The sequence below is a fragment of the Nocardia sp. NPDC056000 genome, assembly GCF_042269265.1.
Lineage (GTDB): Bacteria > Actinomycetota > Actinomycetes > Mycobacteriales > Mycobacteriaceae > Nocardia.
In genome coordinates this window covers 224672-281069 of sequence record NZ_JBHJXS010000008.1, presented here as the reverse complement: position 1 = coordinate 281069, position 56398 = coordinate 224672, and the positions used below count along the sequence as shown (strand labels likewise).

55 protein-coding genes (2 of these 55 cut by a window edge) are annotated in these 56398 nt (G+C 66.8%); 18 read left to right on the top strand and 37 right to left on the bottom strand.

The genetic code is table 11. The features are described 5' to 3' along the window. The 4 genes from ACFC4D_RS24710 to ACFC4D_RS24695 form a co-directional block, all read right to left on the bottom strand. Positions 1 to 870 carry the 5' portion of a hypothetical protein gene (locus ACFC4D_RS24710; protein WP_376066848.1) on the bottom strand. It extends 354 nt beyond the left edge of the window, so 870 of the gene's 1224 nt are visible here — the first part of the coding sequence; its start codon is at positions 868 to 870; the stop codon falls past the left edge of the window. Between the two features lie 93 nt (positions 871 to 963). Next, positions 964 to 2190 carry a lipase family protein gene (locus ACFC4D_RS24705; RefSeq protein ID WP_376066846.1) on the bottom strand — a complete coding sequence of 409 codons (1227 nt, stop codon included), beginning with the start codon at positions 2188 to 2190 and terminating at the stop codon, positions 964 to 966. A gap of 89 nt (positions 2191 to 2279) precedes the next feature. After that, entirely contained in the window at positions 2280 to 2900 is a 621-nt protein-coding gene (locus tag ACFC4D_RS24700; RefSeq protein ID WP_375964515.1) for a TetR/AcrR family transcriptional regulator, read from the bottom strand. A 5-nt stretch (positions 2901 to 2905) separates the two neighbouring features. Then, on the bottom strand, positions 2906 to 3256 hold the full coding sequence (locus ACFC4D_RS24695; protein WP_375964512.1) for an SPW repeat protein: 351 nt from the start codon (positions 3254 to 3256) through the stop codon (positions 2906 to 2908). Between the two features lie 155 nt (positions 3257 to 3411). Here ACFC4D_RS24695 and ACFC4D_RS24690 point away from each other — a divergent pair, with 155 nt between their 5' ends. Continuing rightward, positions 3412 to 4635, top strand: coding sequence for an NAD(P)/FAD-dependent oxidoreductase (locus tag ACFC4D_RS24690; RefSeq protein ID WP_376066843.1), 1224 nt, complete (start codon positions 3412 to 3414; stop codon positions 4633 to 4635). A gap of 25 nt (positions 4636 to 4660) precedes the next feature. Here ACFC4D_RS24690 and ACFC4D_RS24685 read toward each other — a convergent pair whose 3' ends face one another. Next, a complete protein-coding gene (locus tag ACFC4D_RS24685) occupies positions 4661 to 4999 on the bottom strand; it encodes a DUF1330 domain-containing protein (protein ID WP_375964508.1) in 339 nt (112 codons plus the stop codon). Between the two features lie 153 nt (positions 5000 to 5152). Here ACFC4D_RS24685 and ACFC4D_RS24680 point away from each other — a divergent pair, with 153 nt between their 5' ends. Both ACFC4D_RS24680 and ACFC4D_RS24675 read left to right on the top strand, forming a co-directional pair. Next, positions 5153 to 5935, top strand: a complete 783-nt coding sequence (locus ACFC4D_RS24680) for an aspartate/glutamate racemase family protein (protein ID WP_364642668.1) — start codon at positions 5153 to 5155, stop codon at positions 5933 to 5935. 40 nt (positions 5936 to 5975) lie between these two features. Beyond that, the gene (locus tag ACFC4D_RS24675) at positions 5976 to 6200 is read left to right on the top strand and encodes a hypothetical protein (protein ID WP_375964506.1); all 225 of its coding nucleotides are present in this window, start codon (positions 5976 to 5978) and stop codon (positions 6198 to 6200) included. On the opposite strand, the gene ACFC4D_RS24670 is transcribed toward ACFC4D_RS24675, so the two are convergent. The 8 genes from ACFC4D_RS24670 to hppD all read right to left on the bottom strand — a co-directional run bounded on the left by ACFC4D_RS24670 (position 6170) and on the right by hppD (position 14089). After that, on the bottom strand, positions 6170 to 6925 hold the full coding sequence (locus tag ACFC4D_RS24670) for a carbon-nitrogen hydrolase family protein (protein WP_376066841.1): 756 nt from the start codon (positions 6923 to 6925) through the stop codon (positions 6170 to 6172). The genes ACFC4D_RS24675 and ACFC4D_RS24670 overlap by 31 nt on opposite strands. A 76-nt stretch (positions 6926 to 7001) precedes the next feature. Continuing rightward, positions 7002 to 8192 carry an elongation factor Tu gene (gene tuf, locus ACFC4D_RS24665; protein WP_375964502.1) on the bottom strand — a complete coding sequence of 397 codons (1191 nt, stop codon included), beginning with the start codon at positions 8190 to 8192 and terminating at the stop codon, positions 7002 to 7004. An 85-nt stretch (positions 8193 to 8277) separates the two neighbouring features. Continuing rightward, positions 8278 to 10383, bottom strand: coding sequence for an elongation factor G (fusA, locus tag ACFC4D_RS24660; RefSeq protein ID WP_364642680.1), 2106 nt, complete (start codon positions 10381 to 10383; stop codon positions 8278 to 8280). A 185-nt stretch (positions 10384 to 10568) separates the two neighbouring features. After that, positions 10569 to 11039, bottom strand: coding sequence for a 30S ribosomal protein S7 (gene rpsG / locus ACFC4D_RS24655; RefSeq protein WP_364642683.1), 471 nt, complete (start codon positions 11037 to 11039; stop codon positions 10569 to 10571). Between the two features lies 1 nt (position 11040). Continuing rightward, positions 11041 to 11415, bottom strand: coding sequence for a 30S ribosomal protein S12 (rpsL, locus tag ACFC4D_RS24650; RefSeq protein WP_019049359.1), 375 nt, complete (start codon positions 11413 to 11415; stop codon positions 11041 to 11043). Positions 11416 to 11694: 279 nt separating this feature from the next. Further along, positions 11695 to 12252: a DUF3558 domain-containing protein gene (locus ACFC4D_RS24645; RefSeq protein WP_376066838.1), complete on the bottom strand. Its 558-nt coding sequence runs from the start codon at positions 12250 to 12252 to the stop codon at positions 11695 to 11697. A gap of 14 nt (positions 12253 to 12266) precedes the next feature. Beyond that, complete coding sequence (locus ACFC4D_RS24640; RefSeq protein ID WP_364642690.1) at positions 12267 to 12800, bottom strand: DUF3558 domain-containing protein; 534 nt, start codon at positions 12798 to 12800, stop codon at positions 12267 to 12269. A 92-nt stretch (positions 12801 to 12892) separates the two neighbouring features. Continuing rightward, complete coding sequence (gene hppD, locus ACFC4D_RS24635) at positions 12893 to 14089, bottom strand: 4-hydroxyphenylpyruvate dioxygenase (RefSeq protein WP_376066835.1); 1197 nt, start codon at positions 14087 to 14089, stop codon at positions 12893 to 12895. 139 nt (positions 14090 to 14228) lie between these two features. Here hppD and ACFC4D_RS24630 point away from each other — a divergent pair, with 139 nt between their 5' ends. Further along, on the top strand, positions 14229 to 14747 hold the full coding sequence (locus tag ACFC4D_RS24630; protein WP_364642696.1) for an Lrp/AsnC ligand binding domain-containing protein: 519 nt from the start codon (positions 14229 to 14231) through the stop codon (positions 14745 to 14747). A 48-nt stretch (positions 14748 to 14795) separates the two neighbouring features. On the opposite strand, the gene ACFC4D_RS24625 is transcribed toward ACFC4D_RS24630, so the two are convergent. From ACFC4D_RS24625 to ACFC4D_RS24580, 10 genes are all read right to left on the bottom strand, one after another. After that, positions 14796 to 15440, bottom strand: coding sequence for a GntR family transcriptional regulator (locus ACFC4D_RS24625; protein WP_375964494.1), 645 nt, complete (start codon positions 15438 to 15440; stop codon positions 14796 to 14798). Positions 15441 to 15468: 28 nt separating this feature from the next. After that, complete coding sequence (locus ACFC4D_RS24620; protein ID WP_376066832.1) at positions 15469 to 16452, bottom strand: isopenicillin N synthase family dioxygenase; 984 nt, start codon at positions 16450 to 16452, stop codon at positions 15469 to 15471. 29 nt (positions 16453 to 16481) lie between these two features. Continuing rightward, the gene (locus ACFC4D_RS24615; protein ID WP_364642705.1) at positions 16482 to 17645 is read right to left on the bottom strand and encodes a nitrate ABC transporter substrate-binding protein; all 1164 of its coding nucleotides are present in this window, start codon (positions 17643 to 17645) and stop codon (positions 16482 to 16484) included. Positions 17646 to 17694: 49 nt separating this feature from the next. Next, a complete protein-coding gene (locus ACFC4D_RS24610; RefSeq protein ID WP_375966360.1) occupies positions 17695 to 18504 on the bottom strand; it encodes an ABC transporter permease in 810 nt (269 codons plus the stop codon). A gap of 26 nt (positions 18505 to 18530) precedes the next feature. Beyond that, positions 18531 to 19262 (bottom strand): ABC transporter ATP-binding protein, encoded by a 732-nt coding sequence (locus ACFC4D_RS24605; protein WP_376066964.1) that lies wholly within the window; start codon positions 19260 to 19262, stop codon positions 18531 to 18533. Positions 19263 to 19470: 208 nt separating this feature from the next. Then, on the bottom strand, positions 19471 to 20844 hold the full coding sequence (locus ACFC4D_RS24600; RefSeq protein ID WP_376066829.1) for an amidohydrolase family protein: 1374 nt from the start codon (positions 20842 to 20844) through the stop codon (positions 19471 to 19473). A gap of 194 nt (positions 20845 to 21038) precedes the next feature. Beyond that, positions 21039 to 22151 (bottom strand): winged helix DNA-binding domain-containing protein, encoded by a 1113-nt coding sequence (locus ACFC4D_RS24595; protein WP_376066827.1) that lies wholly within the window; start codon positions 22149 to 22151, stop codon positions 21039 to 21041. A gap of 40 nt (positions 22152 to 22191) precedes the next feature. Continuing rightward, the gene (locus ACFC4D_RS24590) at positions 22192 to 23166 is read right to left on the bottom strand and encodes an NADPH:quinone oxidoreductase family protein (protein WP_376066824.1); all 975 of its coding nucleotides are present in this window, start codon (positions 23164 to 23166) and stop codon (positions 22192 to 22194) included. Between the two features lie 95 nt (positions 23167 to 23261). Next, positions 23262 to 24959, bottom strand: a complete 1698-nt coding sequence (locus ACFC4D_RS24585; protein ID WP_376066821.1) for a serine/threonine-protein kinase — start codon at positions 24957 to 24959, stop codon at positions 23262 to 23264. Positions 24960 to 25117: 158 nt separating this feature from the next. Next, positions 25118 to 26770: a protein kinase gene (locus ACFC4D_RS24580; RefSeq protein ID WP_376066818.1), complete on the bottom strand. Its 1653-nt coding sequence runs from the start codon at positions 26768 to 26770 to the stop codon at positions 25118 to 25120. Between the two features lie 171 nt (positions 26771 to 26941). On the opposite strand from ACFC4D_RS24580, the gene ACFC4D_RS24575 reads away from it, so the two are divergent. Further along, positions 26942 to 27718 (top strand): acyl-[acyl-carrier-protein] thioesterase, encoded by a 777-nt coding sequence (locus ACFC4D_RS24575; protein WP_375964474.1) that lies wholly within the window; start codon positions 26942 to 26944, stop codon positions 27716 to 27718. A gap of 142 nt (positions 27719 to 27860) precedes the next feature. Further along, positions 27861 to 28634: a hypothetical protein gene (locus ACFC4D_RS24570; RefSeq protein WP_376066815.1), complete on the top strand. Its 774-nt coding sequence runs from the start codon at positions 27861 to 27863 to the stop codon at positions 28632 to 28634. 67 nt (positions 28635 to 28701) lie between these two features. Here the strand turns inward: ACFC4D_RS24570 and ACFC4D_RS24565 are convergent, their stop codons facing one another. Further along, on the bottom strand, positions 28702 to 30372 hold the full coding sequence (locus ACFC4D_RS24565; protein ID WP_375964469.1) for an FAD-dependent oxidoreductase: 1671 nt from the start codon (positions 30370 to 30372) through the stop codon (positions 28702 to 28704). A 227-nt stretch (positions 30373 to 30599) separates the two neighbouring features. On the opposite strand from ACFC4D_RS24565, the gene ACFC4D_RS24560 reads away from it, so the two are divergent. Further along, positions 30600 to 31091 (top strand): histidine phosphatase family protein, encoded by a 492-nt coding sequence (locus tag ACFC4D_RS24560; protein ID WP_375964467.1) that lies wholly within the window; start codon positions 30600 to 30602, stop codon positions 31089 to 31091. Positions 31092 to 31143: 52 nt separating this feature from the next. Here the strand turns inward: ACFC4D_RS24560 and ACFC4D_RS24555 are convergent, their stop codons facing one another. Beyond that, the gene (locus tag ACFC4D_RS24555) at positions 31144 to 31344 is read right to left on the bottom strand and encodes a hypothetical protein (RefSeq protein ID WP_364642735.1); all 201 of its coding nucleotides are present in this window, start codon (positions 31342 to 31344) and stop codon (positions 31144 to 31146) included. Between the two features lie 197 nt (positions 31345 to 31541). Here ACFC4D_RS24555 and ACFC4D_RS24550 point away from each other — a divergent pair, with 197 nt between their 5' ends. Further along, positions 31542 to 32021: a MerR family transcriptional regulator gene (locus tag ACFC4D_RS24550; protein ID WP_376066812.1), complete on the top strand. Its 480-nt coding sequence runs from the start codon at positions 31542 to 31544 to the stop codon at positions 32019 to 32021. A 75-nt stretch (positions 32022 to 32096) separates the two neighbouring features. On the opposite strand, the gene ribA is transcribed toward ACFC4D_RS24550, so the two are convergent. Beyond that, positions 32097 to 32717, bottom strand: coding sequence for a GTP cyclohydrolase II (ribA, locus tag ACFC4D_RS24545; protein WP_375964461.1), 621 nt, complete (start codon positions 32715 to 32717; stop codon positions 32097 to 32099). 150 nt (positions 32718 to 32867) lie between these two features. On the opposite strand from ribA, the gene ACFC4D_RS24540 reads away from it, so the two are divergent. Genes ACFC4D_RS24540 through ACFC4D_RS24530 form a run of 3 tightly spaced genes read left to right on the top strand, consistent with a single transcriptional unit; the run spans position 32868 to position 34633 of the window. Continuing rightward, complete coding sequence (locus tag ACFC4D_RS24540; RefSeq protein WP_375964459.1) at positions 32868 to 33350, top strand: carboxymuconolactone decarboxylase family protein; 483 nt, start codon at positions 32868 to 32870, stop codon at positions 33348 to 33350. A 3-nt stretch (positions 33351 to 33353) separates the two neighbouring features. Beyond that, positions 33354 to 33665, top strand: a complete 312-nt coding sequence (locus ACFC4D_RS24535) for a GNAT family N-acetyltransferase (RefSeq protein WP_376066810.1) — start codon at positions 33354 to 33356, stop codon at positions 33663 to 33665. Beyond that, positions 33662 to 34633, top strand: coding sequence for a pirin family protein (locus ACFC4D_RS24530; RefSeq protein WP_376066807.1), 972 nt, complete (start codon positions 33662 to 33664; stop codon positions 34631 to 34633). Before ACFC4D_RS24535 ends, ACFC4D_RS24530 begins: the two co-directional genes overlap by 4 nt. Before the next feature lie 66 nt (positions 34634 to 34699). Here the strand turns inward: ACFC4D_RS24530 and ACFC4D_RS24525 are convergent, their stop codons facing one another. Beyond that, positions 34700 to 35536, bottom strand: coding sequence for a helix-turn-helix transcriptional regulator (locus tag ACFC4D_RS24525; RefSeq protein WP_375964454.1), 837 nt, complete (start codon positions 35534 to 35536; stop codon positions 34700 to 34702). A gap of 219 nt (positions 35537 to 35755) precedes the next feature. Between ACFC4D_RS24525 and ACFC4D_RS24520 the strand changes: the two genes are divergently transcribed. Next, positions 35756 to 36763 (top strand): aldo/keto reductase, encoded by a 1008-nt coding sequence (locus ACFC4D_RS24520; protein WP_376066805.1) that lies wholly within the window; start codon positions 35756 to 35758, stop codon positions 36761 to 36763. 26 nt (positions 36764 to 36789) lie between these two features. On the opposite strand, the gene ACFC4D_RS24515 is transcribed toward ACFC4D_RS24520, so the two are convergent. Continuing rightward, positions 36790 to 37260, bottom strand: a complete 471-nt coding sequence (locus ACFC4D_RS24515; RefSeq protein WP_364642756.1) for a DUF4442 domain-containing protein — start codon at positions 37258 to 37260, stop codon at positions 36790 to 36792. A gap of 68 nt (positions 37261 to 37328) precedes the next feature. After that, entirely contained in the window at positions 37329 to 38837 is a 1509-nt protein-coding gene (gene mqo, locus ACFC4D_RS24510; protein WP_376066804.1) for a malate dehydrogenase (quinone), read from the bottom strand. Positions 38838 to 38997: 160 nt separating this feature from the next. Between mqo and ACFC4D_RS24505 the strand changes: the two genes are divergently transcribed. From ACFC4D_RS24505 to ACFC4D_RS24495, 3 genes are read left to right on the top strand one after another with little or no spacing between them, the layout of a single operon-like run. After that, entirely contained in the window at positions 38998 to 39300 is a 303-nt protein-coding gene (locus ACFC4D_RS24505) for a hypothetical protein (protein ID WP_376066801.1), read from the top strand. After that, entirely contained in the window at positions 39297 to 39713 is a 417-nt protein-coding gene (locus ACFC4D_RS24500; protein WP_376066799.1) for a hypothetical protein, read from the top strand. Before ACFC4D_RS24505 ends, ACFC4D_RS24500 begins: the two co-directional genes overlap by 4 nt. Beyond that, positions 39700 to 40278, top strand: a complete 579-nt coding sequence (locus ACFC4D_RS24495) for a TetR/AcrR family transcriptional regulator (RefSeq protein ID WP_376066798.1) — start codon at positions 39700 to 39702, stop codon at positions 40276 to 40278. The genes ACFC4D_RS24500 and ACFC4D_RS24495 overlap by 14 nt, the downstream gene beginning before the upstream one ends. 6 nt (positions 40279 to 40284) lie before the next feature. On the opposite strand, the gene ACFC4D_RS24490 is transcribed toward ACFC4D_RS24495, so the two are convergent. Next, a complete protein-coding gene (locus ACFC4D_RS24490; protein ID WP_375964439.1) occupies positions 40285 to 40815 on the bottom strand; it encodes a CGNR zinc finger domain-containing protein in 531 nt (176 codons plus the stop codon). 39 nt (positions 40816 to 40854) lie between these two features. Here ACFC4D_RS24490 and ACFC4D_RS24485 point away from each other — a divergent pair, with 39 nt between their 5' ends. Beyond that, positions 40855 to 41823 (top strand): DMT family transporter, encoded by a 969-nt coding sequence (locus tag ACFC4D_RS24485; protein WP_376066797.1) that lies wholly within the window; start codon positions 40855 to 40857, stop codon positions 41821 to 41823. Here the strand turns inward: ACFC4D_RS24485 and ACFC4D_RS24480 are convergent. Beyond that, positions 41807 to 42940: an epoxide hydrolase family protein gene (locus ACFC4D_RS24480; RefSeq protein ID WP_376066794.1), complete on the bottom strand. Its 1134-nt coding sequence runs from the start codon at positions 42938 to 42940 to the stop codon at positions 41807 to 41809. The genes ACFC4D_RS24485 and ACFC4D_RS24480 overlap by 17 nt on opposite strands. Before the next feature lie 95 nt (positions 42941 to 43035). Here ACFC4D_RS24480 and ACFC4D_RS24475 point away from each other — a divergent pair, with 95 nt between their 5' ends. Together ACFC4D_RS24475 and ACFC4D_RS24470 are read left to right on the top strand one after the other, a co-directional pair. Continuing rightward, on the top strand, positions 43036 to 44016 hold the full coding sequence (locus ACFC4D_RS24475; RefSeq protein ID WP_376066791.1) for a helix-turn-helix transcriptional regulator: 981 nt from the start codon (positions 43036 to 43038) through the stop codon (positions 44014 to 44016). A 158-nt stretch (positions 44017 to 44174) separates the two neighbouring features. Further along, positions 44175 to 44870 carry a hypothetical protein gene (locus ACFC4D_RS24470; protein ID WP_376066789.1) on the top strand — a complete coding sequence of 232 codons (696 nt, stop codon included), beginning with the start codon at positions 44175 to 44177 and terminating at the stop codon, positions 44868 to 44870. Between the two features lie 5 nt (positions 44871 to 44875). Here the strand turns inward: ACFC4D_RS24470 and ACFC4D_RS24465 are convergent, their stop codons facing one another. The 6 genes from ACFC4D_RS24465 to ACFC4D_RS24440 form a co-directional block, all read right to left on the bottom strand. Beyond that, positions 44876 to 45340: a hypothetical protein gene (locus ACFC4D_RS24465; RefSeq protein ID WP_376066787.1), complete on the bottom strand. Its 465-nt coding sequence runs from the start codon at positions 45338 to 45340 to the stop codon at positions 44876 to 44878. A gap of 162 nt (positions 45341 to 45502) precedes the next feature. Beyond that, a complete protein-coding gene (locus ACFC4D_RS24460; protein ID WP_375964426.1) occupies positions 45503 to 49456 on the bottom strand; it encodes a DNA-directed RNA polymerase subunit beta' in 3954 nt (1317 codons plus the stop codon). A gap of 107 nt (positions 49457 to 49563) precedes the next feature. Continuing rightward, positions 49564 to 53049 (bottom strand): DNA-directed RNA polymerase subunit beta, encoded by a 3486-nt coding sequence (locus tag ACFC4D_RS24455; RefSeq protein ID WP_375964423.1) that lies wholly within the window; start codon positions 53047 to 53049, stop codon positions 49564 to 49566. A gap of 605 nt (positions 53050 to 53654) precedes the next feature. Beyond that, a complete protein-coding gene (locus ACFC4D_RS24450) occupies positions 53655 to 54416 on the bottom strand; it encodes a hypothetical protein (protein ID WP_376066785.1) in 762 nt (253 codons plus the stop codon). Positions 54417 to 54428: 12 nt separating this feature from the next. Further along, positions 54429 to 55439, bottom strand: coding sequence for a hypothetical protein (locus ACFC4D_RS24445; RefSeq protein ID WP_376066784.1), 1011 nt, complete (start codon positions 55437 to 55439; stop codon positions 54429 to 54431). 138 nt (positions 55440 to 55577) lie between these two features. After that, on the bottom strand, positions 55578 to 56398 hold the 3' portion of the coding sequence (locus ACFC4D_RS24440) for an MlaD family protein (RefSeq protein ID WP_376066781.1). It continues 442 nt past the right edge of the window; only the last 821 of its 1263 coding nucleotides appear in the window; the start codon falls outside the window, past its right edge; the stop codon is at positions 55578 to 55580.

Below are 56398 nucleotides of genomic sequence, written 5' to 3'. Positions count from 1 at the left end.
CCCGTTCGACTCCGGCGCGGCATGACCGGCGGGGGTGTTCACCTCCGGGGCGGCACGGCGTGCGGGCGCGTCGACCTCGGCGACCGCGCGGTGCGAGGAGCCCACGTCCGCGGCCGAATGCTGGGATGCGAGTTCGGGTTCCGGGGCCGCACGCCGAGACGGCAGGTCGGGTTCCGGAGCCGCACGCCGGGACGGGAGATCGGGCTCCGGAGCGGTGCGCCGGGAGGCGGGTTCCGGCTCCGGAATCGCACGCCAAGACGCGAGTTCGGGCTCGGGCGTGGCACGCCAGGAGGCGAGCTCCGGCTCCGGAATCGCACGCCGCGACCCGGGTTCGGGCTCCGCGAGAGCCTGCGGGGCGGAATCGGATTCGGCGGCCGCACGCCGCACCGCCGCCTCGAGCTCCGCCGCACGGCGCAGCGACGCCTCCAAATCCTGTGCGGCGCGGCGCGAGGATTCCAGATCCTGGGACGCGCGACGCGAATCCGCTTCGGTGATCGCGTGCCCATTGGTGGCCGGGGGGAAATCCGCCGTGAAGTTGGGCGCGGCATCGAAATCCTGCACCGAGCGACGCGCGGGCGTATCCACCTCCGGCGTCGACAGGCGCGGGGTCGACGCGAAATCCTGGACCGAACGCCGCTGCGGCGGATCCGATTCGGCGGTGCGGCGGGTCATCGGCGATGACCACTGCACCGGCTGTTCCGGCTGGTCCAGGGCGGTGCGCCCGAGGGTGGCGTGGGAGCCGGTATCGACGCCGGTCAGCGCCGGAGAGCCGTAACCGTTCGAATCGGCGCCATTCGGATTGGTGAGGCGGTAGTTCTCCTGACGCGAGTTCCGCGAAGAACTCGAGCCGTTGGTGAAATCGGCATCCATGGGCGACATTCTTACCGCTCCACCGTGGCCCATGCGAGTCGGGCCGCGGCGAAAGCGATTCACGAGCAACAGTATTGGGGGATTGACGGTATATCAGCAGTTCGACGGTGCGGGCTCACCCCGCAACCGCGCATCCACCCAGGCCAGCGCCGACGGCACCCCGAACACCGCGGCGGACAGGTGCTCGGGCGAGGCGTTCACATCCATTTGCAGCCGCACCCCCGCCGCACAATAGCGTCGATCGGTATTGACTATGGCATCCACCGGAATCAGCGGATCACTCGGCGAATGCCATTCGAACACCGGCATATTCGGCACCCCGTCGAACAGCTCCAGACTGTTCTCGCGCAGTACGTCCTGGACGCCCGGATCATCGATCATCGACGTACTGGCGGCGAATTCGCGAGCACTGTGACCGGCCCCGACGGCCATGATCTCATTCGTGCAGCCATTGGCCATGGCATCGCGCGCCGCCAGACCCTGACGATTCATCTGGGTGCTGATGGGCAGCCGATCCGGATACTCGCGCTCCAGGCCGATAGCCGCCGCCATCGCCAGACCGAAGGCCGGATGCGGTTGCCAGCCCAGCGAATTCACCATCTTCAGCATATTCATGGGCACACCGCCGGTGGCCGCGCCCGCGATGCGCAGATCCGGCGCGTACGACGGGGCCAGCGCGGCCGCCCACGCGGTCGCCATCCCGCCGCCGGAATAACCGGCCATCGCCACCGGACTGTTCGCCACCGCCAACTGCGGCAGCCGCTGGGCCGCGCGAATACCGTCCAGGGTGATCTGACCACCCAATTTGGCCGCGCCATAGGCGAAATTCGGGCCCAGATGATCCGGCAGCGCCACCGACCAGCCACGCCGCAGCGCCACATTCAAAGCGACCGATTCCTTGACGAACAGATTCGGGTCCGAGGTGTACAGCACCTTCGATACCGCGCACTGGCTGCCCAGGCCATTGATGATGTGCTGATACGACAGCAGCGGACCATCCGGGCGATGTTCGCGCGGAGTCAGCACGGTGGTGATCGCGGCAATCGGCGCGCCCCGCGAATTCGTGGAACGGAATTTGATCACCGTGACGGTGGTGTCCGGAAAGAACGGCAGCGGCGGCATGATGCGCGAATCCAGCACATCGCCGGGATCGTGCCGCGCCAGATCGGCGGGCTGCGCGTAGAACGGGTCCGGATCCGGTCTGGGGTATACGGGTTCCGCCGTGGCGGCCGGGGCGGCGATGATCACGCTCACCAGGACCGCCCCCACGAGCATGACCTTGCGTAGCAACCATCCGGACCGCATCCGCACCTCCACCATGATTTACCTCGTCGTGGTGCATTTTCTGCCCCACATCGAGTGTCACAGCGAAACGTTTCAGATGCTTCAGCGACACACCAGCAAATGAGTTAACCGAGCTGCGCCATACCGGCCGCGACCACCTGCGCGACAGTGAATATCTCGTCCGAGGTCGGCAGCGGCAGACCGTCCAGCGCATGTAGTCGATCAGTGCTCGCGATCGCGAACATGGCCGAGACGAAGGCCGCCGCACACGCCCGCAGGGTAGTGGGCTGCACCGGATCGGGCGCACTCGCCTGCAATACCCGCGCGGTGATATCGAGCATCTGATCGCGCATGCGGCGCAACTGTTTCCGGACGTCCGGGTGCGTATCCGCCTCCCGCCACATGATCACCCGCAACACCCCGGAGCGGGTATCCCGAAGATTCAGCGCCGCATCCAGATTCACCAGGCTCTTCACCGGATCGCCCGGGGCGACCAATGATTCGATGTCATCGATCGGCTGCGCCGGGACCCGCTCGGCCATCAACGCCGACAGAATGGCGTCCTTGGCCGGAAAGTAATAGAAGACCAAACCCTTGGGAACCCCGGCCGCCGCGGCGATCGCGGCGGTCGGGGTCGCATCAAATCCCTGTGCCGCGAAAAGCTTTTCGGCGGCATCGAGAATGAGCTGACGGGCGTCGCCGTCCAGCTTCCTGGTCCGGCGGCGCCCCGCTCCCGGTCGACGCATCTGCATCAGTGGCTGGCGCCCAGATGCAGACGGCCCGTCACCGCGGGCATGGCCGACAGTGCCATCACGACGCTCAGCGCGCCGACGACCCACGCGGTCCACGAGGCCCCGCTGTAGGAATCGAAGCTCATCACCCAGGGGGAGATGAACAGCAGTGCGCCCAGGACCAGCAGCGCGTAGTCGGCGATACCGCCGAGCAGATCGCCGATCAGGCCCAGACCGGTGAGGGCGATCAGCACGCCCAGCACGACCAGGGACCACAGGGCCTTGTCGTTGTGGCCGACCCACAGGGGCGACAGGGCGGCGACGGCGCCGAGGATAACGGTCACCGCGTGGGAGCGGCTCTCGGTGAACATGGGGTGCCTCCTAAAGGCTGAGGATATGTCCTACTTTCCGGTTTAGTCCTGATTGACCGCCCGATCAATAAACTCCCGGCTACGATTCAGCACCTGATCGGATGTGACCCGTGACACAGCGTCAAGGCCCCTCCGGAACCGATATGGTGAGCACCATGTCGCAATCGGTAGAACACGTTCTAATTGTCGGGGCCGGGCTGGCCGGACTACGAACCGCCGAAGAGTTGCGACGCGCAGGTTACGACGGGGAACTGACCCTGCTCGGCGACGAACCGCACGCACCCTACGACCGGCCCCCGCTGTCCAAACAGTTCGTCCGCGGCGAAATCGACGACACCGCCCTGCGGCCCGCCGAATTCTTCACCGAAAACCGCATCGACCTGCGCCTCGGAGTCACCGCCACGGGTGTGGACACCACCGCCCGGCGGGTACGGCTCGGCGACGGCGACACCATCGGCTACGACCAGCTCGTCATCGCCACCGGACTGCGGCCCCGGCGCATTCCCAGCTTCCCCGACGCGGCCGGCGTGCACGTACTGCGCACCCATGACGACGCCACCGGACTGCGTGAACAGCTGGCGGACGCGCGGCACGCGGTCGTCGTGGGCGCGGGATTCATCGGCTGCGAACTCACCGCCAGCTTCCGGGCGCGCGGAGTGGACGTGACCCTGGTGGAACCGCAGGCCACTCCCCTGGCTGCCGCGCTCGGCACCGAGATCGGTGAACTGGTGGCGCGCATGCACCGCGAAGAGGGCGTCGATGTGCGCTGCGGCGTCGGTGTCGACGCGCTGATAACCACCGAATCCACTGCGGGCCAGGATGATTCGCGACCGGCCGTGACAGGTGTGCGACTCGGCGACGGCAGCGTCGTGGACGCCGATCTCGTCGTCATCGGCGTCGGCTCGGTACCCGTCACCGAATGGCTCGCCGACTCCGGCATCCCGCTCGCCGCACCCGCCGAGGGCGGCGGCGTGCTCACCGATGAGAACGGGCACACCGGCGTCGACGGCGTCTGGGCCGTCGGCGATGTGGCGGCCTGGCGCGGCGCGCACGAAGCCGGGCGCAACCGGCGCGTCGAACACTGGACCAATGCGGGCGAACAGGCGCAGCTGCTGGCCGCCGCGCTGCTCGGTGCCGAACCGCCCGCCGCCGTCCGGGTTCCGTACGTGTGGAGCGATCAGTACGACGTCAAGATCCAGGTGCTCGGCACCCCCGCGCTCGCCGACGAGGTACAGATCGTGGAGGACAAGGGCCGCAAATTCCTGGCCCATCTGTTCCGAGACGGCACCCTGGTCGCGGTGGTCGGCGCGGGCATGACCGGCAAGGTGATGAAGATGCGCGGGCAGCTCGCGGCCGCGCGCCAAACCCCGGTCGGCTGAGGTCGATTCGACAGCTCGGGCGCGATCAGGCGCGGGCGCGCAGCTTGGCGGCGCGCTCGCTCGGGTCGTAGTCCGGGCCGACGCCCTCGATCAACAGAAGGTCACCGTCGATGTGATCCGACCGCAAATGCAAGATCTCTTGATACGCGGGCGAGCGGTACCAGGCCCGCGCCCGTTCCATACTCGGGAACTCCAGCAGCACCATGCTGCCCGGCCACTCCCCCTCCACCACCTCCACCGGCTCGCCGTGAATGACGAACCGGCCGCCGAACGGATCCAGGGTGTCCTGAATACGTTCCAGATACTCCAGAATCTCCGGATGCGGTCGCCGAACCCGCAGATGCGCGAACCCATACGCGGACATGAGGCACTCCTTCGCTCGAACCGGCCGCCAATCGACGGCGACCGCCTCGAACGCTAGAACCACCCCGCGCCGAACCCAATTACCTCGCAGGTAAAGCCGCAATCCGGACCCGCGGTTCGCGAGGGACCGGAGCCCTTCACTACCGTGGCAGGTGTGATCGTCGCGCTCATCGATTCCGGACTCGGGATGCTGCCCACAGGGGCGTGGTTGCGCAAGCTGCGGCCCGATATCGATCTACTGCTGCAAATGGACCCCGACGGCGCGCCCTGGGGACCCAAACCCGAGCCGTGGGTGATCGACCGCGTGCTCGAAACCGCCCGCGCCTCCCTGCGCGAAGGCGCGGAAGTCATTGTGGTGCCCTGCAATACGGCCAGCGTCACCGCACTGGAACCGCTGCGCGCCGAAGTCGGGCCCGGCGTACCGGTCATCGGCACCGTCCCGGCCATCAAACCCGCCGCCGCGGCCTGCCGGAAAGTGGCCGTCTGGGCGACCGCCGCCACCACCGCCAGCGCCTACCAGGCCGACCTCATCGCCCGGTTCGCGGGCGAGGCCGAGGTCACCGGGGTCGCCTGCCACGGACTGGCCGACGCCATCGACCGCGGCGATCTGCCCGCCGTCACCGCGGCCATCACCAGCGCCGCCGCACGCACCCCCGCCGACACCGAGGGCATCGTGCTGGGCTGCACGCACTATCCCCTGGTCATCGACGCCATCCTGGCCGCGCTGCCGCCGGGCATCCGGGTCTTCGACAGTGCCGAAGCCGTTGCCGCCCAAACCCTGCGGCGTATGGACGCGCTCGGCCGCCCCACCGCGGGCACCGCCGTCACCCGGGTGCTCACCAGCAACCGCCCCGGCGTCATGCCTGCCGCCGCGGCGGCCTTCGACTCCGGCCGCCTGCTCGGCGCACAACGACTCGGTTCGGTACCCACCGCCTGAATCGGCGTTTGGCCTGCTCGGATTCGGGCAGGTCTGCACTATGAGCACAGCAGGACGAGAGGAAGAACGCCCGGCCGTCCCCGAGCCGGAGGTCACCGACGAGAATCGGGCGGAGGCGGCTCGCATGTCCGAAACCTATGCCGACAACCGGCCGATGACGATACTGCCGGGCACCGGCGGCATGATCTCGGGGACGGCGATATCGGACTGGGTCGACGATAACGGCGACCCCATCTACGGCCGGGACGAACCCGCCGGGGACTGAACCCCCAGCGTCGCGACCACCAGATCCGCGCCCGGATCCGCACGGGCGAACAGCATGCCGTCCGGCGACCAGATACCGCTGCCACCGGTGGTGCGATTACCCTCGAACTCACCCGTGTACGCGGAAAGAACTGTCCAGCAATTGTTTTCGACGGCTCGCGCACTCATATGGCCATCCCGGCGGATTTCCTTGCCGGACAGGTAGAGCGCGCCCGCCAGATAGATCTCCGCACCCGCGGCCACCACTCCCGCCGCGTGTTCGGGATAATTCACATCCGCGCAGATGGCCAGGCCGAGACGGTGGCCGTCGACCTCCAGCACCGTGAAATCGGTTCCGGGAGTGAATATTTCGGCTTCTATGCCGTGTAGATGCCGCTTGGCGTAGGTGGCGGCCAGCTCGCCGCGATCATCGAATACCAAGGCGGACAGGGTATATCCATTCTCGACCGCGAGTATTCCGCCGACGATGGCGTACACGCCATACCGCGCGCAGGCCGCGCGCAGCGGCTGCAATCGCGAATCATCTTCGCGCACAGCGAGTTCCGGAAGCCGGGTGGCGATCGATTCCAGCTCGTAGCCGGTCAGCGACAGCTCGGTGAACAGCACCACCCGCGCGCCCGCCGCCGCGGCATCGGCCAGCACGGCCGCGTGCGCGGCCACGTTCTGCTCGATATCGATGGGAACGCAGGGGATCTGAGCGGCGGCGAGAGTCAGCGGAGAGCGCACCGGGAAAGTCTTTCAGACAGCGAAAAGGGCCGCTCCCCAAGGGGAACGGCCCTTCTCAGCGATTCAGGAAACTAAATCACTTGATGATCTTGGTGACGCGACCGGCACCGACGGTGCGGCCACCCTCACGGATCGCGAAACGCAGGCCCTCGTCCATGGCGACCGGCTGGATCAGCTTGACGCTCATCTCGGTGTTGTCGCCGGGCATGACCATCTCGGTGCCCTCGGGGAGGGTAACGACGCCGGTCACGTCCGTGGTACGGAAGTAGAACTGCGGGCGGTAGTTGTTGAAGAACGGGGTGTGGCGGCCGCCCTCGTCCTTCGACAGGATGTACGCCTGGCCCTCGAACTCCGTGTGCGGAGTGGTGGTGCCCGGCTTCACGACGACCTGGCCGCGCTCGACATCTTCACGCTTGATGCCACGAACCAGCAGACCGACGTTGTCGCCCGCCTGGCCGTTGTCGAGCAGCTTGCGGAACATCTCGATGCCGGTGATGGTGGTCTTCGTGGTCTTCTCGCGGATGCCGACGATCTCGACTTCCTCGTTCACGTTCACGATGCCACGCTCGATACGACCGGTGACGACGGTGCCACGACCGGTGATCGTGAAGACGTCCTCGATCGGCATCAGGAAGGGCTTGTCGGTCTCACGGACCGGGTCCGGGATCGACTCGTCGACGGCGTTCATCAGCTCGACGATGGACTCGGCCCACTTCGGGTCGCCCTCGAGCGCCTTCAGACCGGAGACGCGCACGACCGGCGCATCCTCGTCGAACTCCTGAGCGGCCAGCAGTTCGCGGACCTCCATCTCGACGAGCTCGAGGATTTCCTCGTCGTCGACCATGTCCGACTTGTTCAGCGCGACCAGGATGTAGGGCACGCCGACCTGACGGGCGAGCAGCACGTGCTCGCGAGTCTGCGGCATCGGGCCGTCGGTGGCGGCCACGACCAGGATCGCGCCGTCCATCTGCGCGGCACCGGTGATCATGTTCTTGATGTAGTCGGCGTGGCCGGGGGCGTCTACGTGGGCGTAGTGGCGCTTCTCGGTCTGGTACTCGACGTGGGAGATGTTGATCGTGATACCACGAGCCTTCTCCTCCGGCGCCTTGTCGATCTGGTCGAACGCGAACGCCGCGTTCAGGTCCGGGTACTTGTCAGCCAGCACCTTGGTGATCGCCGCGGTCAGCGTGGTCTTGCCGTGGTCGACGTGACCAATGGTGCCGATGTTGACGTGGGGCTTCGTCCGCTCGAACTTCGCCTTCGCCACTGTGGTCCTCCTGGACTAGTTAGTGCGTGCTTTTTTTGCAGCAGTGCAGGTTTGAATAACTGGGGGTCGATCAGGAAACCGGAGGCTATTCGCCGGTCGCCTTGGCGATGATCTCCTTCGACACATTGGCCGGAACCTCTGCGTACGAATTGAACACCATGGAGAAGTTGGCCCGGCCCTGGGTCTTGGACCGCAGGTCACCGATGTAGCCGAACATCTCCGAAAGCGGAACCAGCGCCTTGACGACACGGGCACCACTGCGCTCCTCCATGGCCTGGATCTGGCCACGGCGAGAGTTCAGGTCGCCGATCACTTCGCCCATGTAATCCTCGGGCGTGATGACCTCGACCGCCATCAGCGGCTCGAGGATCACCGGACCGGCCTTGCGGGCCGCTTCCTTGAGGGCCGCGGAACCGGCGATCTTGAACGCCATTTCCGAGGAGTCGACCTCGTGGTAGGCGCCATCGAGCAGCGACGCGCTCACGTTCACCAGCGGGAAGCCCGCCAGCACGCCGTACTGCATGGCGTCCTGGATGCCGGCATCCACCGAAGGGATGTACTCGCGCGGAACGCGACCACCCGTGACCTTGTTCTGGAACTCGTAGGTCGCGCCGTCCTCGGCATCGACCAGCGGGGCCAGAGCGATGATCACGCGGGCGAACTGGCCCGAGCCACCGGTCTGCTTCTTGTGGGTGTACTCGTGCTTCTCGACCGTCTTGGTGATGGTCTCGCGGTACGCGACCTGCGGCTTACCGATGTTCGCCTCGACCTTGAACTCGCGCTTCATGCGGTCCACGTAGATGTCGAGCTGGAGCTCGCCCATACCACCGATGATGGTCTGGCCGGTCTCCTGATCCAGCTTCACATTGAAGGTGGGGTCCTCTTCGGCGAACTTCTGGATCGCGCCGCCGAGCTTCTCCTGATCGGCCTTGGTCTTCGGCTCGATCGCGACCTGGATAACCGGGTCCGGGAAGGTCATGGACTCCAGCACGATCTGGTTCTGCGGATCGCACAGGGTGTCACCGGTGGTGGTGTCCTTGAGGCCGATGACCGCGTAGATGTGGCCGGCGACGCCCTCGGGAACCGGGTTCTCCTTGTTGGAGTGCATCTGGAACAGCTTGCCCAGACGCTCCTTCTTGCCCTTGGTCGCGTTGATGACCTGGGCACCGGAGTCGACCCGGCCGGAGTACACGCGCACGTAGGTCAGCTTGCCGAAGAACGGGTGCGTGGCGATCTTGAACGCCAGCGCCGCGAACGGCTCGTCGACGGACGGCTTGCGGGTGAGGACTTCGTCTTCCTTGCCCGGCACGTGGCCCTGCACGGACTCGACGTCCAGCGGGGTCGGCAGGTAGTCGACGACGGCGTCGAGCATGGGCTGAACGCCCTTGTTCTTGAACGCCGAACCACACAGCACCGGGTACAGCTCGGAGGCCACGGTCATCTTGCGGATGGCGCCCTTGACCTCTTCGATCGAGAGCTCTTCGCCACCGAAGAACTTCTCCAGCAGCGCCTCGTCCGACTCGGCGACGGTCTCGAGCAGCTCCTGGCGGTACTGCTCGGCGCGCTCCTTGAGGTCGGCCGGGATCTCGACGACCTCGTAGGCCTCACCGAGCTTGGTGTCGCCGCGCCACACCTTGGCGTTGTTCTCGACCAGGTCGACGATGCCCTCGAAGGTATCCTCGGCGCCGATCGGGAGCTGGATCACCAGCGGGCGCGCGCCCAGGCGGTCCTTGATGGTCTGCACGGTGAAGTAGAAGTCCGCACCGAGCTTGTCCATCTTGTTGACGAAGCAGATACGCGGCACGTCGTACTTGTCGGCCTGACGCCACACCTGCTCGGACTGCGGCTCGACGCCCTCTTTACCGTCGAAGACGGCGACGGCGCCGTCGAGGACGCGGAGCGAACGCTCCACCTCGACGGTGAAGTCGACGTGCCCGGGGGTGTCGATGATGTTGATCTGGTTGTTGTTCCAGTAACAGGTCGTCGCGGCCGACGTAATCGTGATGCCGCGTTCCTGCTCCTGCGCCATCCAGTCCATGGTGGCGGCGCCATCGTGAACTTCACCGATCTTGTACGTGATGCCGGTGTAGAAGAGGATGCGTTCGGTCGTGGTCGTTTTACCCGCATCGATGTGGGCCATGATGCCGATGTTGCGGACCTTGTTCAGGTCTGTGAGCACTTCCTGTGCCACGGAAATCTTCCCCGCTCGTAGCTAGTTGGGAACTTCGGGAACGACCCTGGCTTCTCCAGCGGTCATCACTGTGTCAACGCCCGGCGCAGCAGGTGAGTGCCCTGTGAACAGGTGACTCGACCGCGGCGCCGGACTGTGACTCGACTCCCGGCCCATCCCCGGAAGGGGACGGGCCGGGCGTCCAATCACCAGCGGTAGTGCGCGAACGCCCGGTTGGACTCGGCCATCTTGTGGGTGTCCTCGCGACGCTTCACCGAAGCGCCCAGACCATTGCTGGCATCCAGCAGTTCGTTGGCCAGACGCTCGACCATGGTCTTCTCACGACGTGCGCGCGAGTAGTTGACCAGCCAGCGCAGCGCCAGGGTGTTCGCGCGGCCCGGACGGACCTCGATCGGCACCTGGTAGGTGGCGCCACCGACGCGGCGGGGCTTCACCTCGAGGGCGGGCTTGACGTTGTCCAGCGCGCGCTTGAGGGTGACGACCGGATCGGTGCCGGTCTTCTCGCGCGCCTGCTCGAGGGCGCCGTAGACGATGCGCTCGGCGGTGGACTTCTTGCCGTCCAGCAGGATCTTGTTGACCAGCTGAGTGACCAGCGGGGACCCGTAGACCGGGTCGTTGATCAGCGGACGCTTGGGTGCGGGGCCCTTGCGTGGCATATCAGCTCTTCTCCTTCTTGGCGCCGTAACGGCTGCGAGCCTGCTTGCGGTTCTTCACACCCTGGGTGTCGAGCGAACCGCGGATGATCTTGTAGCGCACACCCGGGAGGTCCTTCACACGACCGCCGCGAACGAGCACCATCGAGTGCTCCTGCAGGTTGTGGCCTTCGCCGGGGATGTACGCCGTGACCTCGACCGCGCTGGTCAGGCGAACACGCGCGACCTTACGCAGCGCGGAGTTCGGCTTCTTCGGGGTCGTGGTGTACACGCGGGTGCACACGCCACGACGCTGCGGGCTCCCCTTCAGGGCCGCGGTCTTGGTCTTGGAGACCTTGTCGCGACGACCCTTGCGGACCAGCTGGTTGATGGTTGGCATAGACCGGCTTTCCTTATTAGTAACCAGGTGTCTGGAACTTCATGTCTTGGTCATTCGAGCTTTCCGCCCAGTTCCCACGGCATTTCCTTGCCACGAGGTCGGGCGTGTCATGCGCAGCGCGTTTCCCGGAATCCGGGCACGCTGGAACGGTCAGCCGCTCTCGCTGGCCTACGTACTGCGCACAAACCTGCCCGAATGCTTCCGGGCACAGCGGTCCACGATACCCGCACGCTTTCAAGGGGGCAAAAAGGGGTCCCCGCACCGGGGCTGGTAAAGGGGCTATCGCGCGAGATTGAGGGTCAACTCCACCAGCTTGCGGGCCGCTTCGCACGGATCGCCGTGACTGGAACCGGCCCGATAGTTCACCCACCAGCCGACGATCCCGGTGTCGGCCGCGGGCGCGCTGACACCGCAGGAATCCGGGTCATTGGGGCGATGGGTCTCCAGTGAGCGACGGCCCTGCACGGTTATGTCATTGGTCACATATCCGAGCCGGTCGTTATTGGACTTCTCGTTCGCGAGCGAACCCTCCTCATACCAGCTGAGGGTCACCATGCCGCTGCCCGCCGTGCCGCCGGACAGATCCCACATGCAGACCGCGCCGTTGAAGGACGGGTTGGCATAGGTGCCCTCGCCGACGGTCTTTGCGATGTCGTCATTGGAGACGACCTCGCATTCGCGCAGCAGCTTGTCGAAATTGGTGTTGATCTTGCCGCCGCCGGTGCTCGTGGTCCCGCCCGCGGGGAGCGCGGTGCCGGGCACGGTGTTGCCGCAACCGGCGACCACGGTGGTCAGGGCCAGCACCGCGAGCAGCGCCGCGCCCCGGGTTCGCCGCATGCCCGTACTCCCCCTCATCCGAGCCGCTGCACGGTCAGTTCGGCCATCTTGTGGGTGCGGTCGCACGGATTGCCCAGATTGCCCGCACCGAAGACGCCGTAGGACATGGACCATTCGAAGAAGTCGTCATCGAGCTGGACCGCCAGATCGCAGACGCTGCCGCGCGGGTCCAGGGCCTGGAAGCCCTTCTTACCGCCGACGTCGATGGTCTGCGGATTGCGGCCGACGCTGGCCACCCACGCCTTCTCGCGATCGATGGGGCTGCCGCGGTAGGAGGCGAAGGTGACGCTCGCCGAGGTCATTCCGGCGGCCTGCCAATTGCAGCCGACCGCGTTCTTGAAGACCGAGGACACGGTGCCCAAACCGCCGATATCGCGTACTTCGTCGTCGGTGAGGTGGCCGCATTCGCCCACGAACGGACCCAGCGTGGCCACCTTCGGGGGTGGTCGCAAAGGTCCGCTGGGAGTGTCCGAATCGCCGCTTCCCCCACACGCCGACAGCAGCAACGCGAGGCTCAGCCCCGTGACGATCGCCGACGTCATCCGCATGGCGTGAACTCTACTGGGTTCGGCGCGAGCCGCTCGGCGGAGCGGCTCGCCACGCGGTCGCCATGCAGCTCAGGGCTTTCCGGTCGCGAACCTCACAGGTTTCCGCGGGCCTCCTGCTCGCGTTCGATGGCTTGGAAGAGGGCCTTGAAATTGCCCTTGCCGAAGCCGAGGGAACCGTGCCGTTCGATGAGTTCGAAGAAGACGGTGGGGCGGTCGGTGATGGGCTTGCAGAAGATCTGCAGGAGATAGCCGTCCTCGTCGCGGTCGACCAGGATGCCGCGGCTCTGCAGTTCCGCGACGGGGGCGCGGACGTGGCCGATGCGCGAACGGAGTTCGGCGTCTTCGTAATAGGTGTCGGGGGTGTCCAGGAATTCGACGCCCTCGCGGCGCAGGGTGTCGACGGCGGTGAGGATGTCACCGGTGGCGAGCGCGATGTGCTGGACGCCGGGGCCGCGATAGAACTCCAGGTATTCGTCGATCTGGGAACGCTTGCGGCTCACGGCCGGTTCGTTGAGCGGGAATTTGACGCGGTGATTGCCATTGGCGACCACCTTGCTCATGAGCGCGGAGTATTCGGTGGCGATATCGTCGCCGACGAATTCGGCCATGTTCTCGAATCCCATGACGCGGCGGTAGAACTCGACCCATTCGTCCATCTGCCCGAGTTCCACATTGCCGACCACGTGGTCGATGGCCTGGAAGACGCGCTTCGGTGCCCCCGGGCGGGGCTCGAAATTCGAACGGCGCGCGATGAAGCCGGGGAGATAGGGGCCGTCGTAGCGGGAGCGGTCGATGAGGGTGTGCCGGGTGTCACCGTAGGTGGCGATGGCGGCGGAGCGGACGGTGCCGAATTCGTCGGTGTCGTCGTGCGGTTCGATCAGGACGGTCGCGCCCTGTTCGCGGGCCCGGGCGATGCAGCGGTCCACGTCGGGGACCTCGAGAGCGATATCGGTGACGCCGTCGCCGTGCCGGTCGTGGTGGGCGATGAGCGGGCTGTCCGGGTCTACCGCGCCGCGCACCACGAAACGTGCTCCGCCGCTTCGTAATACGAAGGCCTTGTGGTCGCGGTTTCCGGTTTCGGGGCCGGAGTAGGCCTCCAGGCGCATGCCGAAGGCGGATTCCAGGAAGTGCGCGGTCTGGGTGGCGTTGCCGACCGTCCAGACCAGCGCGTCCCAGCCGATGACGGGGAAGGGGTCGGCGGCCGCGTCGTGATCGATCAGCCCGACCAGTTGGCGGAGATCATCGGACTCTGTCTCGGCGAGCCGCTGTGCAGCAACCTCGATGCTCATGTGTCCAGCAAATCGTCACGGGGGTCAGCTGAGCAATATCGGCGAGTTCGAGTAGACACCCTGGCGGATTACGCCACCATCTCGGGCCTCGTGCTGGACAATTTGAATACCTCGACACCCCTGAAGCGGAGGTCCCGCCATGGCACGCACTCCGGCCAAGCTGGACGAATTGGACCTGGCCATTCTGACCGCCATGCACGAGTACCAGAAGGCTGGGATTCTCGAGCTGTCCCGGCGCACCCGGGTCGCGCGCGCGACGGTGCAATCACGCATAGCGCGCATGGAGGAGGCGGGTGTGATCGCCTCCTATGATCCCCAGATCGATGTCACCGCAGCGGGTTTCGATGTACAGGCGTTCGTGACGCTGGAGATCGCGCAGGGCGCGCTGGAGGCGGTGGCGGCGGATCTGGAGGCCATCCCCGGTGTGCTGGAGGCGTACGCCACCACCGGGTCCAGCGATGTGCTGTGCCGGATCGGCGCGGATTCGCATGCCGGATTGCAGAGCGTGCTGCTGAGCATCGATCGCAGCACGTCCATTTCGCGGTCGCACAGTGTGATCGTGTTGTCGACGGTGGTCACCCAGCGCACGCTGCCGCTGTTGCGCACGCTGGCCCCGTCCGGATCGAGTAAGGCTCCGGCGTACCGCAATTCGCACTAGCGAGGTGTGGATCCCGGCCAAGAGCATGCCGGGATGACGGGGGGACGCTCAGAGCCGGGTCATGCGGGTTATCAGGCCGCAGACGTGGGCTTCGGCGGCGGTGCGGGCTTCGCGGGGGTCGCCGGATTCGAGGGCTTCGAGGATGCGGCGGTGTTCGCGCAGGGCCGTGCGGCGGTTGCGGGGGTGTGTCCACAGGTCGCCGCGGTAGAGGTGGGCCTGGGCTTCGAGGCGGGCGAGTTCGTCGGCGAGCGTGCGGTTTCCGGAGCGGTCGCGGATGAAGGTGTGGAATTCCAGGTCGAGGGTGGCGTCGCGGGCGGGGTCGGCGTTATCGCGGAGGTTGGCCTCCTGCCCGGTGAGCATGGTGCTGAGTTTGCCGAGATCGAATTCGGTGACGCGGGTGGCCGCGCCCGCCGCCGCGAGGCCGTCCAGCACCGCGCGCACCTCGAGGACATCGCGGATCTGGCCGTCGTCGACGACCGCGACCCGAGCGCCCGCGTGCGGGACGTTCACGGCCAGACCCTCGTAGATGAGTTGCTGAACGGCTTCGCGCACCGGGCTGCGGCTCACCCCGAGGCGGGTGGACAGGGCGAGCACGCTCAGCGGCGCGCCCGGTTCCAGTTCACCGGACAGGACGAGCTGGCGGAGTTGCCGGTGTACCGAGGGGCCGAGTAGCTCGCTGTCCGGTTCGGTCATGGCCGTCCTTTCCTGATTCGGTACGAAATTACCCTTGCGGCCGGTAGTTGGCGCGCACCCGCTCGGCGAGGAAGTCGGCGGCGGTGACGGGCGGGTAGACGCCCTGCGGGCCTTGGATTATGGCGTCGCGGTCGGCCTGGGCGAAGTAGGCGATGCTGTAGCGCTCGCCCTGGTATTCGTCCGCGCCGGGACTGCGCACGCGGTGGAAGTTCGAGGGCAGCAGGTCATCGCTCCAGCGGGTGAGCATGTCACCGATATTGCAGGTGATGAGCGCCGAGGACGGGGTGATGGAGGTCCACTGCTGCGCGTCCATCTCCTTGCCGGGGCAGACCTGCAGACCGCCTTGCCCATCGCGCTGGAAAAGCAGTGTGAGGCAGTCGAAGTCGGTGTGCGCGCCGGCCCGCCAGCGGCCGGGGACATCGCGCAGCTCGGGCGGCACGGCGAAGTAGTGCAGCAGCCGCAGCGTGGATTGGTAGTGCTCGGAGCCGGGATCGTGTGCGGCGGTGAAGTGTTCGCGGGGCAGGCCGAGCCGGTCGGCGAAGCAGGACAGCACCCGCATGGCGACTTGCCAGCACCGGTTCTCGAAATCCAGTATGGCGGCGCTGAATCCGGCCAGTTCGGCTTCGCTGGGCCAGCGTCCGGTCATATGCGGCCGGGTGATCTGGTACGACTCCTTCTGATCGGGGACACCGATGGAGGGCCGCACCTGGCTCAGGCTCTCCCATCCGGCGTTATCGGCTTTGACCAGTGGATACTGGGCTTTCACCGGTTCGGGCAGTTCGAAAAAGCCCGCGGTGAGCGCGAATACGGCGTCGATCTGTTCCTGCGGGATGCCGTGGCCGGAGAGCTGGAAGAAGCCGATCTCGGTGGCGGCGGTCCACAGTTGTTCGGTGATCTCGGCGCGGCGGTCCTCGAAATCGATGAGGTCGATGACGGCGATCGCCCGGGCAGCTTCCGCGCCGAGTCCGCCCATCTGCTTCTCGCGGGCGATTTCTGCGGTGTCGTTGCTCATGGGATTCCTTGTCCGGTAGCGGGTTTCGGTCAGCTCGCGGTGACGGTGGTGTCGAGGAACTCTTTGTCGACCAGATCGCGGGCGGTGAGTCCGGCGGGGACGGTGGAGCCGCCCTTGCGCAGGATGGGGGCGAATTGGTCGATGAGGCGCTGTACCCGGGCCTCGTCGAAGCTGCCGAGCACACCGTCGGTGTCATTGCCGATGAGGCCGTTGTCGATCAGGGCCTTGGAGCCGAAGGCGGCCTGGCCCGCGCTGTACGGGGTGAAGTTGGCGCTCTTGGCGACCACGTCGACGACGAGATCGTTCACGTGCGACGGGTCGGCGCGGAATTGCGCTGTGGCCCTTTGGATCATGGGCACCAGCTTCTGCAGGCAGGGGCGCAGCTCGTTCAGTTTGTCCTTGCGGACGTTGACCGTGCGGGCGTAGCCCTCATAGCCGGTATCGCGCAGCAGTTGGTAGGCGATCGGCTTGTTCCACGCCTGCACCTCGTGCTCGTACACGTACGGTTCGGAGTTGGCGAAGCCCTGCTGGGCGATGCGGGGATCGGCGACGAAGCGGGAGGGGCCGTTGTCGAAGGAGTTGTCGATCTGGTCGGCGCGCAGCAGGCCGCGCGAGACCAGCCAGTCGGGATACAGCTGACCCTGGGAAACCACCACGGGCACACCGGCTTTGCCCATATCGGCGATGCCGTGCCAGTCCGGATGGGTTTTGGGATCCCACATCAGCATCTGCGGGCTGCCGCGCAGCAGGGTGGTGACCGCGACGATGGGTTGTTTGTCCGCGGCGGCGATGGCGTGCTCGGAATGGCTCAGGCCCAGGGTGATCGAGGAGTCCACGTACATCTGCGAGGGCACGGTCTGGAAGCCGATGGCCGGTCCGCCGGCGCGGATCTCCAGTTTGACGCCGGTGTCCTTACCGTCGACGACCAGCGGTCCGACCACCTTGTTGTTATCGGAATCGACGCGGTAGCCCGGTCCGAGCAGGCCGAAGATGGGGCCGGAATCGGTTTCGGGTTCCCACTGCAACTGCACCACCACGGTGGCGGGGCAGGCACCGGCGAGTTGTTGTTCGGCGGGCGCGGCGGGGAGTTGTACCGCCGCCGAGTCCTCGTCGGAGCTGGAACAGGCTGCGGCGGTGATGATTACGGCGGCGGCGAGGGCGGTGGTGCCGAGTCGGCGCAGGGAGTTGTGCATGAGTTCTCCACAGGCTGTTGATAGAGGAGAGGAAGGGGGCGAGGGCGATTCAGCGCCCGGAGGCGTGCCAGCGGCCGACGGTCAGCCGCTGGATGGCGGTGAACAGGGCGAATACCGCGACACCGAAGAGTGCGGCCAGCAGCAGCGCGGCGAGCAGATCCTCCGATTGCAGCCGGGCGCGATAGGTGTCGAGCAGGGTGCCGATACCGGGTTTGCCCTTGGCGAAGAACATGTCGCCGATGACCGCGCCGGTGACGGCGAGTCCGGCGGCGGTGCGCAGGCTGGTCATGATGGATGGCAGGGCGGCGGGGAGTTCCAGGGATATCAAGCGGCGCAGTCGATTCGCGCGCCCGAGGGTGAAGAGTTCGCGCAGATTGCCGTCGACGGATTGAATGCCGAAGAGTGTCATGGCGATGATCGGGTGCACCGCGATCAGTACGCAGACCATGGTGCGGGCGGTCAGGCCGTAACCGAACCAGAGGCCGATCAGCGGGACCACGGCGAGCACCGGGATGGCTTGCAGCACAACCGCGTACGGATACACCACGCGTTCGACCGCTTTCGCCTGACTCATCAGCACGCCGACGGCGATGCCGATCAGGGCCGCGAAGAACAGGCCGGTGACCGCCACCCGCGCGGTCACCGCGAGGGCGCGCAGCATCACCTCCAGTTTCGCCGGATCCGAGAGGGATTCGCGGAACACCTGATGCGGCGGCGGCAGCAGGAATCGGCGTTCGGGGGCCAGCAGCACCAGCGAGACGGTGTACCAGGCGGCCAGCGCCAAACCGGTACAGACCAGCGGCACAACGGTTTTGCGCAGCAGGTGATATGGGATACGCCAGGCGGGAGCCGAGCGCATCGGGGCGGAGACGGCCAGTCCTACCATCACGAAGCCTCTTTCAGGGAATGCGAGACCCGGGCCACCAGTTCGGTGAAGGCGGGCTCGAAGCGCAGCTCGCGGTCGCGCGGATACGGCAGATCGATATCGAGGATCTGGTGGATGCGGCCGGGACGGGCCGACATGACCACCACCCGGCTGGCCAGGAAGACCGCCTCGGAGACCGAATGGGTGATGAACAGGGCGGTGAAGGCGTTGTCGCGGTACAGGCGCAGCAATTCCTCCTGCATGCCCAGGCGGGTGATCTCGTCGAGTGCGCCGAACGGTTCGTCGAGCAGCATGAGTTCGGGTTCCAGGGTGAGCGCGCGGGCCAGTGAGACGCGCATGCGCATACCGCCGGAGAGCTGACCGGGGAGTTTGCCCGCGAAATCGGCGAGTCCGACGGCGGCGAGGGCGCGAGTGGCGCGCTCGCGCCGGGCCGTGCGGTCGATACCGCGCAGTTCGGCGCTGAGTTCGACATTGCGCAGTACTTTGCGCCAGGGCAGCAGGGTGGCTTCCTGGAAGATGAAGCCGACCGAATCGGTTTGCACCGCAACGGTTCCCGAGGTCGGGGGTTCCAGGCCCGCGGCCAGTCGCAGCAGCGTGGACTTACCGCATCCGGAAGGGCCTACGACGGCGACGAATTCGCCGCGCCGGACTTCCAGGTCGATATCGGTCAGTGCGACGACCGCACCGGAACCTTTGTCCGCGAAGCGTTTACCGATGCCCGCGAACGAGATCTCCGGGGAGTCCGGGGTATTCGCCGCCGGGGTACGCGGACGGGTTGCGGCCGGGCTGGGCACCGTGTCGTGCAGGACCACCGCGCTCACCTTCTCTCTCGGATCGAGTACCTCGCACTGCCGGGCATTGCGTGCACCGTGTGCATCTGAACAGTCTTATCGAGTTGAATTACATGCAATCGTGCGACTGTTTCCAGTTGATTAACTGTCATTGCATGTGACTGAGCATCCGTACGAGCTCCCGTTCGTCCACCCGGGTGCTGCGACCGTCGCGGATCACCGGCTCACCGTCCACCCACACCGTGTCGACCACGCGGGGTGAGCCGGTGGTGAGCAGCGTCGCGCCGGGGTCGCGGACCGGCAGGCAGGCGAAATCGCGGTCGAAGCGCAGCAGGGTGAGGTCCGCGCGGTCGCCTACGGCTACGCCGGAATGCGTTGCGGGAGAACCCAGTGCGCGGGCCGCACCCCGGGTGGCCAGGCGCATCATGTCGTGGAAACCGAGCAGATCGGCGCGCTGATGCGCGGCGCGCTGCAGGTACGCGCCCATGCGCAGCGCCAGCAGCATGTCCTGGGTGTCATTGGAGGCCGCGCCGTCCACGCCCAGGCCGACATCTATTCCGGCGGAGAGCATTTCGGATATCGGGGCGACACCGCTGCCGAGCCGCATATTGCTCAGCGGGTTGTAGGACACCGCGACTCCGCGTTCGGCGAATACCGCGCGACCGCGCTCATCGAGCTTGCAGCAGTGCACGGCGAGGGTGCGCGGGCCGAGCAGGCCGCCCGCGTCCAGGTACTCGACCGCCGAACAGGCTGCATGCAGTCGGCACATATCCTCGTCAGTGCTGGTTTCCAGCAGGTGGATGGAGAGGGTTTTGCCGGTGCGGCCGGCGTAATCGCGCACGGCGGCCATGCCTTCCGGGGTGAGGCAGCGCGGATTCGGCACGGCCAGCGCGGTGCTGATGCGCGACCCCGCCAGCTCCTTGTCCAGCTCGTCGATGTGCGCGAACACCTCCGAAAGCGGTTGCACCAGGCGGGGATCCATCCCCCACTTGCGCGTCGGGTCCGCGCGATCCGCGAGGCCGCGGCCGAAGACCACCCGGATACCGAGCTCATCCAGTGCCCGCAGCGCGGCCGTGTGCACCTGCTCCGACGAATTCGGCCACATATGCTCGACCACGGTCGTCACCCCGCTGCGCAGCAGTTCCAGACCACCCGCGAGCGCCGCGATATACGTCTGCTCCGGTGTGGCCGCCACCGTGAATTCGCCCACGCAGTGCAACCATTCGAGCAGCGGTAACCCCTCCCCCGCCCCGCGCAGTACGGACTGCTGAAGATGGGTGTGCGTATTCACGAACCCGGGAATCAGATGACCGCCACGCCCGTCGACGCGACACGGCACCGAACCACCCGGCCCGGGCGCGAAGGCCCCGGGAGAGATGGACGCACCCGCCGGACCGATAGCGGTGATCAGACCGTCCTCGACGACCACGTCCCGCCCCGAAACCCATTGCGGGCCGGACTCGGTCGCGGCATAGACGGTGACATCAGAGATGACGGTGGACAGGGCTGCGCTGGGCACCATGCGGCATTCCTCCGGGAAATGCGGCTGGTTCGCCCGCCCGGTCGGAGCGGTGCACATGCGTCCGTTTCAGCCATGAACGCCGTGAATCGAGCCTATCGAGCATGTATTGCATGCCGGTTAAGCCTGCATGCCACCCACGAAACCTGAATTGCATCCAACCGAGCCCGCGCGCCGGTATGACGGGGGTGGTGCGGTCAGGGTTTGAGATCTGCGCCAGGGGCGAGGATTTCGACGACCGGGGTGCGGTCGGGTTCGACGAAGGACAGCAAGGCGTGGGCTTCGGCTTCGATGTCGGCGCGTTCGGGGCGGGTCAGGGTGCGGGTGGGGCTGATGCGGAGGCGGGCGGTGTCGCCGGTGGGGAAGGTTTTGTAGAGGGCGGAGAGGTGGCCGTCGACCAGGATGGCGGAGACCTGGGAGGCGAAGGCGCGCAATGGCGGTGCCGCGCCGTCGGGGATGATGCGGGTGCGGTCCTGGTGTGAGAGCAGCGCGTTGTCGTACCAGCCGAGCAGGCGGACGGGGGCGGGCAGGTCCGGGTCGGCGAGTTCGGCGTCGGCGGCATCGTAGAGGGTGCGGCCGCGGTCGTCGGTGTAGGTGCGGACGCGGTCGCCGAGTTTCGCGACGGCGGTCTTCAGGCCGGTGAGCCGGGACCAGGTCTGCATGTCCATGGTGGTCGCGGGGCCGAACGCGCGCAGATAGCGGAGCAGCAGCTCCTCGACCGGATAGCCGGGGTCCAGGGGTGCGCCCAGCCAGGGTTCCACGCGCGACCAGACCGGGCGGCTGCTGTCCTTCCAGCGGCCGCGCGGCGGGGTTTGCAGGACGGGGAGCTGGTACAGCCAGGTTTGCAGCACGGCACCGGGATCGCGGTCCGGGTACAGCGCCGCGGCCTGGGCGCGCATATCGGCGGCGCTCATGGGTTCGTCGCCGAGCACCTTCTCGCCGTGCGCGCGCACCTCGTCCGGGTCGAGGCCGACCATGGCTCCGTAGTTGAATCCCTTACGGAACGGCACCTTTTCGAGCTCGGGCTGGATATGCGGCGCGATGCGCAACGCGTCCGGCGGTGTGACGAGGTGAATGGTGCCGCGCATCAACGTGATTCGCACCAGTGACCGGTCGTCCAGTGCCGCCGATACCACCGCGGGATCGAAATCGACCGTGCGACTCCATAATGCGATGAACGGCGGCAGCATGTCCTGCGCCTGCAAGCCGATCAGGTGGTCGCACAGCTGCGGCGCGGTGAGCGTGGAGCGCTCCAGCAGGTGCTGGCGCGCCAGCAGTGTGCGATTCAGAACCCGGTTGGTGAGCTTCACAATTCACGCACGCTACGGGAGTCCGGTGGTCCGCGGGTGCTCAGCGCAGGGTGACGACGACTTTGCCGGTGGCGGTGCGCTTGTCGAGCGCGGAGACCGCCTCGGCGGTGTGCGCGAGGCTGTACAGCACCGGTTCGGGCGGCGCGATATCGCCGTTGGCGAGCAGCGGCGCGACCTCGGCCCACTGCTCCTGCAGGTAGCCGGGATGCGACATCACCCATTCGCCCCAGGCCGCGCCGATCACCTCGACGTTCTTGAGCAGCAGGCGATTCACCTTCACGGTGGGGATATCGCCCGCGGTGAAACCGACCACCAGCACCCGGCCCGCCGAGGCCAGCGAGCGAATGCTGTCGGTGAAACGGTCGCCGCCGACGGGATCGAGCACGATGTCCACACCGCGCCCGCCGGTGAGTTCCTTGACCGCGGCCAGCCAGCCGTCGGTGAGCACCACATCGGTAGCTCCGTTGGCGCGCGCGACCTCGGCCTTCTCCTCGGTGCTGACCACCGCGATCACCCGGCCCGCGCCGAGCGCCTTGGCCATGCGCAGCGTGGAGGTGCCGATTCCACCGGCCGCGCCGTGCACCAGCACGGTTTCGCCGGGGGCCAGGCGGCCGCGCTTGGTGAGGCAGAAGTGCACGGTCAGATCGTTGAACAGCACGCCCGCACCGGCCTCCAGGGAGACGTTGTCGGGCAGTGTGAACACCATTTCGGCGGGTGTGACGGCGAGTTCGGCGGCGGCGTTGCCGAGCAGGGTCAGCGCGACCACGCGGTCACCGGCCGCCACGTGCGAGCCCTCGGGAGCTTCGCGCACGATGCCCGCGACCTCGCAGCCGACGATGTACGGCAGTTGCGGCTTCATCTGGTACTGGCCGCGCGTCATGAGCACGTCCGGGAAGGCGATGCCGGCGGCGTGCACCTCGATGACCACGCCGCCGGGATAGGCGGCGGGCTCGGGCATATCGAGCACCTGGATGCTCTCCGGGCCTTCCAGCTTGCTCACCACGGCTGCGCGCATGCCAACACTCCGATCAATCCACCTTTGGATACTCCGCCGAACGTAACCCATGGACCTGCGGCGTGTCACCGTCGGCGTGCCGGAGATTGCTGCGCTCAGCGATGCGAGTATTCGATCATCGTCTCGTTCGCCAGCACATTCCCGCCCTTCACGATGGTCAGGGTGGCCGCGGTGAGGCGATATTGCGTGCCGTCGCCGGGATTGGTCGCTGTGAAGCCGCCGCTGCCGTCGGGGACCGGATCGTCGAGTTCGATGCCCGCGCCGTCGCTGATGCGATAGCCCTTGTAGTAGTAGCGGCCGACGCCGGTGCGGCACACCAGCACCCGGGAGGCGGCGGTGCGGCCGATGGCGTAGGCCGGGTTATCGGCATTGCAGCGCGGGCTGCCCGCGAAACCCTGTGCGTCCGTACCGGATACCGCTCCGATGAACGGCGACAGCGCGGGGCTCGGCGTGGTGACCGGGGTGGTGGGCCGCGATATCGCCCCGGAGGTGGCGGTACCCGCATTGGTCGCGGCGAGCATGGTGGGCGGCGCGATCGACGTCCCGCCTCCGCCCGCAGTGGTGCCGCCATTGTCCTTGCCGGACAACAGCAACCAGCCCAGCACCCCGCCGAGCACCAGCACCATGCCGACCAGCGCACCGACCACCACCGGCATGCTGCTGCGCGCCCGGGGCGGCAAAGGCAAAGGGGCCGAAGGATGTTCGCGTGGCAGCCCGGTCGGCACGCCGTACCGCGTCGGCTGCGACGCCTGATAGTCGACCGGACCGGACGGATGCCCGCCATATCCGAGCGTGCCACCTTGACCGGCGAAGCCCAGCGGCCCCTGACCGTAGCCGACCGGTCCGGAACCCGAATCGGTGAAACCCCGCGAACCAGAGTCCTGGCCGGGATAACCACCCGGATCGGCGAAGCCGAGGGGGCCGGATCGCTGATCGGAGGTGCGGTTCGGCCGGGACGGATGCGCGGAGCCCGGGTAGGGGTTGGGCGGGACCACGACGGTCGCCGGGGCGGAGGTGCGGGTGATCTGGTTCTCGGCGTGCAGGACCGCGGTGCGGGCGGCGCGGGCGAGTTGTCCGGCGGTGGCGTAGCGGTGGGCCGGGTTCTTCGCCATCGCGGTCGCGATGACCTGGTCGAATCCGGCGGGTATGCCGGGGCGGGCGCTGGGGCGCGGCGGCGGGGTCATCATATGCGCGCGGATGGTGGCCAGATTGCTGTCGGTCTTGAAAGGTATTTCGCCGGTGAGGCTTTCGTACAGCACGCAGCCGAGGGCGTAGATATCCGCGCTCGCCGACACCGCGGCGCTCTGCTCGAACCGTTCGGGGGCCATATACGCGAACGATCCGATGGCGCTGCCCATACTCGTCAGCTGCACATCCGATTCCGCGTGCGCGATACCGAAATCCACCAGGTACGCGAACAATTCGCCGGTGAGCAGAATATTCGCGGGTTTGATATCGCGGTGCACCAGGCCGATCTGATGCGCGGCGTCCAGTGCGGCGGCGATCTGCTCCACCACGGTGACCGCGGACTGCGGCGGCATCGGCCCCTCCTCGGACAGGTGGGCCTTGAGATCGCGGCCGCGCACCAGGCGCATATCGATGAACAGGACACCGTCCACCTCACCCCAGTCGTGCACCGGGATGACATGCGGTTCCTGCAGGCGGGCGGCGGTATGGGATTCGCGGCGGAAGCGCTCCACGTAGGTGGGCGATTTCGCCAGTTCCACATCCAGCAGTTTGAGGGCGACCGTGCGATCGCGGACGGTGTCGTAGGCCTCGTAGACCTCGCCCATCCCCCCGACGCCGAGTAGGCGTCGCAATTCGTATTGTCCGAACCGAGCTCCGGCCCTGTCTCCTGCGGCCACGGGCGCAGCCTCCCCTGTCTGTTTCCAGCCCCAGGAAAAGGCTACGGCGCGCGAGCCCCGGTGTCATGACCCTGAAGGAACCGGGTTCAGCGATGCGCGTATTCGATCATCTGCTCGTTCGCGAGTTGAGTGCCGTCCTTGTCGATGGACAGCGCGGTCGCGGACAGGTGATACCGGGTGTTGTCGGCGGTGTTGACCGCGGTGAACCCGCCGGACCCGTCCGGCGTCGGATCGTCGATCTCCTTGACCGCGCTGTCGCTGATCCGGAAACCCTTGTAGTAGTAGCGACCCGCGCTGGTCCGGCAGATGAGCACCCGGGACGCGGCGGTGCGGCCGATGGCGTACGCCGGATCGTAGGCATTGCAGCGCGGCCCATCGGTGAAACCCTGTGCGTCCGTGGCGGATACGGTTCCACTGAAGGGCGCGAGGGTGCGGGTGACGGGCCCGGTGGTGCCGGTCGCGGTGGTCCCGCCCCCGCCGCCGCTACCGTGCACCAGCAGCCAGGCGAGCACACCACCGGTCACCAGCACCCCCACCAGCAGCGCTCCGATGAGAATCGGCCGCGAGCCACGCTCGCGCGGCGAGGAGGGCAACGGGGCGGACGGGTGCTCACGCGGCATCGCCGGGTGCGGCTGGACCTGTGACGGCACGGATGGATGCGCGCGCGGCACGCCGGGGCGCGGCGGCTGAACCGCTGCCGGTACGGGCGGTCGCTCCACCGGGTCGGCACGCCGCTGCCCGGGTCCCGGCACGGGACGCTGCGGGCCCGGCTGCGGGCGTCCATGCGGAAGCGCCTGGGGGACAGCGGATTCCGGTGGCGTGGTGATTTGCGGCCGGGTTTCGGGCAGGGGCTGCTCGTCGCCGGGGCGGACCGGCGCGAATTCGGAGAGTGCGGCGCGCGCCGCACGGGCCAGGTCTCCGGCCGTGGCGTACCGGTCGGCCGCGTCTTTCGCCATACCGGTGGCGACCACCCGGTCGAAACTCGGCGGCACCCCCGGCCGGGCGCTGGGGCGCGGCGGCGGGGTGAGCATATGCGCGTGCACGGTGGCCAGATTGCTGTCCCGCAGGAAAGGCGGCCGCCCGGTGAGGCTTTGGTACAGCACACAGGCGAGCGCGTAGATATCGGTGCTCGCGGAGACCGTGGTGTGGTGTTCGAAACGTTCGGGGGCCATATACGCGAAGGAGCCGATCGCGCTGTTGGCACTGGTGAGCTGCACATCCGATTCCGCGTGCGCGATACCGAAATCCACCAGGTACGCGAATAGTTCGCCGGTGAGCAGAATGTTCGCGGGTTTGATATCGCGGTGCACCAGACCGCTCTCGTGTGCGGCGTCCAGGGCGGCGGCGACCTGTTCGATCACCTCGACGGCCTGCTGCGGCCGCAGCGGTCCGTGCGCGGTGAGATGGTCGTGCAGATCCTGTCCGCGCACCAGGCGCATATCGATGAACAGCACGCCGTCCACCTCGCCCCAGTCGTGCACCGGAATGACATGCGGTTCCTGCAGGCGGGCGGCGGTGCGGGATTCGCGGCGGAAACGTTCCACATAGGTGGGTGATTTGGCCAACTGGGTATCGAGCAGTTTCAACGCGACCGTGCGATCGCGAACGGTGTCGTGGGCCTCGTACACCTCACCCATACCGCCGACGCCCAATAGTCGCCGCAATTCATATTGCCCGAATCGCGTTCCGGCCCTGTTCGTTGCGGCCACCCGTGTGCCCTCCCATGGTGCTGTCCTCAACGGGAAAAGGCTACGGGCCGGGCCCCCGGCTGTCATTCCCGGGCGCACGTCGGTCCCGGCTGATAGGAGTATCGGACGACTCGACGCGAGTGTGTGACGCACGCCCCGTAAAGTCATGTCACAGCAAGCACCGCACGAAACGCGGCACACCGTGCAGCGCGAGGAGCACCAGTGTCACACGATCAGCCACTAGCCCCGCTTCCCCAGGAGGGCATGGGCTTCGCTTCGGCGTGGCCCGTCCGGGCTGGCGACGTGGACCCCTATCAGCGGTTACGGTTCGATGCCATCGCCCGCTATTTGCAAGATATCGCCTGGGAGGAAATGCATTCCGGGTTCTTCCATCGCACCGATCCGGCCTGGATCGTACGGCGCACCGTGGTGGATGTGGTCAAACCCATCCACTGGCCGGACCGGGTGGAATTGACCCGCTGGTGTTCGGCCATGTCGACGCGGTGGACGAATATGCGGGTGCGCATCACCAGCGAGAACGGCGGTCTCATCGAGACCGAGGGCTTCTGGATCAATATCAACGAGTTCACCAATATGCCGACTCGCATCAGCGATGAGGGCCTGGCCGAACTCGCCCGCACCACCAGTGAACATCGATTGCGCTGGCGGCCCTGGCTCGTCGATCACACGCCGCCGGAATCGGATACCGATCTGACCTATCCGGTGCGCGCCACCGATATCGACCAGTACAACCACGTGAACAATGCCGCGTATTGGCAGGCCGTGGAGCAGTACCTGGTGGATTATCCGAAACTGGTGGCGGGACCGCATCGCGCGGTCATCGAATACATCGCGCCGGTGCTGGCCCGCCAGCATGTGACCGTGCGCAGCCGCTATGAGCCCGGCGATCGGACCGGGCATCCGGTGCTGCGGCTGTGGTTCGTGGTCGGCGGTATCACCACCACGACGGTGCGGATCGGGCCGCTGCCGACGGTATGAGTCCGGGCGCGGGATCCGCGGGGCGGCCCGAATTCGCTTGGTTGCCGGACATTCCCGGCAAAAGCGCAATCGCTGAATGTTTGCCTGCCACACTCTCCGCAACCGATCGCCATCCGGTGATCGAGGACAGGAGATCACCGGTATGAGACTCACCCGCTGCGCGCTCATCGTGGTCGCGCCCGCGCTGATCGCCCTCACCGCGTGCGGGCATTCCTCGGATTCGGCCAAGAGCAGCGGCACTTCGACTGCCAAGCCGACCACCACGACGGCCGGTGCGACCACCACGATCGGCGGTAAGCCGGTACCGCCGCCGACCTTGCCGCCCAATCCGACCCGGCCGCCGGTGCCCACCACGCAAACCCTCTCCGATGCCGATTGCGGTCCGATAACCGGAGCCAATGACGCGAGCGCGAATGTCATCGCGTACGCCAATCAGGCGGGCCGCCCCGGCTGCACCGAGGCCATCACCGTCGCCAGCGATTACGTCAACGCCACCCGCACCGGCGATGCGGTCCAGGTCGACGGCTGGACCTGTGAACCGCAGCCGGACACCGTGATTCCGCACATCTGCTTCAAGGACGGTTTCCTCATCGGCCTGCGTGGTGCGGCGGCCCCCAACCCGCCCGTGCCGCCGACCACGCCGCCGCCCACCACGACGCCCGCGAAACTCGACGACGTCAATTGCGGCACCGTCACCGACGCGGGCGGCGGCACCCGCACGGTGATCGCCGTCGCCACGCCCGCCGGGCGCGTCGGCTGCACCGAGGCGATCAATGTGGCGACCACCTACGCCCGCACCATCAGCGATACGGACGCGGCCACCATCGACGGCTGGTCCTGCAATGCCCAGCCCGATCCGGCCACGCCTTCCGCATGCGCCAAGGACGGCCTCACCATCGCCCTGCGCGCCAACTGACGCACCCTCGAATACGACTGCGGCCCATCCGAATCGGATGGGCCGCAGTCGTATGAAGGTACCGCGATCAGCCCTTGGCGGCCTTGAGCAGATCCGCCAGGCTGGTGAACTTCACGCGGGGGCGGCCGGCGGCCTTGCCCGCGGTGCGCTCGGCCTGATCGATGGCCTTCCAGCCCTCGCGGCCGACCATATCGGGCTGCCGCTCGGACAGCAGTGCGTCCAGGTCCGCGCGATTCGACTGCGGGGCAGCGAGTTTGCCGGCGGTGAAATCGGCGATCAGATGATCGACGGTCTCCTGCGAATCGACCCGGTTGGAGCCGATGACGCCGCGCGGGCCGCGCTTGATCCAGCCCGAGACGTACACGCCCTGCACCGGATTGCCGTCGGCGTCCACGACCCGGCCCGCGGCATTGGGCACCACGCCCCGGGTCTCGTCGAACGGGATATCGGCGATGGGCGCGCCGCGGTAGCCGATGGACCGCAGCACCAGTGAGGCTTCCAGCTTGTTGGTGCGCTCCGAGGGGCGGGCCACGGTGCGGCCGTTCTCCTCGACGAGTTCGTTGTGCACGTACTCGACCGTCTCCACCTTGCCGTCACCGGTGATGGCGGTGGGGGAAACCAGGTAGTGGAAGACGATTCGCTTATTGCCCGGCTTTGCCGTCGCGCCCGCGTACTCCTTGGCGAGGGTGTACTTGAGCGCCAGCGACGGTTCCACGTCGGCGTGATCCAATTCGGCCTGGCTGGCCGGATCGAGCACCAGATCGTTGGGGTCGACGATCACGTCGACGCCCTTCAGATGCGCCAGCGCCAGGAACTCCGAGGAGGTGTACGCGGCCTGCAGCGGACCGCGACGACCCAGCACCACCACTTCCTTGATGTTGCTGCGGCGCAGCGCGTCCAGGGCGTGATCGGCGATATCGGTCTTGGCCAGCTCGTCCGGATCGACGGTCAGCACGCGCGCGACGTCCAGGGCCACATTGCCGTTGCCGACGATGACGGCCCGCTCGCCCGAGAGGTCGAATTCGCGGTCCGCGAAATCCGGATGCCCGTTGTACCAGGCCACGAACTCGGTGGCGGAGTGGCTGCCGGGCAGGTCCTCACCGGGTACGTCGAGTTTGCGGTCGGTGGAGGCGCCGTGCGCGTAGAGCACGGCGTGGTGATGCGCGAGCAGTTCCTCGTGCGAAACGTGCTTGCCCACCTCGACATTGAGGCGGTACTGCAGCGCGTCCCGGCGGAAGGCGGATTCGAACAGGCTCGCCACCGACTTGGTGCCCGGGTGATCGGGGGCGACACCCGCGCGCACCAGGCCGTAGGGAGTGGGCAGGCGATCGAACAGCTCGACCTCGACATCGGCGCGGCGCAATAGCTCCTCGGCCGCGTAGCACGCGGCCGGTCCCGCACCGACGATCGCGACCCGCAAGGTGCCCAGATCCTTGGGCGCGCGAGTCGGCGGCACCAGCGGTTCGAAGTTCGATTCCAGGGGATGCCGCACGAAGTACGCGGCATTGATGTCCTTGAATCTCGCCAGCGACGCCAGTAGGTCGTCCTCGGAGAAGATGGCGTCGACCGGGCAGGCGTCTACGCACGCGCCGCAGTCGATGCAGGTATCGGGGTCGATATAGAGCTGTTCGGTCGAGGCGAACTCGCGTTGCTCAGGGGTGGGACGAATGCAATCGACCGGACACTCGGGTACGCAGCTGGCGTCGTTGCAACAACGCTGCGTGATCACATAGGCCATATCTCGCAGATCCTCGAAACAGTCGCGTGGTGCTACTCCGCTCGGGGTTCGAGCAGGGCGGGTAGAACACGTTCTAATATATCGGCGCTCCGGAGCCTTGCGGCACGCAGGTGTGGCACCACCATTCAGTGTGCCTCGAGTGTGAGGCGCGTCTCCTGCCGGGAGCGGGATCGGTTGATGTGAGACCAGTCTCGGCAGGTAGAACGGCGGGGCATACCGTAGTGCGCATGGCACGGACTCTCATCTTGATGCGCCACGGCAAATCCGGCTACCCGGACGGCGTGGCGGACCATGAACGACCGCTCGCGCCGCGCGGTCTGCGCGAGGCCGGACTGGCCGGAGACTGGCTGCGCGCCACCCAGCCGCCCATCGACGCGGTGTACTGCTCGACCGCCACCCGCACCCGCGAAACGCTCGCGGCGACCGGCATCACCGCACCGGTGACGTACGAGAAATCCATCTACGAGGCGTCGCCGCACGCGCTCATCGAATTGGCGCGGCTGGCGGACGAATCGGTGCGGACGCTGCTGATGATCGGGCACTCCCCCGGGATGCCGTGGACCGCATGGGAACTGGCCGCCAACCGGGATTCGGCCGCGGCGGATCAGCTCAGCACGAAATTCCCCACCTCGGCGCTGGCCGTCCTGGAATTCGACCGCCCCTGGGCCGATATCGACACCGGCACGGGTGAGCTGGTCACCTTCCACGTGCCGCGATAGCACTCCGCGACCCGGGGAGGCGGTGATCGCGGGTGGTGCCGGGAGATGCGGGCTAGCCGAGTAGTTTGCCCCGCCAGACGACTACGCCGCCCACCACGAGCAGTAGCAGGAGCGCCGGGAAGAACCCGAGCAGCCACCACACGACGCCGAATACCGCGACCACCGGCAGTGCGGCGATGGCCGCGATGACCGGCTGTTCCTTCACGGTCTCCAGCGCGGAGCGCGCCCGAACCCGATCAATGTCTTTTGCCATGCCCCCCAGCGTAGGCGCGTATCGGCCGCTATTCAGTGTGGAAACGAACCTCGCACCCCGGCACGCCGGAGCAATCGCGGCCCCGGCCGAATCCGGGCAGAATGGGCTTGCTTGGAGTGCACTCCAAGTCGGTAGCGTCGATGCCGGGGCCGAGCGCCCCGGCGGCGGTGAGAGTCCAGGCACGGAAGGGTGGGCAGATGGGTTCGACAGCATCGTTGGAGGCCTCGGTTCAGCACGGCCCCGAGTACGAGCGGCCGCGCTATTCGATCGGCGAGGTGTCCGAGCGCAGCGGGCTCACCCGGGACACCCTGCGCTGGTACGAGCGCATCGGCCTGCTGAATTACGTCGGCCGCGATCACGCCGGGCAGCGCCGGTTCAACGATCGCGATCTGGATTGGCTCTCGCTCATCGGGAAATTGCGCCGCACCGGCATGTCGGTGGCCGATATGGTGCGCTACGCCGAACTGGTGCGCGCGGGTGAGCACACCTTCCCCGAACGCCTGGACATGTTCCGCCGCACCCGCGCCGAGGTGCTCGCGCAGATCGAGGAACTGAAACAGACTGTCGCCGTACTGGATTGCAAGATCGCCCACTACGAGGGCGTTCCGGGGCCGGACTGGCGCACCGTGCTCGCATGCACTCCGATCGCCGATCAGGAACTCTCCCGCACGACCTGAGCACGCCCCCGCAGGAGCAGGAAACGAATCGAGCCCGTCACCGGAAAGGTGACGGGCTCAACGCGTTTCGGCCACTCAGCCCGCGAGGCTGATGGTGTGACCGGTGTGGTCGACCTTGGCGCGCAGGTAGCGCAGGTTGTCCGGCGTGGAGTGCACACCGGTCGGGACGGTATCGCGCAGCCGCACACCGAGTTCGGTCAGCTGGCGCGCCTTCTCCGGATTGTTGGTGAGCAGATCCAGTTCGCCGACGCCGAGCGCGCCGAGCATCTGCGCGGCGGCGGTGTAGTCGCGGGCGTCCTCGGGCAGGCCGAGCGCGGCATTGGCCTGATAGGTGTCCAGGCCGCCGTCCTGCAGCGCGTAGGCGTCCAGCTTGTTGTAGAGCCCGATATCGCGGCCCTCCTGGCGCAGGTAGAGCAGGATGCCCCCGGCCTCGCTGATCAACTGCACGGCCTCGCGCAGTTGCGGTCCGCAGTCACAGCGGGCGGAACCGAAGACATCGCCGGTCAAACACTCCGAATGCAGTCGCACCAGCGGGGTGTCCCCCGCCTCGCCCAGGATCAGTGCCAGGTGTTCGCGTCCGTCGGCGAGACCGTCGAAGGTGACGGCCTCGGCGGTGGTGGCGTAGCCGTCGGCGAAGGTCAGCGGTATCCGTACGCGGGTGCGGACCCGCGCACCATCGCTCGCTGTTGGGCTCATGGCCGCTCCGAGATTCGTGATCGACATTCTGCGGTGTCGCAACCTCGGCGAGCCGCCCGGTATTCCGAACACGCCCCAATTCAGAATCACAGGCCGTGATCGCCGAACCGGAGGGCGGGGTTCAGCTTCGCGGCATACGATGCCTCCACTATGCAGTCGCTCGTATCCCATGACCGTGTCTGGATAGACAAACAGACACCAGAGGTCTTTCACGCGCTCAACAGTGTGGCCGCCGCCGTGCGAAACGCCGCTGCCGCAGTCGATCTCGGCCGGGCGGTGATGGAGTTGGTGAACGTGCGCGTCTCCCAGCTCAATGGCTGCGCCTACTGCCTCGATGTGCACTTCCGGGCCGCTCAGGAGGCCGGGGTCACCACCCAGCAACTAGCCGTACTGGACGCTTGGGAGCGCAGCCCGCACCTCTACTCCGACCAGGAGCGGGCCGCGCTCGTCCTCGCCGAAACCGTCACCGCGCTACCGGGCGAAGCGGCCATCGAACTTCAGTATGCTGCTGCGCGGCAACACCTGTCGGATGACCAGGTGTCCGTCCTCATCTGGGCCGCGACCACGATCGGCGCCTTCAACCGGGTCTCGATCATGAGCAAGCATCCGGTGCGGGTACGAAAGGAGAACTGAACAATGAGCGAACAAGCCGTGGCGGCGACCGTCGTCCGCAATGACTCGCAACACCGCTATGAAGTCTGGTACGGCAACTCGCTCGCCGGCTTCACCGAATACCGCGAGCGCGATACCGACACCATCTTCATCCACACCGAGGTGGACCCCGCGTTCGGCGGCAAGGGCCTGGGCAGCGTGCTCGCCCGCCAAGCCATCGAGGATGTGATCGCGCGCGGGCGCGTCATCGTGCCGCGCTGCCCATTCATCAAAGCCTGGCTGGACAAGCACCCCGACTACGATGAGCACGTGGTCGGCAAGGGCATCAAACGATGAGTGACCTGGAATCGCATCCGGAGGAATCGCTGTGCGAGGCCTCCGGGCGGCCCGGTCCGCGCGCGGTCTTCTTCCCCTCCCGTGAGGTGCCGCTCGGCGGCGTGCGCGGCGTGACCGTATTCCGGTCGCTGCCGCAGCGCGATCTGCCGACCGTCGGCGCGTGGTGCTTCCTGGACAATTTCGGATCCGGGTCGGAGGCGCATCCGGACGGGCACGATATCGATCCGCATCCGCATATCGGATTGCAAACCGTCACTTGGCCTTTGAACGGGCGCATCCGGCATCGCGACAGTGTCGGCTCGGATGTGGAGATCCGGCCGGGACAGTTGAACCTGATGACCTCCGGGCGCGGGATCGCGCATTCGGAATATCGGGTGGCCGGGCACGAATCGGGGGCCGGACTCCAGTTGTGGATCGCGCTGCCGCGGGAAAGCGCCGGTGTCGCACCGCATTTCGAACAGCATCGGGATCTGCCGGAGTTCAAGCTGGACGGGCTGCACGGCGTGGTGCTGATCGGCTCGCTGGCCGGGCACACCTCACCCGCCACCGCCTACACCCCGATCGTCGGGGCGGACCTGAACGTCGACGCGGGCGCGGACCTGACGCTGCCGCTGAACCCCGAATTCGAGCACGCGCTGCTGGTCATCGAGGGTTCGATCACCGCCGACGGCACCGAGGTCACTCCCGGCAGCCTGTTCTACCTGGGCAGTGATCGCACCGAACTGCCGCTCACCAGCGGCGCGGGCGGGCACGCCATCCTGGTCGGCGGCGAACCCTTCGCCGATGACCTGGTCATGTGGTGGAACTTCGTGGCGCGCAGCCACGAGGAGATCGAAGACGCCCGAAATGCCTGGGAGGCACACGATCTCGCGCGCTTCCCGGATATCGAGGGCCACACCCCGGACCAGCGCATCCCCGCGCCACCACTCCCGCCGCTGCATCTGAAACCCCGCAAGCGCCGCTGCTGAGCGCCTGCCCCGCACCATGATTCGGCCCCGGACCGTACGGTCCGGGGCCGAATGCGTGAAAGTCGTTCAGAGCGTGAGCGTTTGGGTGCCGATGACGCGGAGCAGGTCGAGCTTTTCCTGGGTGTCGGTGCCCGGCTTGGGGTAGTAGACCAGGAGGCGGCGGGTGGCGCTGGGGGTGAGCAGGGGTTCGCAGACCAGGTCCAGCAGGCCGACCTCGGGGTGGATCATGCGCTTGTTGTGGCCGGAGCGGTCGCGGATCTCGTGCTCATCCCAGAGCGCCTCGAATTCGGTGCTGGCGGAACGCAATCGGGCCACCAGTTCGGTGACGTCGGCATCGCCGGAGCGCGCCGCGGCGGTGGCGCGCAGGCCCGCCACGTGATTGCGGGCCATGGTGTCCCAATCCTCCACGGGGAACTTCTCGCGCTCCGGCGGGGAGGTGAACCACAGCCACGGGACACAGCGGTCCAGGCCGCGCCGCTGCGAATAGTCACCGGAGATCAGCGTGTGCATGCGGTTCTGCACCACGAACTCGCCAAGATCCGAGACCACGCAGGCGGGCGTGTCATCGAGCTTGGTGAGTACGTGCAGAATGCCCGGGCCCACATGGGTATCGCCGCCGCGCGCGGGCGGCTGCTGCCCGGCCAGGTGGTAGAGGTGATCGCGCTCGTTATCGGTGAACCGCAGCGCCCGCGCCAGCGCGGCCAGCACCTGCGTGGACGGCCGCGGCCCGCGCGCCTGCTCGAGCCGCGTGTAGTAATCGGTCGACATGCCCGCGAGCATCGCCACCTCATCGCGGCGCAGTCCCGGCGTGCGACGCCGCGGGCCCTCAGGCAATCCGACGGCGGCCGGTTGCAGCGCCTCTCGATGCCGCCGCAGGAAGTCGGCTAATTCGTCGCGATTCACTCCCCCACTCTCCCGCGTCCGCGCCCACCTATCCAGGTACCAACGATCCCTGCCTCGCTCGTACCGGCTCGACACCTCGTATCCCGCCATGCTCACGCCCGGCCGCCACGGGTTCCGGCACGCGAATCGCCTGGTCCGAGCGCGCGGGAACCAGGGATCGCCGATCCCTGGATGAGCGGTCCTCTCCCGATCCTCGGATTCGGGGCGCAGGCTCGTGTCATGACCAAGAACCTCAGCACCGTTCAGCTCGGCACGACCGGGCCCGTCGTTTCGCGCATCGGCCTCGGGGCCATGGGAATGTCCGGAATGTACGGGGCCAGTGACGAGGCGACCTCGATCGCCACCGTGCACGCGGCCATCGACTCGGGCGCGAACCTCATCGACACCGGCGACTTCTACGGGATGGGGCATAACGAAGCGCTGATCCGCCAGGCGCTGACCGAGCGCAAGCGGGAAGACGTGCTGCTCAGCGTGAAATACGGGGCACTGCGCGGACCGGGCGGCGAATTCGGCGGGGTGGATACCCGGCCCGCGGCGACGCGGAATTTCCTGGCGTACTCCATGCAGCGACTCGGCACCGATTACATCGATATCTACCGCCCCGCGCGGCTGGACCCGAATGTACCGATCGAGGAGACCATCGGCGGGCTCGCGGAGCTGGTGCAGGCCGGATACATTCGGCATATCGGCCTGTCCGAGGTGGGCGCGGAGACACTGCGCCGAGCCGCCGCCGTACACCCGATCGCCGATCTGCAGATCGAGTACGCGCTCGTCACACGCGGTATCGAGAAGGAAATCCTGCCTGCCGCAAGGGAACTCGGCATCGGCATCACCGCGTACGGGGTGCTCTCGCGCGGCCTGCTCAGCGACTCGCTGCGCGGCGGAGCGCAATTCGCGCCGAGCGACTTCCGCGCGCACAGCCCGCGCTTCCAGGGCGAGAACCTCACCGCCAACCTGCGATTGGTGGAGGCGCTCGCCGAGATCGCGGCGGCGCACCAGGTGAGCGTGGCGCAGCTGGCCATCGCCTGGGTGCTCTCGCGCGGTGACGATATCGTGCCGATCATCGGCGCGCGCCGCCCCGAACGCTGGACCGAAGCCGTTGCGGCCGTGGACATCCAGCTGTCCGAGGCGGAACTGACCGCGATCGAGGAGGCGGTTCCCGCCGACCAGGTCGCCGGTGGCCGCTACGCCGAAGCCCAAATGGCCATGCTGGACAGCGAGCGCTGATCCGCTAACGACGAAGGGCGGGGCTGCTACTTGCGGCGGGGGCGGATGACGGCCGTGAAAGCCGCTGAGGCTACGGCCTTTCCGGTGCTGTCGGTGATGGTGACCGGAACCTCGAGTTCGATTTCGGTGTGGGACTGGATATCCGCGCGGGTTTTCGCGACGAGGTCCGGGTCGAGCACGGAGGTCGCGGTGAAGGGTCCGAGTTCGCCCTTGGCGCGGGCCAGATAGGTGATGCGGCCGTCGCGGGCGACGATGAAGGTCTCGCCCATCAGGTCGACGATGCCGGAGATGGACGCGCCCATGGCGGCGGTTTCGGCGAGGCCGAACAGCAGGGCGGCGTGGATATCGCCATTGTGGTTGAGGTGTTCGGGGCGCGGAGCCATGGCGACCGCATTGCGGCCGCTGGCGAATTCCACCGCCTCGATACCGGTGAACTGGATGAAGCCGAGCTTCTTGAATCCGGCCATCACCAGATCGCCCATGGTGGCGCTGTCCATCGCATCTCCTACAGAAATTGAAACGTGTTCCAATTTCTATACCGGGTGCGGGGCGATGTTGTCCATGGTCACGGCAGATTGTCCGGGGCCACCAGCCCCAGCACCTCCGCCGTGCGCGACATGGTGTGCCGCGCCAGCCGGGTATCGGCGGCCAGACTCTGCCCCAGCGAGGGGATCAGATCGCGCAGCGACGCCGTCCACAATCCGCGGTAGCGCGGGAAACACCGCTCGAGCACATCCAGCAGGATCGACACCGCCGAGGACGCCTCGGACGACGCGCCCAGCACCCCCGCGATACTCCCATCCGCGGACGACACCACCTCGGTGCCGAATTGCAGTACACCCCTGCCGTTCGCGTCACGCTTGACCAGCTGGGCGTACTGCCCGGCCTTGATCATGGTCCAGTCACCGTTATTGGCGGCGGGCGCGAATTCGCGCAGTACCGCCATCTTCCGGCCGCGGGTGGCGGTCATCTGGGTCAGCAGCAGCCGGATCAGCCCGGAATCGCCCTTGTGCACCGAGGCCAGCGAACCCACATTGTGTGAGCGCAGCGAGGCCGCGGTATCCAGCATCGAACCGTGCTTCAGGAGTTTCGGATTCGCCCCGGCATAGGGTCCGAACAGCAGTGCGCGTTTACCGTCGATCACGCGAGTATCCAAGTGCGGCAGCGATATCGGCAGCGCCCCGCGCTTGGGCCGACCGTACACCTTGGCATGATGCTGGGCGACGAGTTCGGGATTGTCGCAGCGCAGGAATCGCCCGCTCACCGGAAGCAGTCCGTAGCCCTGCACCTGCGGAAGTCCGGCATTCTGCAGGAGTTTCAGCGCCCAGCCGCCCGCGCCCGCGAAGACGAATCGGGTATCCACCCAGCGGGTGAGGCGATCGTTATCGGTGAACTGGTGAATGCGCAATTGCCAGGAGCCGTCATTGTTCTTGCGCATGCCGCGGACTTCGCACCGCCGATGAACCTCCACCCCGGACGCCTCCAGGTGCGCGAACATCTGCCGGGTGAGCGAACCGTAATCGACATCGGTGCCGGTGACATCGCGGGTCACCGCGAACGGTTCGTACAGGCCGCGGCGCTCGGTGAGCAGCGGCGCCCAGCCCTCGATGGTCTTGGATTCGGCACTGAACCGCATTCCGCTGAAAAGCGGCTGGGCGGAAAGGGTTTCGAATCTGCGCCGCAGATAGTCCACATCGTCGGTGCCGTGCACCAGGGCCATATGCGGCACCGGATTGATGAAAGTGTCCGGCTTACCCACTATTTCGGCCTCGACCAGCGAGGCCCATAATTGCCGGCTCTGCTGGAAATGCTCATTGACGCGGATCGCCTCGGCGATATCGATACCGCCGTCCGGATTCTCGGGCGTGTAGTCGAGTTCGCACAGTCCGGCATGCCCGGTACCGGCATTGTTCCAAGGTGCGGACGCCTCCGCCGCGAGTTCGGGCAATCGCTCGTACACCGCAATCGACCAGGTCGGTTCCACATGTTTGAGCAGGATGCCGAGTGTCGCGCTCATGATCCCACCGCCGACCAGCACCACATCGTAAGGACGCAGGGCCGCTTGCGTATTCATAGTCATTGTCTCCGGAGAACCCCATTGGACTTGTAGAGCGTTCGGAGCACGCTAACAAGCATCCCGTTCCCGCGCCCGTCGTCGTTTCCCGCCGGGTGACCCATTGCCCGAGCTGTCATACGAGCGTATGGTTCGACTCATACAGTCGTATGAGAGGGGTGTGATCATGCTTCGCGTCATCGAATTTCTCGGCCTCTGCGCGCCGGTGGTCGGGGCGGGCCTGGTGCTGTACTACCGGCGGCGCATGGGGGCCGCGCTGGGCTACGCGCTCGTCGCCGCCGCCCTGGCCCTGCTGGGCTCCGGCATCGGCATGCTCACCGAACGCGCCATGTGGTTCGGCGGCGGCACCCACGGCATGACCGAGCGGATGGAATTCGGTGCGGGACTGCGCAACCTGTTCCTCGCCGGAGCCTGGCTACTGCTGCTCGTGGCCGTGCGACTGCGGCGGGAGGTCCGGGCATGAGCGCGCCACTGCTGTTCGAGGTGAGCGAGATCGCGGTGCTCGCCCTGGCCGCCGGTACGCTCGTGGCCGGAGTGAGCATGCTGCGGCGCTATCCGGTCGCCGGGGCGGCGCTGCTGCTCGGCGCGCTGGCCTGGCTGATCGCGGAGGGCCTGCACTGGTTGCAGATCGGCGTCATCATGCCGGGATTGGAAGGCGAGGAACATGATTCGGCGCGATTCATGGTCGGCATGATCGGCGACGCACTGTACTTCGGCGTCGGCGGCATCGGATTGCTGCTGCTGTTCTTCGCGGCGGTCGCCGACCGGGCAGCGCGTGGAGATCAACGCCGCGAACCGCTCGCGCTGGCCCAGCAGGTCGGGGCGCAGGCGTGGCGGTACTACCGAGGCTCGCGAGGACGTCGTGGCCGCTACTAGCCGCGAGGCCGATCGGCGCGGCGATCTGCTGGAACGCCTCGCCGACGCCATCGCCGAGAACGGTATGGAGGGCGTCAGCATTCGCGATGTCGCCACCCGCGCCGGGGTGTCGATCGGCACCGTGCAGTACTACTTCGCCACCAAAAGCGATTTGCTGCAATCGGTCTGGCTGTACGTCCGGGAACATGCCGCGCGCCGGTTCACCGAATCCGGGATCGCCGATCTGGCCCCGGCGGACCAATTGCGCAAGCTGACCGGACTGCTGCTCACCCCGGCCCATGACCATCGGCTCTCCCGGGTCTGGTTCGCGCTGGCGGCGCGTGCGGCCCATGATCCGCAGATCGCGGCGCTGCATCGGGAGCAGTGGCAGGGCACCGAAGAACTGCTGAATCGCGTACTGGCCCGGGCGAATCCGGAACGCGAGAGCGAATCCGCCGATGCCGCGGCGGCATTGCTGGCCCTGCTCGACGGACTCTCCATCTCGGTCATCACCGAACCCGAGCGCATGCCGCCCAAGCGCGCGGCGCGCATCGGGAACGCCTGGGTGAATTCCTGGCTGGCGTAGGAACTTTCAGCGCTGGCGGGCGCGATATGCCGCCACCGCATTGCGATTGCCGCAGGCGGTGCTGCAGTAGCGGCGGGAACGGTTGCGGGACAGGTCCAGGACTATGCCCTCGCAGGTGTCGTCGGCGCAGATCGCCAGGCGGCTGAGTTCGTTCGCGCGGATGAGGTCGATCATGGCCATGGCGGTTTCCACGGCGATGCGGACCGGCAGCGGGTCGGCGGCGGGTACGGCGTGGATGTGATAGTCGAGGTCGTCGTGGCGGACCAGCTGCGGGACGGCGCGATGTTCGGCCAGGATGTCGTTCACCAGCCGCACGGCGGTATCACGGTCACTGGTGAGCAGGCGGCGCATGGGGGCGCGCTGGGCGCGCACCGCCTCCAGTTCGGCCGCGCCGCCGGTGCGGGTGCCGGTGTAGCCGTGCCGGACGAAGAAGTCCTTCAACTGGGTGATTTCGGTCATCGTATCCGGGGGTTCCGCCGAATTCACCAGATCTACGGCGGCGGCCAGCGATGCCACCGTGTCATCAGCAAAAAGCATGTTGACATATTACACACACGCCACTTAGCGTCATTAGTCATGGCGACGTTGACACATGACACCCCCGTGCGCAGCCGACTCGGCAACGGCCTGCTCCTCGCGGCGCTGTCCGCATCGTCCTTCGGCCTCTCCGGCGCGCTCGCGCGCGGGCTCATCGATTCGGGCTGGAGTCCCGCCGCGGTCGTCATCGTGCGCGTGCTGATCGGCGCGGCCGTGCTCGCACCGGTCGCCGTCTACCAGCTGCACGGGAACTGGGAGCTGCTGCGCCGCAATAAATCCCTGCTCATCGGCTACGGCCTGCTCGCGGTCGCCGGAGCCCAGCTCTCCTACTTCAATGCCGTCGCGCATATGGACGTCGGCGTCGCCCTGCTCATCGAATACACCGCGCCCATCGCCGTCATCGCCTGGCTGTGGCTGCGGCACAGCCAAAAGCCCGACCGCGTAACGATTCTCGGCGCACTCATCGGCATCGCCGGACTCATTCTGGTGCTCGACCTGAACTCCGACGTGCCGACCAGCTGGGTCGGCATCCTGTGGGCGCTGGGCGCAATGGTCGGCGCGGCAGGCTATTTCATCCTCTCCGGCAGCGCGGGCGACGCCGTACCCGGCACCGTGCTCGCCACCGGCGGCCTGCTGGTCGGCGGCACCGGCATCCTGCTGGCCGGGCTCATCGGCATCGTCCCGCTGGACGCGAGCACGAAACCCGTTGCCTTCCACGGGTTCACCACGCAATGGTGGCTGCCGCTGCTCGCGCTCGCCGTCATCACCGCCGCACTCGCCTACGTCACCGGCATCGCGGCCACCCGCGCGCTCGGCTCCCGGCTGGCCTCCTTCGCCGCCCTGTCCGAAGTGCTGGCGGCGATCATCTTCGCGTGGGCACTGCTCGGCCAGACCCCGCACCCGATCCAATTGCTCGGCGGCGTACTGATTCTGGCCGGTGTCGTGGTCGTGCGGCTCGGCGAACCCGCCGAGATCGCCGACGAACCGACCCTCAGCGAACCGCGCTGAAGAAGGCGCGAATATCGGCCACGTGCATATCCGGCATCTCCATCGCGATGAAGTGATTGCCGGTATTGCCGGACGGCCAGTGCGCGATGTCATTGTCCCGCTCCGCGAGTCGGCGCATCAGGGCCGAACCGCCGCCGTACACCCCGGTCGGAACCACCCGCTGGCCCTTCGGCCAGCTCGAGCCGATCGGGGCCGGACCATCGAACATGGGCCACGACGAACTGGCCATCGTATTGGTGAACCAGTACAGGTTGATATTGGTGAGCAGCAGATCACGGGGCATGACGTCCTCCACCTGATCGGCCAGCGGGGTGAAATCCTTGAACTTGTGCATCAGCCAGGCCGCCAGCCCCATCGGTGAATCGGTCCAGGCGTGCGCGAAGGTCTGCGGGGCGGCGTGCAGCAGGGAGTGATGGCTGACGGCGGTCATCCACCCCTGCATGGCATCCCATTCGGCGCGCTCATCCGCCGTCATACCGGGCACGTCATCGGACGTCGGCATGCCGAGGCCACCGTCGATATGCGCGCCGATCACGTGTTCCGGCGCGGCCAGCGCCATCTCGGGCACGATGTACGCGCCCAGATCGCCACCCTGCACCCCGTAGCGGTCATAGCCGAGGCGGGCCATCAGCGTGGTGAACATGCGCGCCACCCGGGGGATCGTCATACCCAGCTCGCGCGGGGCCTCGGAGAAGGCGAAACCGGGGATCGAGGGGATCACCACATCGAAGGCGAGCGCCGGATCCAGCCCGTACGCCCGCGGATCGGTCAGCGGGCCGATGGTCCGGCTGAACTCCACGAACGAATTCGGCCAGCCGTGCGCCAGCAGCAGCGGCATCGCGTTCGGCTCCGGTGAGCGCACGTGCAGGAAATGCACGTCGAGGCCGTCCAGCTCGGTCCGGAATTGCGGAAACCGATTCAATTCGGCTTCCTGTGCGCGCCAATCGAACTCGGTGCCCCAGTAGTCGGCCAGCTCGCGCAGGTAGTCGACCGGAACACCGCGCTCCCACCCCTTGCCCGGCGTCTGCGCCGACCAGCGGGTGTGCCGCAGCCGCTCGCGCAGATCATCCAGATCCGCCTGCGGGATATCGATGCGGAACGGGCGAATGGCATTCATCGTGAGCTCCTGAAGTAGCGAATATGTCGTTCGAGAACCACGTTAGGAAGCATCTAGGACCGTCCGAGTCCTAGTTCTGGGGCATTATGACAACCATGAACGACACACCCGCCCGGCTGCTGCGACTGCTGTCCCTCTTGCAGACACCGCGCGAATGGCCGGGCAGCGAACTCGCCACCCGGCTCGGCGTCACCGATCGCACGGTGCGGCGCGATATCGACCGGCTGCGCGACCTCGGCTACCCCGTCGAAGCCACCCTCGGCGTCACCGGCGGCTACCGGCTCGCGGCGGGCGCGGCACTACCCCCGCTGCTGCTCGACGATGAGGAGGCCGTGGCCATCGCGGTCGGCCTGCGCGCGGCGGCCGGACAGGCCGTGGCCGGAATCGAGGAAGCCTCGGTGCGCGCCCTCGCCAAACTGGAACAGGTGCTGCCGCACAAACTTCGGCGGCGCGTACGGGTGATCGGGGCCGCCACCGCCACCTTCGGCGGCGACAGCCCCGTCGCCGATCCGGAAGTACTGGCGACACTGGCCGCCACCGCCACCAACCGGGAACGCGTCCGCTTCGCCTATCGCGATGCCGCCGGAAACGAAACCCGCCGCAATGTCGAACCCAATGGCCTCGCCACCGTGCACCGGCGCTGGTACCTGGTCGGATTCGATGTGGATCGCGATGCCTGGCGCAGTTTTCGAATCGACCGAATCGAAAAGCCGCAGCCGACCGGCGCCCGGTTCACACCGCGCGAATTGCCCGCCGCGGACGCCGCCGCCTATGTCATAGGAGACCGAACCGATTGGGGTACAACGCCTTATCGAATGGATATCACCATCCACGCACCCGGGTATCGGATCGCCGGGCGGCTCGGCGACGCCCCCGGCGAACTCGATACCTCGGGGGCGGACAGTTGCCGACTCCGGGGTGAACGCGATGACGACCCGGAATGGCTTGCGACGCGGCTTGTTTCGCTGAACGTACCGTTCGAGGTGCGCGACTCCCCCGAACTCGAGGAGCGCCTGCGCGCGGCGGCCGAACGGATCGCGCACGCACTGCCGAATTCGGCCGGGAAATCGGAATAGCGCTGCGGATAGCCGAATTCGGAGCGAACTTCGCGTATCCGGCGGTGTGGGGAACGGCGCATATGCGACGAAAGGGTTTCGCTTATCCACCGGCCCCGGTACCTTCGTCAGCAAATCTCGGGCTCCGCGCAGCCCGCAATCGCTAGGGGCACCACCACATGGGAATAACCAAGACCATTGCGCCAGTGCTACTCAGCCTGACCGCCGCAGTCGCACTGTCCGCCACCGCGACCGCCATCCCGGCGACCGAGGACAGCCAGAACGACCTGCGACTCCACGGAGTCGACCACGGAGTCGCGTACCAGTCCCGCGTCAGCGACGACTATCGCTCCACCGTGACCGGCCTGCTGTCCGGCCGCTTCCTGAACACCTGGGACGGTGAAGCCGTCATAGCCACCGATGACTCGGGGCGGGTGATCGGCACCATTCCGCTGAAGTACGACATCGCCGGGAAGAAGATCGAATTCACCTCGGCGATCGACGCCGACCACCGGAGCCTGACCCTCACCCCGGTCGCCCAAACCCCCACCCCGCTCCGGGATATCAGCGCCCAGCAGCGCTTCTTCGATGTGGTCCAGGCCAACCAGCAGGGCATCCTGACCGGCGCGGGCATCGGCGCTGCCATCGGCTTCCTGCTCGGCTTCCCCGCCGGACTGTTCGTCTTCGACATCATCACCGCACCCGTAGGCGCGGTCATCGGCGGCATCATCGGCGCGGCCATCGGCCTGCAGCAGTCCGGCGGCCAGCCCGCCATCGACGCCGCCCTCGGCTACGCCAACAGCCTCGTCCCCGGCGCGTCGGACGCCCTCGCCCCAGCCTTCGAAGCGCTCCCCGCACCGCCGCAAGGCAACTGACCCCGCTACTCCAGGAACCTCGCGCCCACGACCGCCATACTGTTATCGGTGTAATACCAGTCGCCGTTCATCGGCATCGACAGCTGGAATTGCACGGTATGACCGGTCGCGGGCCCGGAGGTGATGGCCCACAGCGTATTCGGCAATCCGGTCGCCGTGCTGACACTCCCATCCGACCACGTAAATGTCGCCGCGGTGGTGACACCGAAAGTGTTCCAAGGCAATTCGCCGGTGAACCGCCCGGACACGATTCCGGGCAACAGTGGACTCGAGCACTCCCACAGCTCCGCCGTGCGCCGCACACTCTGCCCCGCGCTTCCGGTCCCCGGCACCCGATTCGAAGTCAGCACGTTGCCCTTCGAACACCCGCCGAGCCCGTCCCCCGGTCCCGCGGCGGCGGTCCCCACCGTGGTCGCGGAAAGCAGCGCGGCACCGAGCAGCACCGCGGGAATACGCCGAAAAGCTCGCACACCAACCCCTCTCACTGAGGAATCACCGGGTCCAGGCAATCAGCAGCGTACTCGCATCGCCCTCCGGCGTGAACGAAAAACCCGAGGTGAGACGCCCGCAGACACAAAAGGCCCCCGCTCCGAAATCGGAGCGGGGGCCGAATGCTGTTGTCCAGCTAAGGCTTAGCGGTAATCGCTGAAGCCGTAGTCGTCCAGCGGAACCGCGGCACCGGTGGTGGTGCCGAAGCCGTCCGGGCTGTAGTAGGTGTCGTCGTAGGACGGCACCGCGTACGCGGCCTGGCGGGCTTCCTCGGTGGGCTGCACCTGGATGTTGCGGTAGCGGTTGATACCGGTACCGGCCGGGATCAACTTACCGATGATCACGTTCTCCTTCAGGCCGATCAGCTTGTCGGAGCGGCAGTTGATCGCCGCGTCCGTCAAGACACGAGTCGTCTCCTGGAAGGAGGCCGCCGACAGCCACGAATCGGTGGCCAGCGACGCCTTCGTGATACCCATCAGGACCGGACGGCCTGCGGCCGGCTCGGCGCCCTCGGCGACCACGCGACGGTTCGAGTTCTCGAACTCGGCGCGCTCGACGAGCGAACCGGGCAGGAACTCGGTCGCACCCGAATCGATGATGGTCACACGACGCAGCATCTGCCGCACGATGACCTCGATGTGCTTGTCGTGGATCGACACACCCTGCGAGCGGTAGACCTCCTGGACCTCGTGGACCAGGTGGATCTGCACCTGACGGGGGCCCATCACGCGCAGCACCTCGTGCGGATCCGCGGAGCCCTCCAGCAGCTGCTGGCCGACTTCCACATGATCGCCGTCGGCGAGCAGACGCTCGGAACCGTCCTCATGCTTGAACACGCGCAGACGCTGACGCTTCGAGAGCTTGTCGTACAAGACCTCTTCCGAACCGTCGTCCGGAATGATCGTGATCTTGTAGAAGCGATCGTCGTCCTCGAGCCGCACGCGACCCGAGACCTCCGCGATGGGCGCCTTGCCCTTGGGCACACGAGCTTCGAAGAGCTCCTGCACTCGGGGCAGACCACCCGTGATGTCGTCACCCGCGACACCACCCTGGTGGAAGGTACGCATGGTCAGCTGGGTACCCGGCTCACCGATGGACTGCGCCGCGACGATACCGACGGCCTCGCCGATATCGACGAGCTTGCCGGTGGCCATCGAACGGCCGTAGCAGGTGGCACACACACCGGTACCGGTGGTGCAGGTCAGCACGGAGCGGACCTTCACCTCGGTGATACCGGCGTCCAGCAGCGTCTCGAGGGCCGGGTCGCCGAGATCGTGACCCTTCTCGATGATGACGTTGCCCTTGGCGTCCAGCGCGTCGGTGGCCAGCGTACGAGCGAAGGTGCTGGTCTCGACGTGCGCGTCACGGATGAGCGAGCCGTCGGCCTGCCGCTCCGCGATCGGCACCACGATGCCGCGTTCGGTGCCACAGTCGGTCTCGCGCACGATGACGTCCTGCGACACGTCCACCAGACGACGGGTCAGGTAACCCGAGTCGGCGGTACGAAGCGCGGTGTCGGCCAGACCCTTTCGCGCACCGTGGGTGTTGATGAAGTACTCCAGAACCGTCAGGCCCTCACGGAAGGAGGACTTGATCGGCTGCGGGATGAACTCACCCTTCGGGTTCGTCACCAGGCCCTTCATACCCGCGAGGGTACGGGTCTGGGTGAAGTTACCCGTGGCGCCCGAGTCGACGATCGTGATGATCGGGTTATCGGACGGGTAGTGCGCGCGCAGCGCCTTACCGACCTCTTCGGTGGCTTCCTGCCAGATCTTGACCAGGGCGTTGTTGCGCTCCTGGTGGTCCAGAGCACCACGCTGGTACTTCTTCTCGATCTGATCGGCCTGCGCGTCGTAACGCGCCATGATCTCCGCCTTCTCCGGCGGAACGAGCACGTCCGACATGGAGACGGTGACACCGGAACGAGTCGCCCAGTAGAAGCCCGCGTCCTTCAGCTTGTCGACGGTCTGCGCCACGACAATCATCGGGTAACGCTCGGCGAGATCGTTGATGATCGCCGCCTGACGCTTCTTCGGCATCGGCTCGTCGATGTACGCGTAATCCGCGGGGAGCAGCTCGTTGAAGACCACGCGACCCAGGGTCGTCTTCGCGGTCCACGCGTCACCACGCTGCCAGCCGTTCGGGAACAGCTCGGCCTCGATCTCCTTCGGCGGACGCTGCGTGGTCAGGCGGACCTTGATCAGCGAACGCACGGTGAGCTCACCGCGGTCGACGGCCATCTGCGCCTCGGCCGGCGAGGAGTACACGCCGAATTCGGCGGAATCCTTTGCGGCCGCGCGGTACTCGCCCTTCGCGCCCTCTTCGAGGCGAGTCAGGTAGTACAGACCGGTCACCATGTCCAGTCGCGGCATGGCGAGCGGACGACCCGAGGCGGGCGACAGGATGTTGTTCGAGGACAGCATCAGGATGCGAGCCTCGGCCTGCGCCTCCGCGGACAGCGGAAGGTGCACAGCCATCTGGTCACCGTCGAAGTCGGCGTTGAACGCCTCACACACGAGCGGGTGCAGCTGGATGGCCTTACCTTCGACCAGCAGCGGCTCGAAGGCCTGGATACCCAGGCGGTGCAGGGTGGGCGCGCGGTTCAGCAGCACCGGGTGCTCGGAGATGACCTCTTCGAGGACATCCCACACCTGAGCGCGCTGACGCTCGACCATCCGCTTGGCGGACTTGATGTTCTGCGCGTGGTTGAGATCCACCAGACGCTTCATGACGAACGGCTTGAACAGCTCGAGCGCCATCAGCTTCGGCAGACCACACTGGTGCAGCTTGAGCTGCGGACCGACCACGATGACCGAACGGCCCGAGTAGTCGACACGCTTACCGAGCAGGTTCTGACGGAAACGACCCTGCTTGCCCTTGAGCAGATCGCTCAGGGACTTCAGCGGGCGGTTACCCGGACCGGTGACCGGACGGCCACGACGGCCGTTGTCGAACAGCGCGTCAACGGACTCCTGAAGCATGCGCTTCTCGTTGTTGACGATGATCTCCGGCGCACCCAGATCGATCAGACGCTTCAACCGGTTGTTGCGGTTGATGACGCGACGGTACAGATCGTTCAGGTCGGAGGTCGCGAAGCGGCCACCGTCCAGCTGCACCATCGGGCGCAGCTCCGGCGGGATCACCGGAACGGCATCCAGGACCATGCCCATCGGCGAATTGCCGTTGGTCTGGAACGCGGCCACGACCTTCAGACGCTTCAGCGCGCGAAGCTTCTTCTGGCCCTTACCGGTACGGATGATCTCGCGCAGGTTCTCGGCCTCGGCCGGGATGTCGAAGTTCTCCATCAGCTTCTGGATGGCTTCCGCACCCATGGCGCCGGTGAAGTACTCGCCGTAGCGGTCCTGCAGCTCGCGGTAGATGACCTCGTCGATGATCAGCTGCTTCACCGAAAGCTTGGTGAAGGTGGTCCAGATCTCGTCGAGACGGTCCAGCTCACGCTGGGCGCGGTCGCGCAGCTGACGCATTTCGCGCTCGCCGCCGTCCTTCACCTTGCGGCGCACATCGGACTTGGCGCCCTCGGCCTCGAGCTCGGCGATATCCGCCTCGAGCTTCTGGGCGCGGGCCTCGAGATCGGAATCGCGCTGGTCGGCGACGTTCTTCTTCTCGACCTCCATCTCGGCTTCGAGGGTGGAGAGTTCGTTGTGCCGCAGTTCGTCGTCGACGCCGACGATCACGTAGGCGGCGAAGTAGATGATCTTTTCCAGATCCTTCGGCGCCAGGTCGAGCAGGTAGCCCAAGCGCGAGGGGACGCCCTTGAAGTACCAGATGTGGGTAACCGGAGCGGCCAGCTCGATATGGCCCATCCGCTCACGGCGCACCTTGGCACGAGTTACCTCGACGCCACAGCGCTCGCAGATGATGCCCTTGAAGCGGACACGCTTGTACTTACCGCAGTAGCACTCCCAGTCCCGGGTGGGACCGAAGATCTTCTCGCAGAAGAGGCCATCCTTCTCCGGCTTCAGCGTGCGGTAGTTGATGGTCTCCGGCTTCTTCACCTCGCCGAACGACCACTGGCGGATGTCTTCAGCGGTCGCCAGGCCGATCCGGAGTTCATCGAAGAAGTTGACGTCTAGCACGTAACTTCCTTTCCCCTGTTCGGGTTGAGTATGAGCAAAAGTCGCTAAATCCGTTGCCTGGGAGCGCTTTTCGCAATGCGCTCAAAGCGCTCCCAGACCGATCGCTCTTACTGCGCCAGGTCGTCGACCGTCGCAGCCTCGTTGCGGGACAGGTTGATGCCCAGGTTCGCCGCGGCGCGCTCCAGGTCCTCGTCATCGCCATCGCGCATTTCGATCGCGGCGCCGTCCGAGGACAGCACCTCGACGTTCAGGCACAGCGACTGGAGTTCCTTGAGCAGAACCTTGAACGACTCCGGAATACCCGGCTCCGGGATGTTCTCGCCCTTGACGATCGCCTCGTAAACCTTCACGCGGCCAACGACATCGTCGGACTTGATGGTGAGCAGTTCCTGCAGGGTGTAGGCGGCGCCGTACGCCTGCATCGCCCAGCACTCCATTTCACCGAAGCGCTGACCACCGAACTGGGCCTTACCACCGAGGGGCTGCTGCGTGATCATCGAGTACGGACCCGTCGAACGCGCGTGGATCTTGTCATCCACCAGGTGGTGCAGCTTCAGGATGTACATGTAGCCGACCGAGACCGGGTACGGGAACGGCTCGCCGGAGCGGCCGTCGAGCAGTACAGCCTTACCGTTGTCGTCGATCATCTTCTCGCCGTCGCGGTTCGGCAGAGTCGAACCGAGCAGGCCGGTCAGCTCTTCCTCGCGCGCACCGTCGAATACCGGGGTGGCGATATTGGTGTCGGCGGGCTGGCCGATCATCTCCTCCGGCAGGCGCTTGGCCCACTCGGGAGAGCCGTCGACCTGCCAGCCGGTCTTGGCGATGTAACCCAGATGGGTTTCCAGCACCTGACCGATGTTCATACGACGCGGCACACCGTGCGTGTTCAGGATGATGTCGACCGGGGTGCCGTCCGGGAGGAACGGCATATCTTCCTGCGGGAGGATCTTGCCGATGACACCCTTGTTGCCGTGGCGACCGGCGAGCTTGTCGCCGTCCTGGATCTTGCGCTTCTGTGCAACGTAGACGCGGACCAGTTCATTCACGCCGGGGGGCAGATCGTCGTCGTCGTCACGCGAGAACACGCGGACGCCGATGACCTTGCCGGACTCACCGTGCGGCACCTTGAGCGAGGTATCGCGAACTTCGCGAGCCTTCTCACCGAAGATGGCGCGCAGCAGGCGCTCTTCCGGGGTCAGCTCGGTCTCGCCCTTGGGGGTGACCTTGCCGACCAGGATGTCGCCGTCGCGAACCTCGGCGCCGATGCGGACGATGCCGCGCTCGTCGAGATCCGCGAGGACCTCGTCGGAGACGTTCGGGATATCCCGGGTGATCTCCTCGGCACCGAGCTTGGTGTCGCGAGCGTCGATCTCGTGCTCCTCGATGTGAATCGAGGTGAGCACGTCATCCTCCACGAGGCGCTGCGACAGGATGATCGCGTCCTCGTAGTTGTGGCCTTCCCACGGCATGATCGCCACGAGCAGGTTCTTGCCGAGCGCCATCTCACCGTTCTCGGTGCAGGGGCCGTCGGCGAGCACATGCCCGGCCTCCACGCGCATACCCTCGTCCACGATCGGACGCTGGTTGGCGCAGGTGCCCTGGTTGGAGCGCTCGAACTTGCGCATGCGGTACGAGCGGCGGGTGCCGTCGTCATGCATGACGGTGATGAAGTCGGCCGAAACCTCTTCCACCACACCGGCTTTGGCGTTCACGACGACATCGCCGGCGTCGACGGCGGCGCGCAGCTCCATACCGGTGCCGACCAGCGGCGACTCGGAACGGATCAGCGGCACGGCCTGACGCTGCATGTTCGCGCCCATCAGGGCACGGTTGGCGTCGTCATGCTCGAGGAACGGAATCATGGCGGTCGCGACCGACACCATCTGGCGCGGCGAGACGTCCATGTAGTCGACCTCTTGCGCGCCGACGTATTCCATTTCCTCGTTGCCGTGGCGGGCGAGGACGCGGGCCTCGAGGAAGTTGCCGTCCAAGTCGACCGGCGAGTTCGCCTGGGCGCGGATGTGGCGGTCTTCCTCATCAGCGGTGAGGTACTTGACCTCATCGGTGACGCGGCCGTTCTCGACCTTGCGGTACGGGGTCTCGATGAAACCGAACGGGTTGACCCGCGCGTACACCGACAGCGAACCGATCAGGCCGATGTTCGGGCCTTCCGGGGTCTCGATCGGGCACATGCGGCCGTAGTGCGACGGGTGGACGTCACGGACTTCCAGGCCGGCGCGCTCACGGGACAGACCACCCGGGCCAAGAGCCGACAGGCGGCGCTTGTGGGTCAGACCCGAGAGCGGGTTGTTCTGGTCCATGAACTGCGACAGCTGGGAGGTTCCGAAGAACTCCTTGATCGCGGCCACGACGGGACGGATGTTGATCAGGGTCTGCGGCGTGATCGCCTCGACGTCCTGGGTCGTCATCCGCTCGCGCACGACGCGTTCCATACGCGAGAGGCCGACGCGGATCTGGTTCTGGATCAGCTCGCCGACGGTACGCAGACGACGGTTACCGAAGTGGTCGATGTCATCGACGTCGACCGGGACCTCGGAGCCGCCGGGAGCGGTCATCATGCGATCGCCCTGGTGCAGACGGACCAGGTATTCGATCGTCGCGACGATGTCTTCCTTGGTCAGCGTCGAACCGGTGACGGGCTTGTCCAGGTTCAGGCCGAGCTTCTTGTTGATCTTGTAGCGACCGACGCGCGCCAGGTCGTAGCGCTTCTCCTTGAAGAACAGGTTCTCCAGCAGGGTCTGCGCGGACTCCTTGGTCGGCGGCTCGCCCGGACGCAGCTTGCGGTAGATATCCAGCAGCGCCTCGTCCTGACCCGGAGTGCTGTCCTTCTCCAGGGTGGACATCATGATCTCGGAGAAGCCGAAGCGCTCCACGATCTCTTCGGTGGTCAGGCCCAGCGCCTTGAGCAGCACGGTGACCGGCTGCCGGCGCTTGCGGTCGATACGCACGCCGACGGTGTCGCGCTTGTCGACATCGAATTCCAGCCACGCGCCACGGGACGGGATGACGCGCACGGAGTGCAGCGTCTTCTCGGTGGACTTGTCGATGGAATCGTCGAAGTACACGCCCGGCGAACGGACCAGCTGCGAAACGACAACACGCTCGGTGCCATTGATGATGAACGTGCCCTTGTCGGTCATCATCGGGAAATCACCCATGAAGACCGTCTGAGACTTGATCTCACCGGTGTTGTTGTTGATGAACTCCGCGGTCACGAAGAGCGGCGCCGCGTAGGTCATGTCCTTGTCCTTGCACTCCTCGATGGAGGCCTTGACCTCTTCGAAGCGCGGGTCGGAGAAGGACAGCGACATGGAACCGGAGAAGTCCTCGATCGGCGAGAGCTCCTCGAGCACCTCCTCGAGCCCGCCGAAGGGGTTGACGTCGCCTCGGGCGACTGCCTTTTCCCGCCAAGTCGGTGCACCGACCAGCCAGGCGAACGAATCGGTTTGTAGATCGAGAAGACCCGGAACCTCGAGGGGCTCACGAATCTTCGCGAAAGACACCCGCTTCGGGGCTCCGGGAATACCGGCCTTGGTCTGGGTGGAGACTGCCAAGATGCGTCCTTCCAGCACCTCACGCGCGTCGCGTGGTGGTCCGCGACCGTCGCTTGTCTGCTACGAATTCCGCTGGTGACGACCCAACCGAAACCGAGGCAGCAAACAGCGGAAGTAACACCGGAAGGTGGAACTTTCGTCGATGCGATCAAGGTATGGACAGGAGGCAGCCAGCGCAACGTCCAAAACTACACCCAAACCTACGGGGGTGTCAAAGTACCACCCGTGGCGAGCCCCGGAGGGCTAACGCGCCGAAGCGTGTCGCGGTGGTGACCACACCGCATCGCTGCGAAGTGAAGACCACGTCGGCGGTGCCACACCCCGGTGCCGACCGGGCTCGGTGTCCGCTGGCTGCGTTCCTCGAGGCCCTCGTCGGCGTCTTGTCCCCTGTGACAGCCGCCGCTGTTGTGAATAGCGTGACGGGTCGGACGAAACTCGTCAAGTGGCGCGAGAAGTTGACAAACCGCGAGATCCCCTGCCCCAGTACAAGATCACCCGGCTACGTCGCGCAATGGGCCCGGAAACGGCGCGACGGCCCCCGGAAATCGGGGGCCGTCGCCGGGTATGTCATGTCCGGTCACCGGATACCGCCGCTCACCGGCGCGTTCGCCGGGGCAGGGCGGTCAGCGGTCGGCGATCTCCGCCGCGAGCCATTTACCGCCGACCTTCTGCATGCGCAGCACGATCGGGCCCGCGGCCAGGGGCTGCGGTTTGCCGTCCTTGATGGCGGCGATATTCAGGTTGACCAGCAGTTCCGCGTGGTCGCCGGTGAGAAGGGTCACCCCGATCGGGTCGGCGGTGGCCTTGGTATCGGTCTGGGTCTGCTTGATGGCGTCGATACCGGTGTCCAGGAGCTTGTCCTTGTCGAACTCCTCGAGCATCTTGCCGGTCATCACCCCGCGGGCGGTATCGCGGAACTTGTCGATGTCCTTGGCGTTGTAGCCGTAGATCGTGGTGAGGGCGTTGCGGGCGGCCGCCTTCACCTCATCGGTCGAGGAGTTGTCGACATAGGCCCGGTTGCCGTCGTCCACACCCGGTTTCAGGGCCCCCACGACGGCCAGGGCGGCCAGTAGGACCGCCGCGGTACCGCAGATGATCGCGAGCCGCCAGTTGCGCCAGAAATCGCCAGGACGGGCAGGGGGGCGCTGTGCGGGCGCGGACTGGTTCTTCGACAGGCCGGGGCCGCGCTGGGACGCTCCGGGGCGGCCGGTGGCACGGGTGGCGCCACCCTGCGCGGAAGTGATCGCGCCGCGGCCGGAACCCGTTGCGCCGCGCGATGATTCGGTCTTCTGGACGTCGGCTGCGGTGGTGCGGTTACCGCTGCCGCGCTGGGCGGCGGGGCGGCGCTTGGAGCTGACGCGATTGACGGGGCGTCGATTGGCCATGATCGCGGTCTCCTAGTTACCCGGTTGCGGGGCGGGCGGGGTGGTCGGGTCGGCCGGGGCCTGCTGGGCGGGGGCGCTGCCGCCGACCGAGACCGGATCGGCCACCGCCTCGACCTGATCGGCCTTCCAGACCCCGTCCTTCAGGACGACGTCCACCGACCAGGTGTAGCGCAGGCGGCCGGTGGGCTTACCGGCCCCGGATTCGGTCACCTCCAGCACGACCAGCGCACCGGCCTGATCCCGCTCCGAGTTGAGCTCGGTGATAGCCCCGCCCACCACCTTGGAGGTGGTGTTGACATTGGAATCGGCGGCGGTCTTCTTGATCTGCGCCTCGTTCTTGGTGGAGGCGTCCAGCAGATCGCCGGTCATCGAGGAGCGGGCCAGCGCCAGCGATCCGTCGATGTCGTTCAGGTTCATCGAGGTGATGTTGATGGCGGCCTGCTGCGCGGCCGCCAGCGCGGCATCGCGGGCGTCGCCGCGCGGCTTGTCCCGCAGCAGCCCGCCCACGATCCAGGTGCCGCCGAACCAGGCCGCGGCGACGGCCGCGACGGCCAGCAGTGCGATGGACGCGAGGGTGATCACCCGGCGCGGGGTACTCGCCTCGGCCGCAGCCGAATTCGCTGCCGAAGCTCCGGATTCCTTTGCGGCGGAGGCGGTTTCACTCTTGCCAGCACCCTTGCCGCGGGCGGCTCCGGCACCGGGCGCATCGCCGGACTCGCCGAGCGGAACCGCGTCCGCATCGGGCGTGGCCCGGTCCGCGGCGGCCGCCGAATCCGCGGCGGCATCCGCCGCATCGGCAGGGGCGTCGGCTGCCTCGGTGGCAGCGCCGGAGTCACCGTCGTCGGCGATATCGGCGGCTGCGGCCTTGCCGAGGGCGACGGTGGCATCGCCCCCCGCCGCGTCGACGGGGGCGTCCGCGGGCGCGGAGCCAGCTGGGGAGTTCGGCTCCAGGGTCGGTCCGGCCGGGGTCCCGATCGGGTCGCCGGGGCGTTCCCCCTGGTTGCTGTCCTTTTGCTGGCTCACGCCGCCACCATACTTTCCTCTCCGCGCCGAACCACGTCGGCTATGCGCATTTCCACGCCTGAGGCGTGCGCCATCGGGGTAGATGGCACACGCCGGGGTACTGACGGCGGACGCGCGGCCGGATTACGGCGCGGCGCGTCACCGCTTGGTGGTCACGCCCATGAGCGTGGCCAACTGATTGGCGACCGGGTTCAGGTTGAGCTTCTCCGGGTCGTACTTGGGCTTGTCATCCCACGGCTGCGGGACGCTGGGGTCGGCCGTCTCGGCGTGCGCGCCGCCGCGGACGGCGGTCTCACTGCCTTGCGGGACAGCGCATTTCGCCTCGGTATTGAAGGGAAAATCGTCGCGCGAATCGTCGAAGTTCGGGTTCTGCGCCTTCATCTGGTCGATGATGGCCTGGGTGCCCTCGTAGCCGACGGTGCAGGCGGGCGGGTTATTGGTTTCCAGCACCAGGCCGAAGTGGGTGGTGCCGTCACCGGGGGCCGTGGCCGACGCGCCGATGGACAGCAGCGGCAGCATCTGCAGCACCGGGCCGAGTGCGTAGAACTTGGGCGAGATGGTGAGCAGCAGCGTGCGCAGGTTGGTCAGGTCCTGGGTCAGGGCCGGGCCGGATTCCTGGATCAGCTTCTGCAATTGCGCGCCCGCGCTGGTGCTGGTGCCGATGAGCCGGCGGATATCCGGATCACTGGAGCGCAGCTGCGCGGAGAGCTTGTCCAGCCCGTCGCTGAAATTGCGGATGGCCGGGCCCTGCTCGGACTGGGTGGCGAGCACGCCGCGCGCGTCCCGGATCAGGGCCAGGGTCTGCGGCAGCGAGTCCACGCCGGTGGCGGTGAACTTGTTGAGCGATTCGACCAGCACCTTGAGGTCATTGCCCTTGCCGTCGAAGGCTTTACCCAGTTCGGTGACCGCGGTGCTGAGCGCCGCGAGGTCGGTGGTCTGGGCGAAATGGTCGACGCTGG

Bases quoted from the DNA above. Each gene is read 5' to 3' on its own strand.
- ACFC4D_RS24690 (WP_376066843.1), top strand. From the start codon at position 3,412: ATGTCGCAATCGGTAGAACACGTTCTAATTGTCGGGGCCGGGCTGGCC.
- ACFC4D_RS24565 (WP_375964469.1), bottom strand. From the start codon at position 30,372: ATGGCCTATGTGATCACGCAGCGTTGTTGCAACGACGCCAGCTGCGTA.
- ACFC4D_RS24640 (WP_364642690.1), bottom strand. From the start codon at position 12,800: ATGCGGATGACGTCGGCGATCGTCACGGGGCTGAGCCTCGCGTTGCTG.
- ACFC4D_RS24570 (WP_376066815.1), top strand. From the start codon at position 27,861: ATGAGACTCACCCGCTGCGCGCTCATCGTGGTCGCGCCCGCGCTGATC.
- ACFC4D_RS24630 (WP_364642696.1), top strand. From the start codon at position 14,229: ATGGCACGCACTCCGGCCAAGCTGGACGAATTGGACCTGGCCATTCTG.
- ACFC4D_RS24490 (WP_375964439.1), bottom strand. From the start codon at position 40,815: ATGCTTTTTGCTGATGACACGGTGGCATCGCTGGCCGCCGCCGTAGAT.
- ACFC4D_RS24700 (WP_375964515.1), bottom strand. From the start codon at position 2,900: ATGCGTCGACCGGGAGCGGGGCGCCGCCGGACCAGGAAGCTGGACGGC.
- ACFC4D_RS24585 (WP_376066821.1), bottom strand. From the start codon at position 24,959: ATGGGCGAGGTCTACGAGGCCTACGACACCGTCCGCGATCGCACGGTC.
- ACFC4D_RS24475 (WP_376066791.1), top strand. From the start codon at position 43,036: ATGAACGACACACCCGCCCGGCTGCTGCGACTGCTGTCCCTCTTGCAG.
- ACFC4D_RS24485 (WP_376066797.1), top strand. From the start codon at position 40,855: ATGGCGACGTTGACACATGACACCCCCGTGCGCAGCCGACTCGGCAAC.
- ACFC4D_RS24645 (WP_376066838.1), bottom strand. From the start codon at position 12,252: ATGCGGCGAACCCGGGGCGCGGCGCTGCTCGCGGTGCTGGCCCTGACC.
- ACFC4D_RS24520 (WP_376066805.1), top strand. From the start codon at position 35,756: ATGACCAAGAACCTCAGCACCGTTCAGCTCGGCACGACCGGGCCCGTC.
- ACFC4D_RS24675 (WP_375964506.1), top strand. From the start codon at position 5,976: ATGAGCACAGCAGGACGAGAGGAAGAACGCCCGGCCGTCCCCGAGCCG.
- ribA (WP_375964461.1), bottom strand. From the start codon at position 32,717: ATGAGCCCAACAGCGAGCGATGGTGCGCGGGTCCGCACCCGCGTACGG.
- ACFC4D_RS24625 (WP_375964494.1), bottom strand. From the start codon at position 15,440: ATGACCGAACCGGACAGCGAGCTACTCGGCCCCTCGGTACACCGGCAA.
- ACFC4D_RS24555 (WP_364642735.1), bottom strand. From the start codon at position 31,344: ATGGCAAAAGACATTGATCGGGTTCGGGCGCGCTCCGCGCTGGAGACC.
- ACFC4D_RS24600 (WP_376066829.1), bottom strand. From the start codon at position 20,844: ATGGTGCCCAGCGCAGCCCTGTCCACCGTCATCTCTGATGTCACCGTC.
- ACFC4D_RS24685 (WP_375964508.1), bottom strand. From the start codon at position 4,999: ATGTCCGCGTATGGGTTCGCGCATCTGCGGGTTCGGCGACCGCATCCG.
- ACFC4D_RS24590 (WP_376066824.1), bottom strand. From the start codon at position 23,166: ATGCGCGCAGCCGTGGTGAGCAAGCTGGAAGGCCCGGAGAGCATCCAG.
- ACFC4D_RS24450 (WP_376066785.1), bottom strand. From the start codon at position 54,416: ATGGCCAATCGACGCCCCGTCAATCGCGTCAGCTCCAAGCGCCGCCCC.
- ACFC4D_RS24610 (WP_375966360.1), bottom strand. From the start codon at position 18,504: ATGCGCTCGGCTCCCGCCTGGCGTATCCCATATCACCTGCTGCGCAAA.
- ACFC4D_RS24540 (WP_375964459.1), top strand. From the start codon at position 32,868: ATGCAGTCGCTCGTATCCCATGACCGTGTCTGGATAGACAAACAGACA.
- ACFC4D_RS24705 (WP_376066846.1), bottom strand. From the start codon at position 2,190: ATGGTGGAGGTGCGGATGCGGTCCGGATGGTTGCTACGCAAGGTCATG.
- rpsL (WP_019049359.1), bottom strand. From the start codon at position 11,415: ATGCCAACCATCAACCAGCTGGTCCGCAAGGGTCGTCGCGACAAGGTC.
- ACFC4D_RS24535 (WP_376066810.1), top strand. From the start codon at position 33,354: ATGAGCGAACAAGCCGTGGCGGCGACCGTCGTCCGCAATGACTCGCAA.
- ACFC4D_RS24695 (WP_375964512.1), bottom strand. From the start codon at position 3,256: ATGTTCACCGAGAGCCGCTCCCACGCGGTGACCGTTATCCTCGGCGCC.
- ACFC4D_RS24550 (WP_376066812.1), top strand. From the start codon at position 31,542: ATGGGTTCGACAGCATCGTTGGAGGCCTCGGTTCAGCACGGCCCCGAG.
- hppD (WP_376066835.1), bottom strand. From the start codon at position 14,089: ATGAGCATCGAGGTTGCTGCACAGCGGCTCGCCGAGACAGAGTCCGAT.
- ACFC4D_RS24515 (WP_364642756.1), bottom strand. From the start codon at position 37,260: ATGGACAGCGCCACCATGGGCGATCTGGTGATGGCCGGATTCAAGAAG.
- ACFC4D_RS24470 (WP_376066789.1), top strand. From the start codon at position 44,175: ATGGGAATAACCAAGACCATTGCGCCAGTGCTACTCAGCCTGACCGCC.
- mqo (WP_376066804.1), bottom strand. From the start codon at position 38,837: ATGAATACGCAAGCGGCCCTGCGTCCTTACGATGTGGTGCTGGTCGGC.
- ACFC4D_RS24560 (WP_375964467.1), top strand. From the start codon at position 30,600: ATGGCACGGACTCTCATCTTGATGCGCCACGGCAAATCCGGCTACCCG.
- rpsG (WP_364642683.1), bottom strand. From the start codon at position 11,039: ATGCCACGCAAGGGCCCCGCACCCAAGCGTCCGCTGATCAACGACCCG.
- ACFC4D_RS24615 (WP_364642705.1), bottom strand. From the start codon at position 17,645: ATGCACAACTCCCTGCGCCGACTCGGCACCACCGCCCTCGCCGCCGCC.
- ACFC4D_RS24620 (WP_376066832.1), bottom strand. From the start codon at position 16,452: ATGAGCAACGACACCGCAGAAATCGCCCGCGAGAAGCAGATGGGCGGA.
- ACFC4D_RS24500 (WP_376066799.1), top strand. From the start codon at position 39,297: ATGAGCGCGCCACTGCTGTTCGAGGTGAGCGAGATCGCGGTGCTCGCC.
- ACFC4D_RS24530 (WP_376066807.1), top strand. From the start codon at position 33,662: ATGAGTGACCTGGAATCGCATCCGGAGGAATCGCTGTGCGAGGCCTCC.
- ACFC4D_RS24480 (WP_376066794.1), bottom strand. From the start codon at position 42,940: ATGAATGCCATTCGCCCGTTCCGCATCGATATCCCGCAGGCGGATCTG.